This is a genomic window from Kineococcus aridisoli (genome assembly GCF_050871885.1).
Taxonomy (GTDB): Bacteria; Actinomycetota; Actinomycetes; order Actinomycetales; family Kineococcaceae; genus Kineococcus.
In genome coordinates this window covers 1-56,737 of the sequence record NZ_JBJLSF010000012.1, presented here as the reverse complement: position 1 = coordinate 56,737, position 56,737 = coordinate 1, and the positions used below count along the sequence as shown (strand labels likewise).

Below are 56,737 nucleotides of genomic sequence, written 5' to 3'. Positions count from 1 at the left end.
GCCCCTGCAGCGGTCGCGGCAGGTTCGGGCGGCCCGTCAGGCCCAGGTGCTCGGCCGCGGCCGCCACCACCCGCAGGCTGCCGTGCCGGGCGAACAGCTCCCACAGCGGGAGCAGGTGCTCGGCCGCGGACGGGTCCTCGACCACCCGGCGGGCGGCCTCGGGGAAGAGCCCGCCGACGACGGAGAACCACAAGTCGCACCCCGCCCGCAGCCCGCTCGCTGCGGAGGCGTCACCGCTGACGCCGATGCGCACCCCGGCCGGGACGAGCGCGCGCAGCCGGTCCACCCGCTCGCGCGCCGCGGCCGGGTCGGCGGGCACCGCGGGGATCTTCAGCGCCGCGACACCGGGCAGGTGGGCGATCGCGCCGTGCAGCTCGTCGGTGAAGGTGAACCCCGTCGTGGTGGGGTTGTCGTACACGCACAGCGGCACGGACAGCTCGGCGGTCACGTCCTCGTAGAGGCCGAGCACCTCGTCCTCGGTCAGCCGCTGGTAGGACAGCGGCGGCAGCAGCAGCGCCGCGGCCCCCGCGGCCTGCGCGTCCTCGGCGAGGGCGAGCACCTGCGCCGTGCGCAGCGCACCGATGCCCACGAGCACCGGGACGTCCCCGGCCTCCTCGACCGCCCGCCGGGCCAGCCGGGCGCGCTGGGCGCGGTCGAGGTAGGGGTAGCCGCCCGTGGAGCCCAGCGCCCCGACCGCGTCGACCCGCGCCGCGCGCAGCCGCGCCACGAGAGCGGCGAAGGCGCGCTCGTCGACGCCGTCCTCGTCCATCGGGGTCAGGGGGAAGGCGCACAGTCCGGTGAACACGACCCGTTCCTACCGCACGCCCGTGATCACCCGCGTGGCCGGCGGGCGCCGGTGGCGTGTTCGCTGCGGGGGGAAAAGGCGGGGATGGATCGCTGCGGGCGGCGGGGTGCACCACACTGGGGGCAGAGGAGCGTCGTGCGCCCGTGCGCCCGGCGGTGGTCTCGAGAGACGGAGGACGTTCCATCCGCGCGGTGCGGAGCAGCGAACCCGCGCGGTGACGACATCCGTTGAGTCACTGGTCTCGAGGAGACTGAGATGTTCGAGAGGTTCACCGACCGCGCCCGGCGGGTCGTCGTCCTGGCCCAGGAAGAGGCCCGGATGCTCAACCACAACTACATCGGGACAGAGCACGTCCTGCTCGGCCTGATCCACGAGGGCGAGGGCGTCGCCGCGAAGGCGATGGAGGCGCTGGGCATCTCCCTGGACGCCGTCCGGGGTCAGGTGCAGGAGATCATCGGGCAGGGCCAGCAGGCCCCGTCCGGTCACATCCCCTTCACCCCCCGCGCCAAGAAGGTCCTGGAGCTGTCGCTGCGCGAGGCGCTGCAGCTCGGGCACAACTACATCGGCACCGAGCACATCCTGCTCGGGCTGATCCGCGAGGGCGAGGGCGTCGCCGCCCAGGTGCTGGTCAAGCTGGGCGCCGACCTCGACCGGGTGCGCCAGCAGGTCATCCAGCTGCTCTCCGGCTACCAGGGCAAGGAGCCGGAGGCCGCGGGCAGCGGCCCGCAGGAGGGCACCCCCTCGGGCTCGCTGGTGCTCGACCAGTTCGGGCGCAACCTCACCCAGGCCGCCCGCGAGGGCAAGCTGGACCCGGTGATCGGGCGCGAGCCGCAGATCGAGCGCGTCATGCAGGTGCTCTCGCGGCGCACCAAGAACAACCCGATGCTCATCGGCGAGGCCGGTGTCGGCAAGACGGCCGTGGTGGAGGGCCTCGCGCAGGAGATCGTCAAGGGGAAGGTCCCCGAGACGCTCCGCGACAAGCAGATCTACACGCTGGACCTGGGTGCCCTGGTGGCCGGCTCCCGCTACCGCGGTGACTTCGAGGAGCGCCTCAAGAAGGTGCTCAAGGAGATCCGCACCCGCGGCGACATCATCCTGTTCATCGACGAGATCCACACCCTGGTGGGTGCCGGTGCCGCCGAGGGCGCCATCGACGCCGCCAGCATCCTCAAGCCCATGCTGGCCCGCGGCGAGCTGCAGACCGTGGGTGCGACGACCATGGACGAGTTCAGGAAGTACATCGAGAAGGACCCGGCGCTGGAGCGGCGCTTCCAGCCGATCCAGGTGCCCGAGCCGACGCTGGCGCACGCCATCGAGATCCTCAAGGGGCTGCGCGACCGCTACGAGGCCCACCACCGGGTCTCCATCACCGACGCCGCGCTGGTGGCTGCGGCCACCATGGCCGACCGCTACGTCAACGACCGCTACCTGCCGGACAAGGCGATCGACCTGATCGACGAGGCCGGCGCCCGGTTGCGCATCCGCCGCATGACCGCACCCCCGGACCTGCGCGAGTTCGACGAGCGCATCGCCGGTGTCCGTCGGCAGAAGGAGTCCGCGATCGATGCGCAGGACTTCGAGAAGGCCGCCTCGCTGCGCGACGGCGAGAAGGTGCTGCAGGGTGAGCGCGGTGAGCGCGAGAAGCAGTGGAAGTCCGGGGACATGGACGTCATCGCCGAGGTCGACGAGGAGCTGATCGCGGAGGTCCTGGCCGTCTCCACCGGCATCCCGGTGGTGCGGTTGACCGAGGAGGAGTCCTCGCGGCTGCTGAACATGGAAGCGGAGCTGCACAAGCGCGTCATCGGCCAGAACGATGCGATCAAGGCGCTCTCGCAGGCGATCCGGCGCACCCGGGCGGGTCTGAAGGACCCCAAGCGTCCCGGTGGCTCGTTCATCTTCGCCGGCCCGACGGGTGTGGGGAAGACGGAGCTGGCCAAGGCGCTGGCGGAGTTCCTCTTCGGTGAGGAGGATGCGCTGATCCAGCTGGACATGAGCGAGTTCTCCGAGAAGCACACCGTCTCGCGGTTGTTCGGCTCGCCTCCGGGTTACGTGGGCTACGAGGAGGGTGGTCAGCTGACGGAGAAGGTGCGCCGCAAGCCGTTCTCGGTGGTGCTCTTCGACGAGGTGGAGAAGGCGCACCCGGACATCTTCAACTCGTTGCTGCAGATCCTGGAGGACGGTCGTCTGACCGACTCGCAGGGTCGGATGGTGGACTTCAAGAACACCGTGATCATCATGACGACGAACCTGGGGACGCGGGACATCTCCAGGAGCGTGGGCACCGGGTTCGCCGCGGGGTCGCAGAGCACGCAGACGAACTACGAGCGGATGAAGGCCAAGGTCAACGACGAGCTCAAGCAGCACTTCCGGCCGGAGTTCCTCAACCGCGTCGACGACATCGTCGTCTTCCCGCAGCTGACGCAGGAGGAGATCGTCCAGATCGTCGACCTGTTCCTGGTCCGCCTGGACGCCCGTCTGCACGACCGGGACATGGGCATCGAGCTCACCCCGTCCGCCAAGCGCCTGCTGGCGAGCAAGGGCTACGACCCCACGATGGGGGCGCGGCCGCTGCGCCGCACGATCCAGCGCGAGATCGAGGACGTGCTCTCGGAGAAGATCCTCTTCGGCGAGCTGCGCCCGGGTCAGATCGTCTCGGTGGACACCGCGGGCGAGGGCGTGGAGGAGAGGTTCACCTTCGAGGGGACCTCCAAGGAGGACCTGCCCGTCACGGTGCCGGTGGGGGACGGGCCCGCCGCGCAGTGAGCACCGCGCGCTGAGCACCGCGCACCGACGATCGGACGCCCGGCCGGGACGACCCCGGCCGGGCGTCAGCGCTGGTCCAGGGGGCCGGCTCAGTGGTGGTAGGCGTGGACCACGGCGTGGCCCTTGCCGCGGCCGATCATCCAGCGGTTGACCGGTGTGGTGATCACGAAGGCCAGCGCCAGCGCCCCGGCCAGGGAGGCCCAGAAGACCCAGGAGCCGACGCCGGCGTGCATGGCGCCGGGGATGGCGACCATGGCGGTGTTGTCGATGACCTCCATCACCGCGATGGACAGGGTGTCGGCGGCCAGGGCGACCTTCAGCGCGGTGCGGAAGCCGACACCGGCGCGCAGCACGCCGCGCATCGTCAGCGCGTAGCCGAAGACGAAGGCCAGGGAGATCGACAGCGCCACGGTGCCGGCGGTGTGCCAGCCCAGGCTGGTGCCGATGACCATGCCCAGGACCTCGCCGACGGCGCAGCCGGTCAGGCAGTGCAGGGTGGCCTGCGCGGCCACCGCCCACGACGTCGGGCCGTGGCCGCCGCCGTGGTCGCCGTGGTCGCCGTGGTGCGTGCCGTCGTGGTGGACGTGGGTCGAGGTGCTGTGGTGCTCGGACATGGCTGCCTCCTGCGGGGTCGGGACGACGTCGCCGGCCACCTGGCCGGCGTGGGGCTCAGCCCAGGGCGCTGAGCAGCTGCTCCATCCGGTCGATCTCGGCGTCCTGGCTCGTCACGATCGAGCCGGCCAGCTCCCGGGCCTGGGGGTCGACGCCCTGCTGCTGCTCGGTCTCGGCCATCTGCACCGCGCCGGTGTGGTGCTCGATCATCATCTGCAGGAACAGCCGGTCGAAGTCGGCGCCCGTCGCTCCCTGCAGCCGGGTCGTCTGCTCCTCGCTCGTCGTCCCGGGCATCGAGGAGTGGCCCGTCGAGGAGTGGCCCGTCGAGGAGTGGTCCGTCGAGGAGCCGGCGTCGACCGGCTCGCCCCAGGCGGTCAGCCAGGACGTCATCCGGTCGATCTCGGGCTGCTGGGCCGACGCGATCGTGGCGGCCAGGTCCCTGACCTCCTGGCTGGAGGCCCTGGTGGCGGCCGTCTCGGCCATCTCGATCGCGCCCTGGTGGTGCACGACCATCTGCTGGGCGAACACCACGTCGTGGTCGCCGTGCTCGGCGTCGACGGCGGCGCTGGACGACGAGGACGACGCCGGCGACGAGGACGACGAGGACGACGAGGACGACGAGGACATCGACGAGTGGTCCATCGAGCCGCTGTCCCCGCCGCCGCCGCAGGCGGTCAGGACCAGGAGCAGGGAGAGGGCGGTGGTGGCGCCCAGGGCGCCGGTGCGGGGTGCGGTGCGCACGGGTGGGTCTCCTCGTGGGGTGCGGGTGGCGGGCCGGAGGACGTGCAGCGCGCACGGGCCGAGGGCCACGCGACGACGGGCAGCGCGCGGGACGGGACCGTGGTGGCCCGTGCCTGCCTGCGGGTGTCGCTCACGGCGTCCAAGGTAACCCCCCGGGGGTATATACCGCCAGGGGGTACCTGGTGCGCCCCGGCCCCGGAGGACGACCGGGTGGCGGTCGTGGTCCGCGGACGCGCCGTAGGCTCGCGGTGCACGCGACCTCCTCAGCACCTGCCCGCGGAGCGAGTGGACGGCTCTGGCAGGGACCACCCGGGTCCCGCCCGACCGGGCAGCGGAACGGAACCCCCGTGTCGGCTCCCCCGACCGGTCCCCTGCAGCTGCTGCGCCTGCCCGGCGCGGCCGCCGCCTTCCTCACCGCCACCGCCGGCCGCACCGGCGTCGCCACGACCGGCCTCGGGCTGCTGTGGCTGGTGCACGGCAGCACCGGCTCCTACGGCACGGCCACGAGCGCCACCGCCGCGTTCGCGGTGGCCGAGGCCGTGGTCGCCCCCGCCGTCGCCCGGCTCGTCGACCGCCGCGGGCAGGTGCGGGTGCTGCCGGTGCAGGCCCTCGCGCACGCCGGCGCCGCGACCGCCGTGGTGGTGCTCGCCGCGGCCGGTGCCCCGGCGGCCGCGCTCGCGGCCTGCGCGGCCGCCCTCGGCGGGACCGCCCCGCAGCCCGGCGCCCTGTCGGCCGCGCGGTGGGCGTGGCTGCTGCGCTCGCGCGGGCGGGCGGACGCGCTGCCGGTGGCGTTCTCGCTGGAGTCGACGGCCAACGCCGCCGCCCACCTGGTCGGCCCGGCCCTGGCCGGCGCGCTGGTGGCGCTGGCCGGCCCGGCCGCCGGGACGGTGGCCGCGGCCGTCCTCGTGGCGGGGTCCACGGCCGCCCTGGCGCTGCAGCGCGCCACCGCCCCGCCCCCGCACCCGCCGCACCCGCCGCGCCCGTCGCCGCGCCCGTCACCGCTCCCGGCACCGCGTCCCGGGAGGCGGCGCCGTGCCCGCCCGGGGCGGGTGCTCCTCGCGCTCGCCGGGCTGCACCTGGCGCTCGGGGCGTACTTCGGGGCGCTGCCGGTGGCCGTGGCCGCCGCCGCGGGACCGGGCGCGGCGGGAGCGCTGCTCGCGGTCTCCGGCGGAGCCGGGCTCCTCGGCAGCTGGGCGAGCGGCGCGCTGCCCTCCCGCCGGCCGCCGCAGCACCGGCTGGCGGTGGCGGCCGTGCTGCTCGCCGCGGCGGTGGCGGCGGCGGCGCTGCTGCCGGCGCTGGTGCCGGTGGGCCGGTCCGCCACCTCCGGCGCCGCCCTCGCCCTCGCGGGCCTCGTGACGCCCGTGGTGCTCGTCGCGGCCATCCTGCTCACCGAGGCGGCCGCGCCGGCGCGCTCGCTGACCCGGGTGCTGACGTGGCAGTCCTCGGTGAGCGCCGCGGGGTCGGCGGCGGCCGCCGCGCTCACCGGGCACGCGGTCGACGCCGCCGGTGCGCCGGCGGGCGCGGCGTGCGCGGCGGGAGCGGCCCTGCTCGTCGCGGTGCAGGCGCTGCGCACCCGGGCCGCCCGCGCGTCGTCCGCGGCCTGAGCCGGTCGGGTGGAGCGCGGCCGCGGGGCTGCAGCGGGGCGGGCCGGGTGCCGAGACGTCGTCGTGACCACCGTCCGCGCCGCGCCGTCGCGCAGCGCCCTCGCGACCTGGGCGTTGTGCGCCGCCGCCTGCACCGGCGCCGCCCTCGTGCTGCTCGTCCCGTCCTGGCGGTCGGCGGCGGTCGTGCTGGCCTCGGTGGTCTCGGTCGCCCTCGTCGGCGCCGGCTGCCTGCTGCACCGCCCGCGCGGTGCCGCCTGGCCCCTGGTGGGGCTGATGCTCGCCCTCTGGGGCGTCGCCGGCCTCCACGTGCAGGCGGTGGGCGAGCTGGTCCCGGCGGCCACCGCGGCCGTCTGGGGCGGTCAGGCGGTGGCGGCGGTGCTCGTCGTGGGCGTGGTGCGCGGCCGGGCGGCGGGCGGGCGCCGGGCGCGGGAACCGGGCGGCCGGCTGGACCTCGTCGTCATCGCCACGGTCCTGGCCCTCGTCGGCGCCCAGCTCGTCGCGGTCGCCGCCGCGGACCACGAGGGCGTCGCCGGTGCCGTCGTGGCCAGCGTCGACGTCGTCCTGGTCGGGATGCTCCTGCGCTTCACGGTCGCGGCCCGCGGGCTGTCGGCCAGCTCGTGGCTGCTCCTGGCCGGCGGGCTGCTGACCGTCGTCTACGACCTGACCTCGGCGCTGGACGGGCGCCGGCTGGCGCTGCCCGGGGAACCGGAGCAGGCGCTGGGCGCGCTGTGCGTGCTCGTGCTCGGCGCCGCCGCGCTGCACCCGTCGATGGCGGTGGCGTTCGCGCCGGAGACCTTCGCCCGGCAGCGGCCGCCGTCGGCGGCGCTGCTGGGGCTGCTGCCGCTGGTCGGCGTGCCCGCGGCGCTGTGGTGGGTCGCGCAGCGCAGCAGCGTGCCGGGCCTGCCGGGCTGGACGGTCCCGGTGGCCGGTGCCGTCATCGCCGGGCTGTGCCTCGTACGGGCCGCGGCGGCGCTGCGCTCCAGCGAGCACCTCGCCGAGCACGACCCGCTCACCGACCTGGCCAACCGCCGCGGGCTGGTGCGCGCCTACGCCGACCCCGCGCCCGCGGGCGGCCGCAGCCTGCTGCTCGTCGACGTCGACGAGTTCAAGCAGGTCAACGACACCCACGGCCACGACGTCGGCGACGCCCTGCTGCTGGCGCTGCGCGACCGGCTGCTGGCGGCCACCGGGCCGGCCGGGGTGGTCGCGCGCCTGGGCGGCGACGAGTTCGTCGTGCTCACCGGCACCGCGGGCGCCGGTGCCGTCGCCCGCCGGGTGCTGGACGCGTTCGGCGCCCCCGTCGTCGTCGACGGCCTCGTCCTGCGGGTCGGGGCGAGCGTGGGCGTCGCCGACGCCGGCCCGGGCACCCCGCTGGCGGAACTGCTCACCCACGCCGACGTCGCGATGTACGCGGCCAAGGGGGCCGGGGGGCAGCGGGTCGCCGTCTTCCACCCCGACATGCGCGCGCAGGTGGCCCACCGCTACTCCCTCAGCAGCGACATCCGGCGGCTGCTGGGCGGGCGGGCGCCCGAGGTGGGGCACCTGGAGGTGCACTTCCAGCCGCTCGTCGACCTGCGCACCGAGGAGGTCGTGGGCGCCGAGGCGCTGGTGCGCTGGCGCCACCCCGAGCACGGGCTGCTGCTGCCCGGCGCCTTCCTGGAGCTGGTGAACAGCAACGACCTCGACGACCAGCTGGACCTCAGCGTGCTGGAGGACGTCCTGGAGCAGCTGGCCCGCTGGCGGGCGGCGGGCCACCGCTCCCTGCCCGTCAGCGTGAACCTCACCCGCGCCAGCCTGGACGACCCCGACCTGGCCGAGCGGGTGCTGGGCGCGCTCGCGCGCACGGGGGTCCCCGCCTCCCAGCTGCACGTGGAGATCACCGAGCACGAGCCGCTGCCGGAGGACAGCCCCGCCGCCCGCTCGCTGGAGGTGCTGAGCACCGCGGGGGTCGACGTCCTGCTCGACGACTACGGCACGGGGTACACCTCGCTCGACCACCTGCAGCGCTTCCCCGTGGACGTGCTCAAGCTCGACCGCTCCGTCGTCTCGGCGGTCACCCGGGCCAGCACGCCGCTCGTGGCGGGGGTGCAGGCGATGGCGGCCGCCCTGGACCTGCAGGTGCTCGCCGAGGGGGTGGAGACCCCCGAGCAGCGCGAGCACCTGCTCGCCCTCGGCGTGCGCCTCGGCCAGGGGTACCTGTTCTCCCGGCCGCTGCCGGCGGCCGAGTACGCCGACCGCTTCCTCGGCCCGGCCGCGGTCCCGCCGCCGGTGCCCGCCCGCGGCCTGCCGGTGGCGGGTGCGGGCGGGCGGTGAGCGCGCGGGAGCCGCCGGAGGGGCCGGCTGCTCGACCCCTCCGGCGGCTCCCGCGGTGCGCCCGGCCCGGTTACTGGACGGCGGCCGTGGCCGCGTCGACCGTGGACTGCCGGACGGAGGACTCCCCGCCGAACACCCAGCCGGTGCCGGAGGTCGTGTAGTCCGCCCTGTGCGCCGACAGGTAGGTCGCGGTGCCGGCGCCCAGGCCGCCGTCGAAACCGGTGAACACCAGCGGCACGCCGCCGGCACCGGCGACGGGGGCCGCGGACAGCGCGTCGGCGGCCGTGGCGTCGGTGCCGCCGACGAGCGCGATGCTCTGGGAGTCGAAGGAGTCGTGGGCGATCGCGTCGTCGGCGATCTTCGCCGCGGTCTCCTGGCGGTCCGCGCCGCTGATGCGCTCGCGGCCGCCGAGCGCGGCGTAGGTGCTGTCCGAGACCGCCCCGGGACCACCGAGGACGACGCGGTTGGTGGTGCCCAGGTCCTGCAGCGCCTCCGCGGTGGCGGCGGGGACGCCGCCGGCCTCGGTGAGCAGGATCGGGTAGTTGCGCGCCCACGCCACCGGCCCGGCCGCGAGCGCGTCGGCCGTCGAGGTGCCGCTGGCGATGAACACCTGCTCGGGGGCGCCCTGGTCGTCGGCGGTGGCTACGGCCGCCGCGGTGGCGTAGCGGTCGGCGCCGGCGAGGCGGGTGACCTCCACGCCGTCGGCCTCCCAGGCGTCCTGCTGCGCCTGCGGCACCCGGTCGGTGCCGCCGACGATCCACACGTGCTCGACGCCGAGGCGCTCGAGCTCGGCGGCGGTGGCGGCCGGCACGCCGGGGACGTCGGTGTAGAGGATCGGCGCGCTGCGCAGGCCGGCGAGGTAGGAGGCGGTGAGCCCGTCGACCGTGGCGTAGCCGTTGACGACGACGGCGTCGGTGGTGGTGCCGTCGGTGGGGTTCAGCAGCTTCGAGGCGGCGACGGCGGTGGCGAACCGGTCCGCGCCGGAGATGCGGTCGTCGAAGGCGAAACCGGCTGCGGCCTGGGCGGGGGCGGCGGCGACGGCCGCGGTCCCGAGGCCGACGAGGACGGCCACGGCCGCGCTGGTGACGTTCTTGTGCACGGTGTTCTCCTGGTCTGGTGGTCGGCTCGTGCGGGTCAGCTCGTGGCGATCTCGCCGTTGAGGCCGGCGGGGTAGAACCCGCCCTTGCCGACACCCGCACCCGGGGTCAGGTACACGATGTTCAGCACCTCCTGCGGGGTGCGGCTGAAGGCGATCGCGTCCGCGTCGGCGGCGACGAGGTTCGCCCGCCCGCCCTCGCCCACGGTGATGCCCTGGTCCTTGTCCGCGCCGCCGCCGTCGAGGGCGTCACGGGCGTCGGAGATGAGGTTCGTGGGGGCGGCGAGGCCGTTCTGGTACAGCAGGGTGCGCACGATGCCCGAGTGGTAGGCCTCGACGGCGAGGATGCCGGCGGCGGCCTCGAGGTAGGCGGGGGTGGAGATGAGCGGCGCCGCGCCCTTGTAGGCGGTCACCCCGACGTCCTCGAAGAGGAACGCGCCGAGCAGGAAGAACTCCTCGGAGGAGAACGGGTCGAAGCTCTGGCCCTGCTCGATGACGCCCGCGGCGACGGCGGCCGCGGTGAAGGAGCTCTGCAGGTCGATGGCCGGGCGGGAGACGGCGCTGTTCCCCAGCGCCTTGCGCAGGAACTTCACGTGGGCGATCTCGTCGCCGGCGATCTCCTCGGCGTAGTAGCGCATCGCCTTGCTCTTGAACGGCACGCGGTGCCCGCCGGTGACGCCGCCCATCGTGCCGGTGCCGGTGGCCATGGAGTCGGCGAGGCCGTGGCCGAAGGCGGCGTAGCAGTAGAACTCCGCCTCCAGGTACTCCAGGTTGAGCGCGAAGTTCAGGACGCTGCCCTCGCTGGGGGCGGCGGCCGCCGCGGCCTGCGCGGAGGAGGCGGTGGTGCCGACGAGGCCGGCGCCGACGGCACCGGCCGACAGCAGGCCCATGCCGCGCAGGAAGTTCCTGCGGTCGGCCGGCGTCTCGGAACTGCGGTTGACCATGTCGATGACGAGCGACTTCTTGAACATCGGCGTCTCCAGTGTCGTCGTGACGGTGTCGTCGTGACGGTGTCGTCGTGCTCGGACACGGGAGGTTCGGAGCCGCCGGGCGGGCGGATTGGAGGATCCTCAGGCGGGTCCCAGCGCGGTCGGCGCACCCGCGCCCGGCTGCAGCAGCGGCGCCAGGCGGTCCCAGCGCGAGATCTCGCAGCCGTCGGTGCGCACGAAGGTCGCGGAGACCTCCCGGCCGGCCCAGCGGCCGGTCACCGTCGCCCGCTGCGGCCCGCCGTAGACCTGCGTGCAGGCCGTGCCGCGCGGCACGGGGGCGAAGGGGTCGTCGAGGGCGCTCAGCGCGGCGCACGCGGCCGCGGCGTCGGGGTGGTCCCCGCCCGCGGTGCCGTCGGCGGAGCAGGTCAGCGTCCACGTCGTGCTCGTGCCCGCGCCGTCGTCGAGGACGACGGTCAGCTCGCCGTCGGCGGCCGCGGGGGCCTGCCCGGGAGCGGGTGCGCCGCTGGTGCTGCCGCTGCTGCTGGTGCCGGCGGTGGGGTCCTGGCTGGGCACGACGGGTCCTCCTGCCTGCTGCTGGCCGCACCCGGCGAGCAGCGCCGCCGCGAGCGCGGCCGCCGCCAGCGGCAGCGCCCCGCGGCGGTGCCGCCTCGCCGTGCACGTCCCCGGATCGGTCACCCGGGTACGACGCGGTGCCCGCGCGGGCGGTTCCGGTGCGGCAGGATGGACGGCCGAACCGCTGGAGGAACCGTGTCCACCCCTGCCCCCGAGCACCCCGACGCCGTCCTCGCCGCCGAGCAGCACCACCTCGACCTCGCCCGCGCGGAACTGGCCCGGATGCGCGAGCACACCCTGTCCCTGGTCGCCGACGGCGGCGACGCGATCGCCGGCGAGGCGCTGGCGCTGGCGCTGCACCGGCGGGCCCTCAGCCTCGTCGACGACCCGGCGACCGCGCTGTTCTTCGGCCGCACCGACCACGACTCCGGGGAGCGGCTGCACATCGGCCGCCGCCACGTCACCGACGCCGCCGGCGACCCGCTCGTCGTCGACTGGCGCGCGGACGTCTCCCGCGGCTTCTACCGCGCCACCCGCGACGAGCGGGCGGGGGTGCGGCTGCGGCGCCGCTTCGGGGTGGAGGAGGGGCGGCTGACCGCCTTCGAGGACGAGCACCTCGCCGGTCCCGGCGAGGGCGGCGACGGGGGCGGCGGGGGTGGCGACGGCGGGGAGCACCGCAGCGCGATCCTGGCGCGCGAGATCGAGCGCCCGCGCTCGGGGCCGATGCGCGACATCGTGGCCACGATCCAGCCCGAGCAGGACGCGCTCGTGCGCGCCGACGCCTCGACGACCGTCTGCGTGCAGGGGGCGCCGGGCACCGGCAAGACGGCCGTCGGCCTGCACCGCGCCGCGTGGCTGCTGTACGCCCACCGCGAGCGCCTGCTGCGCCAGGGCGTGCTGGTGCTGGGCCCCAACCGCGCGTTCCTGCAGCACGTCTCGGCGGTGCTGCCCGCGCTGGGGGAGGTGCAGGTCGAGCAGCTCACCGTCTCCGAGCTGGTCACCGCGGCGGCCGCGGGGCGCGAGGAGGTGCGCGTGCGCGCCGAGGAGGACGCCGACGTCGCGACCCTCAAGGGCGATGCGCGGATGGCCGAGGTCGTGCGCCGCGCGGTGTGGTCGGCCGTGGCCGACCCCGCCGAGGTCCTGGAGGGCGGGGCGGTCGTCGTGACCCGCGGCTCGCGCCGCTGGCGGGTGCCCGCGCACGCGGTGCGCGACCTGCTGGACGAGCTGGCCACCCGCGGCGTGCGCTACGAGGCGGCCCGCGCGCTGCTGCCGCAGCGGCTGGCGCACGCGGTGCTGCAGCTGCTGGAGGCGGCCGGGGACTCCCCGGACGACCTCGTGCAGGACGCCGTCGCGCGCAGCGCGGAGGTCAGGCGCGCGGTCAGGGCGCTCGTGCCGGCGCAGGACCCCGCGAAGGTGCTGTTCCGGCTGCTGTCGGACGAGGGGTTCCTGCGCGCCGCCTCCGAGGGCGTCCTCGACGACGCCGAGCGGCGGCTGCTGCTGTGGGCGCGGCCGCCGCGCAGCGCCGGTGCGGCGCGCTGGAGCGCGGCCGACGCGGTCCTGCTCGACGAGGTCGCCGACCAGCTGGCGCGCACCCCCTCGCGCGCGCACGTCGTCCTCGACGAGGCGCAGGACCTGTCCGCGATGCAGCTGCGCGCCGTCGGGCGGCGCTGCACCACGGGCGCGGCCACCGTCCTCGGCGACATCGCGCAGGGCACCACGCCGTGGTCGGCGCGCAGCTGGGAGGACGTGCTGGGCCACCTCGGCAAGCCCGAGGGGCACCTGGAGGTGCTCGACCGCGGCTTCCGCGTGCCCTCGGCCGTCATCGACTACGCCGCGCGGCTGCTGCCGCGCATCGCCCCGGACCTGTCGGTGCCGCGCTCGGTGCGCGACGACCCCGGGCGCCTGGACGTCCTGCCCGTGGCCGACCCCGTCGCCGCGGCCGCCGCGAGCACCCGCGAGCTGCTCGCCGAGGCCGGCTCCGTGGGCGTCGTCGTCGCGGCGGGCTCGGTGGCGGCCGCGGCCCGGGCGCTGACCGCGGCCGGGGTGGCCTTCTCCCGCCTCGACGAGGTGGAGCCGGGGGAGCTGCCGCAGCGGGTGTCGCTGGTGCCCGCCGCCCTGGTGAAGGGCCTGGAGTTCGACCGGGTGGTCGTCGTCGAGCCGGCCGACGTGGTCGAGGCCGAACCGGACGAGCGCACCGGCCTGCGCCGGCTGTACGTGTGCCTGACCCGCGCGGTGAGCACGATGGTGGTCCTGCACTCCCGGCCGCTGCCGGCGGCGCTGGGGTGAGCCGGGTCGGCCGGGGCGGGCCGGGGGCGGGCTCTCGTAAGCTCGCCGCATGAGCGAGCTCCCCACCCGCGACGTCGACGGCGTCCCCACGATCTCCGTCACCGACCTGCCCGCCGACCTCGCCCTCGTGGACGTGCGCGAGGACGACGAGTGGCGGGCCGGGCACGCCGAGGGGGCGCTGCACGTCCCGATGGGCCAGGTGCCGCAGCGCCTGGGCGAGCTGCCCGAGGGCCCCTTCGCCGTCGTCTGCCGCTCCGGGGGCCGCTCCCAGCGCACCGCGCAGTGGCTGCAGCACAACGGCTACGAGGTCGTGAACGTCGAGGGGGGCATGGGCGCGTGGGCGGACGCCGGCAAGCCGCTGGTCTCCGAGTCCGGCCAGGAGCCGTTCGTCCGCTGACGCCCTCCGCCCGCCGGCGCGCTCAGGACACCTTCGCCGCGCGCTGCGGGCGGCCCCGGAGGTAGCCCTCGACGCCGATCATCGGCGGGCGCTCGTCCACCTCCAGCAGGTGGGTCACGGGCGCGTAGTGGCCGTAGCCGTCGCGGGCGAACTGGGTGATGCTCGGCGGGTCGGGCACCTCGGCGCCGGCGCGCCGGTGCACGACGTGGCTGACCTGGGCGGCCATCCGGCCCAGCGCGGCGGTGTCCTGGTGGCCGTGCTGGCGCCGGCCGAGGTCGACCTGGGCGATGGCCGGCAGCCCGCGCAGGCGCAGGGTGTCGATGAGCACGGCGATCTCGACGCCGTAGCCGCCGCAGAAGGGGATCGCCTCCAGCAGCCGGCGGCGCCCGGCGTACTCGCCGCCCAGCGGCTGCACGACGCCGACCAGCTCGGGGAAGAAGGCGCTGAGCAGCGGGCGGGCGACGAGCTCGGTGACCCGCCCGCCCGAGGTGCTGCCGGCGCCCGCCAGGGGGCGGTCGTAGCAGCCCTTGACGAGCTCGACGCCGGGGTCGGTGAGCAGCGGCCCGAGCAGGCCGGTGACCAGCTGCGGCTGCGGGTCGACGAGGTCGGCGTCGACGAAGACGACGACGTCGCCGGTGGTGACGGCCAGCGACTTCCACAGCACCTCGCCCTTGCCGGGTCGCGAGCCGGTCCCCGGCAGCACCTCGTCGCGGTGGTGGACGACGGCGCCGGCCGCCGCGGCGACCTCGGCGGTGGCGTCGGTGGACCCGGAGTCCATGACGACGACCTCGTCGACGAGCCCGGTGGCCTCGGCGAGGCGGCGGACCATGCCGACGACGCGGCCGACGGTGGCCTCCTCGTCGAGGGCGGGCAGCACGACGCTGACCCGGGTGCCGGCCTTGTGGGCGCGCAGGCGGTCGATGGGCCAGTCGCGCGCGCGGGTCGTGGACCGCTCGAACCAGGTCTGCACGGGCAGCTTCACGAGAACCTCCGGTCGACGCGGTCGGCCCACCGTGGCACGTCGCCGGCGGCCGCGGCACCGCCCGCCGAGGAAGTTCACGCGGCTGTCACAGGGGCGCGCCGGGCGGTCCGGTCACGTTTCGATCTCGTTGCCGGGAGGTGTCCGGGGCCTCTCACCCGGACGGCGGCGGCGCTGCGCGGGCGAGGTTTGACCCTCCCGGCGCTCGGGTACCCCGGACCCGACGGTGAGGACTGCAGAGAGGGATCGGATGCCCACGGGAGTACGGCCCGTGCCGGCGACGCACTGGGCGAGCTTCGCCCACGACGCGGCGTCCGTCCCCAAGGCCCGGCACGTCGTGCGCACGGTGCTCGACGGCGCGGGGCTGGACGAGATGGCACTGGCGGAGATCGAGATCGTCGTCTCGGAGATCGTCGGCAACGCGGTGCGCCACGCGCGACCGCTGGCCGACGGCGGCATCCACGTGCAGTGCGAGGTCACCGTCGAGGTCGTCCCCGGCGCGGGCGCCGCGCCCGGGGCCGCTCCGCACGTGGAGGTCGCGGTCACCGACGGCGGCGCCCCCGGGCGGGTGCTGGCCCCGCGCGCGCCGGACGGCTGCGCCACCGGCGGCCGGGGGCTGTTCATCGTGGACGGCCTGGCCGACGAGTGGGGGGTCGTGGACAACGTCGACGACCTCAGCCGCACGGTCTGGGCCTCCTTCGGGGGGCCGACGCGCCACCACCCGCACTGAGCGGGCGCTGAGGGCGCGCTGGGTGCCGTTCGCCCAGACGTGTCACTGCCAGTCACCTCCCATCCACTCACCGCGATAGCGTGGTGCGGTGGAACCCGACGTGCGCGCCGTTCCCCTGGAGCACCTCCAGCGCACCGCCGAGGACCTCGCCGCCGCCCTGGACGTGCGCACGGCCGTCACGGCCGTCCTGCGCACCGGTCGCGACGTGCTGCGCACCCACACCTGCGGCGTCTCCCTGCTCGACGAGAGCGGCGACGTGCTCGTCCCGCAGGCCCCGCACCTGCCCGGCGAGGACGGCCTCAGCGGCCTCGGGGTCGGCCTGCCCGTCCCGCTGGTCAGCTCCACCCCCAGCGCGCTCGCGGCCCGCACCCGCCGGCCCGTGCTGCTGGGCTCGCGCGCCGAGCTCGCCGCCCGCTTCGACGGGGGCCTCAACGACACCGTCCTCGCCCTCGGCGAGCACTCCTGGGCCATGTACCCGCTGGTCGCGCGCGGCCGCCTCGTCGGCGTGCTGCGCTTCGGCTTCCTGCGCGAGGGCTCCCTGGACGCCGACCAGCAGGTCTTCGCCGCCACCCTGGCCGGGCAGTGCGCGCTGGCCGTCGAGCGCGCCCGGCTGCTGGAGACCGCCCGCCGCTCCGAGCTGCGCTACCGCACGCTGGCCGAGGCCGGCTCCCTGGACGTCTTCACCGCCCGCCCCGGGTTCGGCATGACGTGCGACCTGCCCGGCTGGCGCACCCTCACCCAGCGCGCCGGGGACGTGCGCGGCACCGGCTGGCAGCGCGACGTCCACCCCGACGACCTGCCCCAGGTGCAGTCGGCGTTCGCCCTGGCCGTCGCCGCCCGCGCCCCCGGCCGCTTCCGCTTCCGGCTGCGCACCCCCTCGGGCTGGCGCACCCTCACCGCCGTCGCCGTGCCGGTCCTGGCCGACCCCACCGACCCCGGCGGCGAGGTGCTGGAGTGGGTCGGCTCCCTCGACGACGTCACCGACCGCGTGCTCGCCGCCCGGCGCACCCGCGCGCTGCAGCAGCTGACCTCCGCGCTGGCCACCGCGACGACCCCCGAGCAGGCCCTGGACGCGGTGCTGCGCGCCTGCCTCGACGGGCCCGGGGCGGTGCGCGGCACCCTGGTGGTCGGCGACCACCGGGGCCCGGACGCGCCCGTGGTGCTGCACCGGATGCTCGCCGACGGCACCCGCCAGACGGTGCCGGCGCCCGGGGTCACGCTCGCCGACGCCGCGCAGCTGGCCGGGCGGAGCGGCGCCTTCCCCGCCGGCGCCGCCGGCGTGGCCGCCCTGCCCGCGAACGTGCGCCCCTTCTTCGAGGCGGCGCTGGCCGCCGGCGAGCAGGCCTGGGCGGTGCTGCCGCTGGTCTCGCAGCTGCGGCAGCCCGGCGCGCTCGTGCTCGGCTTCGTCGACGCGCCGGGGGAGGGCGCCGCCGAGCGCGAGTTCCTGCTCACCTTCGCCCGCCAGGTCGCCGGCACCCTGGAGCGCCTGCGGCTGGTGGAGGCGCAGCGCGACACCGCGCGCGTGCTGCAGGAGGCGCTGCAACCCGGCCCGCTGCCCCCGGTCCCGTGGCTGCGGGCCCACCGCATCGCCACCACCAGCTCCGGGGTGGAGGTCGGCGGCGACTGGGCCGAGCTGATCCCGCTGGCCGACGGCCGCGTCGCGGTCGTGCTGGGCGACGTCATGGGCCGCGGGGCGCGCGCGGCGACCGTCATGGGCGAGGTCCGCACCCAGGTGCGCACCCTGGCCGTCCTCGACCCGCACCCCGCGGCCGTGCTGCGCGGGCTCGACGCCTGCGCGCGCGCCGGCGCCGGCGAGGACCTCGTGACGATCTTCTACGGCGTGCTCGGCGCCGACGGCCACCTGCTGGCCGCCAGCGCCGGGCACCTGCCGCCGCTGACCTGCGACGGCGGCCCGCGCTACCTCGACGTGCCGCCGGGGGTGCCCGTCGGCGTCGGCGGGGACGGGCGCGAGGAGGTCCTCGACGTGCGGCTGGCCCCCGGCAGCGGGCTGGTCGTCTTCTCCGACGGCCTGGTGGAGACGCGCAGCCGCTCGCTCACCGAGGGGCTGGACGCCGTGCTGGCGCACTTCCGCGACGTGGCCCGCGAGGAGCCCGCCGAGGTCGCCGAGGCGCTCGTGCACCGGATGGCCGACACCGGCGCGGAGGCCGACGACGACGTCACGGTGCTGGCCGTGCGGCTGCGCTAGCGTCGCCGCGTGCCACCCCTGCGCCCCTCCCCGACCGTCGCGGCAGTGATCCCGGCCAAGGACGAGGAGGAGCGCATCGCGGCCACCGTGGCCGCCGTCCGCTCCCTGGAGGTCGTCGACCTCGTCGTGGTCGTCGACGACGGCTCGCGCGACGGCACCGCCCGGGCTGCCCGCGCCGCGGGCGCCGTCGTCGTGGCGCACCCGCGCAACCGCGGCAAGGCCGCCGCGCTGCAGACGGGGGCCCGCGCCGTCGCCGCCGCCGAGGCCCGCTCCCCGCGCCCGGGCCTGCGCCCCCGCCCGCTGCTGCTCGTCGACGCCGACCTCGGCGCCACCGCCGTGGAGACCGCCCCGCTGACCGCGCCGGTGCTGGCCGGCGAGGCGGACATGACGATCGCCGTGCTGCCGCCCCAGTCCAGCCCCGGCGGCGGGCGCGGGCTCGTGGTGGGCCTGGCCCGCCGCGGCACGCTGGCCGCGGCCGGCTGGTCCCCGCAGCAGCCGCTGTCGGGGATGCGCTGCCTGACCCGCGCGGCCTTCGAGGCGGCGCTGCCGCTGGCCCCGGGCTGGGGCGTCGAGACGGCCCTGACCATCGACCTGCTGCGCGCCGGCTTCCGGGTGCGCGAGGTGCCGTGCGCGCTGCAGCACCGGGTGACCGGCACCGACTGGCGGGCGCAGCTGCACCGCGCCGCGCAGTACCGCGACGTCGCGCGCGCCCTCGGCCGGCGCCGGCTGGGCGACGCCCTGCGCCGCGTCAGCGGTGCCTGAGCGCACCTCCGCGCCCGCCCGCCCCGCGGCGCCGCCCGCCGCGGCGCTGGCGACGGCGGCGGCCGTGCTCTGCCTGGGCTGCTGGGCCGCGGTCGCCCTCGCCGGGCCGTCGGCGGCGGTCCCCGCGCTGGGGCCCGGGCGCCTGCCGCTGGACCTCGGCCGCTCGCCGTCCTCGGAGCTGGTCACGGCGCTGTCGGGGCTGTCGGTGCTCGCCGGCGGCACGGCGCTGCTGGCCGCCGTGCACGCGGTCGGGCGGGGCTGGCAGCCGCGCCGCTTCCTGCTCGTGGGCCTCGCCGGGGCGCTGCTGACGGTGCTGCTGCCGCCGGTCGGCTCCGCCGACCACCTCAGCTACGCCGCCTACGGGCGCATCGCCGCCCTGGGCGGCGACCCGTACGCGCAGCCGCCGGACACCTTCGCCGGCGGCGAGGACCCGGTCGCCTCGGCCGTGCGCGACCCGTGGCGCTCGACGACGTCGGTGTACGGGCCCGTCGCGGCGCTGCTGCAGGCGCTGGCCTCCCTGGCCGGCGGGGACTCCGTGCGCGCGACGGTGTGGTGCTGGCAGCTGCTGCTGCTGGCGGCCTGGGCGGCGGCCGGGCTGGGGGTGCGCGCGGCGGTGCGCGAGCCCGCCCGCCGGGCGCGGGCGCAGGTGCTGTGGAGCGCCAACCCGCTGCTGCTGACGGTCGGCCTGGGCGGGGCGCACGCCGACGTCCTCGCGGGGGCGGCCGCCGTCGGGGTGCTGCTGCTGGGGCGCCGGCACCCGCTGGCGGCGGGGGTGGCGCTGGCCGTGGCCGTGGGCACGAAGCTGCCCTACGGGGCGGTCGGCGCGGGGCTGCTGGTGGCGGCGCTGACGACGGGGGAGCTGCGCCGCGGCTGGGTGCTGCGCGGGCTCGGCGGGCTGCTGCTCGTGCTGGTGCCCGCGCACGCGTGGGCGGGGGTGCACGTCTACGACCAGACCCGCACGGCCAGCCGCTACGTGTCGCTGGCGACGGTGTGGCGGCCGCTGGTGGACGCGGGCCTGCCCCGCGGCTGGCTGCTGCCGGGGATGCTCCTGGTCATGGCGGCGGTCGTGCTGCTGTGGTGGCCGGCGCTGGTGCGCGGCGACTTCGGCGACCGCGCCGCGGGGTTCACCGCGGCGCTGGCGGCGGGCTACCTGCTGGGGGCCGCCTACGAGCTGCCCTGGTACGACGCGCTGCTGTGGGGGCCGCTGGGGCTGGCGCTGGCGGTGCCGGTGCTGGACCGGCTGCTGGCGCTGCGCCTGGCGCTGCTGGCGCTGGCGTACGTGCCGGGGCTGGTGGACGGCATGTCGGCGCCGGTGGAGGCGCTGACGCTGGGCTACCGGCGCGAGGTGGGCCCGTGGATCGCCTGGGCGGCGCTGCTGGCGGTCCTCGTCGCGGGATCGCTCTCTCGGTGGCGGCATCGGCCGACCGGGTGGTGAGATGGTGCCGAGTTCAAGGATGTTGAATCGCTGTACGAATGCGTATCGTGACGCAGAGTGCGCTGACTGCGATCCAACCAGAGGCCGCCGCGGCGCCACGGAGGAGCTTGCACATGGAGGACCGCAGCGTGGCCGTCGTCGACGGCCAGCGCGTCGTGGAGGACGCCGAGGGCAACCGGTTCGTCCTCGTCCCCGAGCAGCGCTACCGCGCGCTGCAGGAGGCCGAGCGCGCCACCCGCCCCGACCGCCGCACCGTCGTGCTGACCGCCCGGGAGCGCGAGGTCCTGCAGCTGGTCGCCGACGGCTGCCCCGGCTCGGTGGTCGCCGAGCGCTTCGGGCTCGCCGCCAACACCGTCGCCCAGCACCTGGCCGCCGTGCGGCGCAAGTACGGCGTCCGCTCCTCCGCCGCGGCCGCGGTCCTGGCGCGCGAGGACGGGCTCATCTCCTGACCCCCCGCACCCGCTGACCCGCCGACCCTCCGGACCCGCTGGCCCGCGGTCCGGCGGTCCGGCGGGAGCGCCTAGGGGCTGGGCATCGCGAAGCCGACGACCTGCTCGGTGCCGCCGTCCTCGCCGGTCAGCGCGTGGGCCACCGTGGACAGCCAGTGCACCCCGCCGTCGTCGTGCACGACGCGGAAGCGCTGGTCCAGCGAGGCCTGCTTGTGCAGCGAGGCCAGCGTCGCGGCCTGCACCCCGGCCCGGTCCGCCGGGTGCACCCGCTCCAGCACCTGCACCCACGTCAGCCGGTGCTGGCGCGCCGGCAGCCCCAGCAGCCCGCTGGTGCGCTCGTCGAGGTCGACGACCGGCGGGTGCGCGCGCAGGGCGAAGGCCCCCGAGGGCGTCTGCGGCACCCCGCGGTCGGCCGGGGGCACGGCCACCGCGGCACCGCCCAGCGTGGTCACCGCCAGGTCGACCCGCGCGCGCAGCGGCGCCGGCAGCTGCGCGAGCACCTGCCGGCCGGCGGGGCTGGAGACCAGCAGCCGCACCACCACGTGGAAGGGGACGGCGTCGCCCTGCACGACCAGCCCGTGGCGGCGGCCGTGCTCGTCGTCGAGGGCCAGGCTGTCGACGAGGGCGGTGATCTGCGGGTCCGGTCCCGGCGGCATGTCGTCGCCCCACAGGGCGGCCAGGTCGGCGCGCACCTGCTCGGCGCGCCGGCGCACGTGGTGCTCGCGGCTCAACGGGTCCTCGCTCACGCGCGGTCACCCCCCTGCTCGAGACGCCACCCGTGCGCACATGGTGCTCCACCCGGGCCCGGACCACCAGGCCCGGAGCGCCGGGCCCGCGGCGGTGGCGCCGGCCCGCGCCCGGGCCCGGGCGGTGCGACGATGGGCACGCCATGACGATCGCCACCGCGCCCCCGCTGCCCGAGCTGCTGCCCGCCGCGGGCACCCCCGCCGCCGCCGACCCCGACGCCGTCTTCGAGGCGTTCTCCTCCTGGGTCTCCGCCGGCGGCATCGAGCTGTACCCGGCCCAGCAGGAGGCGCTCATCGAGGTCGTCTCCGGCTCCAACGTCGTGCTGGCGACCCCCACCGGCTCCGGCAAGTCCCTCGTCGCCGCCGGTGCGCACGCCGCGGCGCTGGCCGCGGGGATCCGCTCCTTCTACACCGCGCCGCTGAAGGCCCTGGTCAGCGAGAAGTTCTTCGCCCTGGTGGAGACCTTCGGCGCCGAGCGCGTCGGCATGATGACCGGCGACGCGTCGGTGAACCCGGGCGCGCCGATCGTCTGCTGCACGGCCGAGGTGCTGGCCAACGTCGCGCTGCGCTCCGGCGCGTTCGCCGACGTCGGCCAGGTCGTCATGGACGAGTTCCACTTCTACGCCGACCCCGACCGCGGCTGGGCGTGGCAGGTGCCGATCGTCGAGCTGCCGCAGGCGCAGTTCCTGCTCATGTCGGCCACCCTCGGCGACGTCACCTGGCTGCGCGAGGACCTCAGCCGCCGCACCGGCCGGGCCACCGCCGTCGTCACCTCCGTCGAGCGGCCGGTGCCGCTGCACTACTCCTACGCGACGACGCCACTGCAGGAGACCGTCGAGGAGCTGCTCCAGACCGACCGCGCGCCCGTCTACGTGGTGCACGCCACCCAGGCCGCGGCCGTCGAGCAGGCCCAGGCGCTGACCAGCGCCAAGGTCGCCACCCGCGAGCAGCGCGACGCCATCGCCGAGGCCATCGGCTCCTTCCGCTTCGCGGCCGGCTTCGGCAAGGTCCTCTCCCGCCTGCTGCGGATGGGCGTCGGCGTCCACCACGCCGGGATGCTGCCCAAGTACCGCCGCCTCGTCGAGACGCTCGCCCAGGCGGGGCTGCTGAAGGTCATCTGCGGCACCGACACGCTCGGCGTCGGCATCAACGTGCCGATCCGCACGGTGCTCTTCGCAGGGCTCACCAAGTTCGACGGCCGCCGCACCCGCCACTACCGCGCCCGGGAGTTCCACCAGATCGCCGGCCGCGCCGGCCGCGCCGGCTTCGACACCGCGGGGACGGTCGTCGTGCAGGCGCCCGAGCACGAGGTCGAGAACGCCCGCCGCGTCGCGCGGGCCGGCGACGACCCGAAGAAGCTCAAGCGCGTGCAGCGCGTCAAGGCGCCCGAGGGGTTCGTCTCCTGGTCGCAGGCGACGATGGACAAGCTCGTCGTCGCCGAGCCCGAGCAGCTCACCAGCCACTTCCGGGTGACGACCTCGATGCTGCTGAACCTGCTGCAGCGCCCCGGCAACCCCGTCGAGGCCGCCCGGCACCTGCTGCTGGACAACCACGAACCGCGCAAGAACCAGCTCAAGCACGTGCGCCGCGCGGTGGAGCTGTTCCGGGCGCTGCTGGACGCCGGCGTCGTGGAGAAGCTGCCCGCGCCCCTGCCCGACGGCCGCCAGGTGCGCCTCGTGGCCGACCTGCAGCTGGACTTCGCCCTCAACCAGCCCCTGTCGCCGTTCGCGCTGGCCGTCATCGACGACCTGCTCGACCCGGCCTCGCCGACCTACGCCCTCGACGTCGTCTCCGTCATCGAGTCCACGCTCGACGAGCCGATGAAGGTGCTGCTCGCGCAGCGCTCCAAGGCCAAGGGCGAGGCCGTCGCGCGCATGAAGGCCGACGGTGTCGAGTACGAGGAGCGGATGGCGCAGCTGGAGGACGTCGAGTGGCCGCAGCCGCTCGCCGAGGAGCTGCGCGCCGCCTACGAGACCTACCGCTCGGGCAACCCCTGGGTCGCCGACCACGAGGTGAAGCCGAAGTCCGTCGTGCGCGACATGTACGAGCGGGCCATGACGTTCGGCGACTACGTCGGCTTCTACCAGCTCGCCCGCTCCGAGGGCCTCGTCCTGCGCTACCTCTCCGACGCCTACAAGGCTCTGCGGCAGACCGTGCCCGACGACGCCCGCACCGAGGAGCTCACCGACCTCGTGGAGTGGCTCGGCGAGGTCGTGCGCCAGACCGACTCCTCGCTGCTGGCCGAGTGGGAGGCGCTGCGCGACGGCGTCGACGTCGAGGACGTCGAGGACGTGCTCGCACCGCAGGAGGAGCAGGCCCCGCCGGTCACCGCGAACGCCCGCGCGTTCCGGGTCCTGGTGCGCAACGCGGTGTTCCGCTTCGTGGAGCTGTGCGCGCTGGACCGCCCCGAGCAGCTGGCCGCGCTCGACGGCTCGCCCGACGAGGACACCTGGGCCGACCAGCTGGACGCCTACTACGACGAGCACGAGAGCATCGGCACCGGCCCGGACGCGCGCGGCCCGCACCTGCTGCAGGTCGACGACGGCTCGGGCCCGGAGCCGAAGGGCTCCCCGCGCACCTGGTACGTGCGCCAGGTCGTCGTGGACCCGGCGGGGGACCGCGACTGGGCGGTCGTCGCCGAGGTCGACCTCGACGCCTCCGACGAGGCCGGCGCGGCGGTGCTGCGGGTCGCCGGGCTGCTGAGGATGTGACGTGGACGCGGGTGCGGACGAGGGCCTCGACGCGGCCGTCGACCACGCGGCCGTCTTCGCGGCGCTGCCGACGCCGCTGCTCCTCCTCGACGCGCGGCTGCGGATCGTGGCCGTCAACGACGCCTACGCCCGCGCCACCGGCCGCCCGCGCGGGCAGCTGCTCGGCCGGCACGTGCTGGAGGCGTTCCCGGACAACCCCGAGACCCCCGAGGCCCGCGCCACGGCGAACCTCGGGGACTCGCTGCGGCGGGTCCTGCGCACGGGCGAGGCGGACACCATGCCGCTGCAGCGCTACGACGTCCCCGACGGCCGCGGCGGGTTCACCGAGCACTGGTGGAGCCCGTTCAACGCGCCCGTGCTCGACGGCGACGGGCGCGTGCGCCTGGTCGTGCACCGCGTCGAGGACGTCACCCCCTTCGTGCACGCCCGCGGCGGGGACGCCGCGCTGGACGCCGCGCTGGGCGTCGGGGAGCTGAGCCGGGAGCTGCGCGCCGAGGCCGACCTGCACGTGCGCGGTCACGAGCTGCGGGGCGCGCTCACGGCGCAGGCCGAGACCGCCGCCCGCCTCGCCGGTCTGGTCGCCGTCTCGGTGCAGCTGGCGGCCGCGCGCACCACCGCCGAGCTGGCCGACACCGTCGTCCACCGCGGCCTCGCCGTCCTGGGCGCCGACGGCGGCGCGGTCGCCGTGCGCAGCGGCGAGGAGCTGCGGCTCTCCCTCACCGAGAGCCTGGGCCCGCAGGCGGCCGCGGCCTGGAGCCGGGTCCCGGTGGACCACGCGATGCCCGTCGCCCTGGCCGCCGCCACCGGCCGCCGCATCGTGCTGCCCGACCTCGAGGCTGTGCTGGCCGCCGCCCCCGGCATGGACGAGGTGGTCGCGGCCACCGGGATGCAGGCGTGGATCTGCCTGCCGCTGCGGGCGGGGGGCGCGACGCTGGGCTCGCTGGCGGTGGGCTGGCGCGAGCCGCAGCGCTTCGCCGAGCGCGACCTGGAGCTCGTCGACGCCTTCGCCGCCCAGTGCGCGCAGACGCTCGCCGGGCTGCAGGCCGCCGAGGCCGAGCGCGGCATGTCGGAGGCGCTGCAGCGCAGCCTGCTCACCGCCCCGGTGCAGCCGGAGGGGATGCGCGTCGCCGTGCGCTACCTGCCGGCCGGCCAGGGGGCCCGGGTGGGCGGCGACTGGTACGACGGGTTCTCCTCCCCGGACGGCGCGACGGTCCTCGCGATCGGCGACGTCGCCGGGCACGACCGCGAGGCCGCGGCCCAGATGGGGCAGCTGCGCAACCTGCTGCGCGGGGTGTGCGCGGCCCTGGGCGCCACCCCCGCGCAGGTGCTCGCCGGCCTGGACCGCGCGATGCACCAGCTGCACGTCCCCTCGGTGGCCACGGCCGTGCTCGCGCACGTGGAACCGCCCGAGGGGGAGGGCGAGGAGGGGGGCGTGCGCAGGCTGCGCTGGTCCAACGCCGGCCACCTGCCGCCCGTGCTCGTGGCCCCCGGCGCCGACGCCCGCCTGCTGGACACCCCGCCGGACCTGCTGCTGGGCCTGCAGCCGGAGGCTCCCCGCCACGACCACACCGCGTCGCTGCCGCCCGGCTCGACGCTGGTGTTCTTCACCGACGGCCTGGTGGAGCGCCGCGGGGAGGACCTGCACGTGGGGCTGGAGCGGCTGCGCCGGCGCGTCGCCGACCTGCGCGACCGCTCCGCCGAGGAGGTCTGCGACGCCCTCGTCGCCGACCTCGGCGACACCCGCGAGGACGACGTGGCGATCCTCGTGCTGCACGTGGCGGGGCCCGCCGGCCGCTGACTCCCGCCGCGGGCCTCGCTGGCGCCGCGGGGCGCGGCCGGGCAGGGTGGCGGCGTGGACGGGCGGGGTGGCGGCGTGGACGGGTCGAGGGGACGACGGGCGGTGCTGGCGCGTGCCGCCGCCCGCGGTGCCGCCGGGGGACTGGTGGGTGCGGCGGCGATGGCGCTGGGCCAGCGCGCGGAACGCGCCCTGACCGGGCGGCCCGCCTCCTACGTGCAGGGCCGGACCCTGCTCATCCTGCTGGGCCGCTCCCCGGGCGACGACGAGCGCCCGGTCGCGGCGACCGCCGCGATGAACGTGGCGACCGGCGTCGCCCTCGGTGCGCTGCGCGGGGTGTGGCGGGCCAGCGGGCTGGTCGCGGTGCGCGCGGACGTGGTGCAGACGCTGACCCGCGTCATCGTCGACCAGACCCTGGAGAACGCCACCGGCGCCGGTGCGCCGCCGCGCACCTGGGAGCGCGGGGAGGGTGTCGTCGAGGTGCTGCACGCGGCCGTCGCCGCCCTCGCCACCGGCGCCGTCGTCGAGCGGCTCGTCGACCCGGTGCTGCAGTCGCGCCGGGGCACCGGCAGCCACTGAGGTGCGGCGGTGAGGCTGCTGTTCGAGGTGCACCCGGTGACGAACCTGCGGCAGGCCCTGGCGGGGTTCGAGCGCTCCGGCTTCGCGCTGCTGCACCGGCCCGACCGCGACAGCGCGCTGCTGGCGGCGCCGGGTTCGGCGGTGGCGGCCGTGCTGCTGCACGAGCACGACGTCGAGCTGGAGCTGGGGGCCGGGGGCGCCTACCTCGTCGAGGACGTCGACGCGTTCGCCCGCGCCCAGGCCGACCGCGACTGGCTCGTGGAACCCTGCGACGCACCGCTGGGCCGCTACGCGGCGCTGCGCACCCGGGCCGGTCTGCCGCAGCGGTTCCTGGACCCCACCGGCTGCCCGCCGCGGGTGCGCTCGCTGCTGGGCTGAACCGGCCGGGTGCACGCACGACGCCCTCCCCCGCGGGTGCGGGGGAGGGCGCCCTGGTGCTCGTGCGGGTGGTGCTCGTGCGGGTCGTGCCGGGTCAGCCGACCAGTTCGGTCTGCTGGGCCGCGACCTCGGCCTCGGCGACCTTGCCCCGGGTGCTCAGCAGGTCGTAGGTCGGGATCTGCAGGCCGAGGGCCGCGCAGACCGCGTGGAACACCTCGGTGTTGTCCAGCAGCTTCGCGAAGCCCTCCGAGCCGGGGCCGGAGGCACCGATGAAGACGTCCTCGACGGTGTGCACGCAGTTCGTCTCGTCCAGCGGCAGGTTGCCGATCTGGACGACGGCGCCCGGGTCGCGCTCGGGGTTGGGGAACGCCTGCTCGGTGGCGGGGTCCTCCAGGGCCGGCTGCTGCAGCACGGGGTTGTGCGCGAAGTCGTCCGGGTGGTCCGGGTGGTTGGACCAGCCGAAGAACAGCTGCACGTCCGGGTTCGGGTCGTCGGGGAACCCGTCGCCGTCCGCGTCCACGTAGGTCGGGAAACCGGCGTCGGCGTACACGCCGTTCTGCTGGCGGGCGGGCGAGCCCTCCTTGGACAGCGTGTGGGTGCCGGCGATGCTCATGGCGTGGTTGTGGTCGGCGGTGACGACGATGAGGGTGTCGTCGCGGCCGGCCGCCCACTCCTTGGCGACGCCGACGGCCTGGTCCAGCTCGATGGTGTCGTAGACGGCGCGCGGCCCGTCCAGCGGGTGCTCCGACTTGTCGATCGAAGCGCCCTCGACCATGAGGAAGAAGCCTTTGTCGTTCTTCTCCAGGACCTCCAGCGCGGCCTTCGTCATCTCCACCAGGCCCGGCTGGTCGGTGAAGTCGCCGAGCACCTCCGGGTTCGGGGTGATCTCGCGGTCGATGTAGACGTTGAGGTTGCCCAGGGTGAAGGTGCCGAGCAGCTTGTCGGGGGTCCCGGCGGCCATGACCGCCGCGAGCTCGGTGCGCGAACCCGCGTAGGCGAAGCCCTTGTCCTTGAACTCCTCGATGAGGTTGCGGTCGTCCTCGCGGCGCGAGCCCTCCTCGGACTGCGGGAGCAGCGAGGCGCGGCCGCCGCCCATGAACACGTCGGGCATCTGACCGGGCTGCAGGGCCTGGTCCATGATGTCGACGTACTCGGAGCGGCGGCGGGTGTGCGCGAACACCGCGGCCGGGGTGGCGTCCTGGATCTCGGCGGTGGTGACGATGCCGATGGACATCTCCCGCGAGCGCTTGAGGATCTCGGCCATGGTCTCCACGCGCGGGCTGGCGGTGGGGTCCTCGGAGTTGCCGGGGTAGACGCCCATGGCGTTGACGGCCGACTTGTGGCCGGTCATGTACGCCGACATCGAGTTCGCCGAGTCGGTGGCGATGGAGTCGACCCCGGAGGTGGTGACGTTGCCGCGGTGGTCGAGGGTGTCCATCTCCAGCAGGCCGTCGTACTTGCCCTCGGTGATGCCCTTGGACAGGATGCGCGCGCCGGTGATGGCGGCCTGGCCCATGCCGTCGCCGAGGAAGAAGATGACGTTCTTGGCCTTCTTCCCCTTCGCGTCGCTGAGCACGACCTCGTGCTTGACCTCCTGGGAGGCCTCGCCGGCCGAGGAGCTGACGGCGGCGGCGATCGTGTACGAGCCGGCCGCGGGGTAGATCAGGCCGGGGTAGGTGACCTCGACCGAGTCGGGCGCGGAACTGGTGCGCACCGGCGCCGGGCTCAGCAGCGGGGCGGGGCCGTTGCCGTCGTTGACCTTGATGACGATCCTGGTGGTCTCGGGGTCCACGCCGGTGGCCTCGATGCGCAGGTCGAACGTGGCGCCGACCTGGAACTTCGCGCGGTTCACCGGCAGGATGCGCACGGCGCTGCCCGTGGCCGTCGCGGCGTTCAGCACGCGGCGCACGGTGGTGGAGTAGTGCGCGTCCTTGACGTTCAGCTGCGCCGGGACGTACGCGGGGGCGGCGGCCGCGGCGGACGAGGCGTCGCGCAGCCCCTGGCCGAGGACGATGGCGGTGGCGAGGCCGCCCGTGCCGAGGAGGCCTCGGCGGGTGAAGAAACCGCGACGAGCGGGCATCGACTCGTCGTTCGTGGTGGACTGGTCGTCAGACACCGGGTACCTCTCAGTTCGATGCTCAGGGCAGGCACAACCTGGCACTGCCCGGCGAACCGGGCTCGAACCCGGGGCCAACACCGCGTGCACGCCAGCCCACCCGCCGGGTCAGCCGACGGCCTCCGGCACGGCCGCCCCCCGGTGCCCGCCGCGCCGCCCGCTGCCGCGCCGCTCGACGAGGCGGGTGGTCAGCGCGAGCACCGCGGTGACGGCCGCGACGGCGCCGGCGGCGGCGAGCGCGCCCAGCGGTTCGGTCACGACGAACACCGGGATGTCGCGGCCGGGCACCGCGACGGCGCCGAGGAAGGCCCCGGCGAGGCCGAACCAGCTGTTGCGCATGTTGCTGCGGTGCCCCCGCAGGTCGTGGCGCCGCGCCGCGCGGATCCCCAGCACCAGGCTGACGAGGGTGATCGCGGACAGGACGTGCAGCAGGCTCAGCCGGCCGTCGCGGATGTCGCGGATGGCGAACGAGCTCGTCGCGACGAACGTCATCCCGGCGACCCAGCACCAGCCCGCGCGGCGGTGCGCGGCGTCGCCCTTGCGCTTGCGCAGCAGGACCAGGGCGCCCAGGCCCAGGCACACCAGCGCGCTGCCCGCGTGGGCGATGAGCAGGACCGTCGATCCGTTCACGTGGGTGCTCCCGTCTCGTCGTCGTCCAGCACCTCGATGAGGCGCCGGGTCTGCTGCGCGTACTCCGCGTAGGGGAAGTCGCTCGCCGCGACGAGCGCGGCGAAGCGCTCCTCGAGCAGGGCCCGCCCGGTGGCGACCAGGTGCGCTCCGGCGGCGGTCAGGCGCAGCCCGCGCCGGTTCCCGCCGCCCGCGGGAGCCGACACGTCGAGCAGTCCGGCCTCGGCGAGGACGGCGACCATCCGGCTCGTCGAGGGTTCGGTGACACCCAGGCCCTCGGCGAGCACGCGCTGGGTGGGGACGCCCTCGCCCACGAGCAGCAGGGCGAGGAACCGGCGGTACGGCAGGTCGAGCTCCGCGCGCAGCAGGCGGTCCGCGGCGCGGTCGAGCCGGGCGGTCAGCAGGTGCAGGTCGAAGGTCAGCTCACCGCTCACACCCGACTGTGGCACGAGCACCTTAGAACCGCAAGGTACTCGACCCGCCGGTCTCCCCGTCCTCCTCGCGGGTCCGCGGACCGGGGCCGCTCAGGCGGCGAGGTCGCCGGCGAGGGAGGACTCCACCTGCTCGCGCAGGTGCTGGGACACCGCGGGGACGCCGACGCCGGCCAGGGCCGCCGTGCGGGTGACCAGCGCCAGCGCGACGTCGGTGAAGACGACCATGGCGTCCTCGGCGCGCGGGCCCCGCCCGAGCAGCCGGGCGGCCTCGCAGGCGGCGGCGAGGTCGTCGCCGGCGCGGGCCAGCACGGCCAGGACGTCGGCGGCGACGTCGCGGGCGGCGGGCACGTCGTTGACGACCACCCGGGCCAGGACCTGGGCGCCGGTGCTGCCGGAGGTGGCGCACACCAGCCGCAGCGCGGCGTGGGCGACCGCGAAGGTGCCCACCGCGCACAGGTCGCCGAAGTCCTCGCGCAGCTCGCGCAGGACCGCGGCGAAGAGGGCGTGCTCCCCGCAGGCGCGGGCGGCGACCAGGTCGAAGGCGGCGCGGTAGAGCGGGGCCTGGCGGGTGCTCGGCACGGGGACCTCCGGGGTGCGCGGGTGCGCCGGCGCCGGTGCGCGGCGTGCCTGCTGCATCGGCAGGCGGACCGCCCGGGTTGAACGGCGCACCCGGACGGCGCACGGGGCGGTTCGGGTGATCCGCAGGTGGGTAGGAGGCAGCGGTGAACACCACACTCGACACGACCCCCGCCGGACCGGGACTGCGGCGGGCCGTCACCGGCAAGCTCCTCTTCCTCTTCATCCTCGGCGACGTGCTGGGCGCGGGCATCTACGCGCTCGTGGGCCAGCTGGCCGGCGAGGTGGGCGGGGCGATCTGGGTCCCCCTGCTCGTCGCGCTCCTGCTGGCGCTGCTCACGGCGGCCTCCTACGCCGAGCTCGTCACGAAGTACCCCAAGGCCGGCGGGACGGCCGTCTTCGCCCAGCGCGCGTTCGGCAAGCCCCTGGTCTCCTTCCTCGTGGGCTTCTCCATGCTCGCGGCCGGGGTGACCAGCGTCGCCGGCCTCTCGCTCGCGTTCTCCGGCGACTACCTCGGCGCGCTGGTCGACCTGCCCGCGCTGCCGACGGCGCTGGTGTTCCTCACCCTCGTCGCGCTGCTCAACGCGCGCGGCATCAAGGACTCCCTGCGCGCCAACGTCGTCATGACCGTCATCGAGGTCAGCGGCCTCGTGCTCATCGTCGTGCTGGCCGCCGTCGTCCTCGGCCGCGGCGAGGGCGACCCGGGCCGGGTCCTGGAGTTCTCCTCCACCCAGTCGCCGGCCGCGGGCGTCCTGGCCGCCGCCGTGCTCGCCTTCTACTCCTTCGTGGGCTTCGAGACCTCCGCCAACCTCGCCGAGGAGGCCGTCGACCCCAGCCGCACCTACCCGCGGGCCCTCTTCGGCGGTCTCGCCGTCGCCGGCGTCGTCTACGTCCTCGTCGGCCTGGCGGTCTCCACGGCCGTCGCGCCCGCGCAGATCGCCGACTCCGACGGGCCCCTGCTGGAGGTCGTGCGCGTCGCCGACGTCGGGCTGCCGGGCTGGCTGTACTCCCTCGTCGCGCTCATCGCGGTCGCCAACGGCGCCCTGCTGACGGCCATCATGTGCAGCCGCCTGACCTACGGCATGGCCACCGAGGGCCTGCTGCCGCCCGTGCTGGGGCGGGTGCTGCCCGGCCGGCGCACCCCGTGGGTGGCCATCGTCGTCACCACGATCGTGTCGATGGCGCTCGTGCTCAGCGGTGACCTCGCGACCCTCGCCGCGACCGTCGTGCTACTGCTGCTGCTCGTCTTCATCGCCACCAACGCCGCCGTCCTGGTGCTGCGCCGCGACCGCGTCGAGCACCGGCACTTCCGCACGCCGGCCGTCCTGCCGGTGCTGGGGATCGTCTCCTGCGTGGGGCTGCTCACCCAGCAGGAGGCCGGGGTGTGGCTGCGCGCCGGGATCCTGCTGCTCGTCGGGGTGGTGCTCCACCTGATCACCCGGCGCTCCTCGCGCCGCACCGCCGACCTGCGCGACGAGCCGGTCACGCGTACTGCGGACCCCCGCTGACGCCGAAGAACGCCTCCAGCGTCGTCACACCCCGCTCGGCCATCTGCTGCACGAGGTCCACGCCGACCCAGCGGTAGTGCCAGGACTCCGCCGCGTAGCCGGTGACGGCGGTGTCCTCGGGGCGGTAGCGCAGCAGGAAGCCGTAGGCGCCGGCGCGGGCGGCCAGCCACTGCGCCTCGGGGGTGTCGGCGAAGCAGTCGCGCAGCGTGCAGCCGGCGTCGGTCGTGCTGCCGAAGTCGACGGCCAGCCCGGTCTGGTGCTCGCTGTGGCCGGGGCGCGCCGAGTACCGCTCGGCCTCGGCCGCCCCCTCCCGCGCCACCGCCCGCGCGTGCACGCCCCGCTGGTAGTCCAGCGAGCGGTAGCCGCTGGTGAGGGCCAGCCGCACGCCCTCCGCCCGGGCCGCCGCCAGCAGCGCGGTCAGCTCGGGGGCGATGAGGCTGGAGACCTGCTTGCCGGCCACCGTCGTCAGCGCGGGCGGCACGTACTCCACCGGGTCGATGGCGTGCTGCTTGTTCACCACCACCCAGGGGCTGGCCGCGTCCGTGGTGGAGAACGCCGGTGGTGCGGGAGGCGCGGCCGGAGGGGCGGTGGTGGCCGCGGGCTGCGCCTGCGGCTGGGTGGCGGGGTCGGCGGCGACGGCGCGGCCGGCGCCGCCGTCCTCGCCGTCGTCCCCGCCCAGCGCGACCCCCGCGGTCGTCGCGGCGCCCACGCCCACGACCCCCAGCAGCAGCGCGCGGCGGGCCACGACCGCGCGGTGGCCGTAGCGGCGGCTCCCGTCGGGCAGGCGCTCGGCGGCGAACGGCGACGGCACGCACCCACCTCCTCGCACCCCGGTCTCACACCTCGTCGCGGACACCCGTGATCCTGCCGAGCCGGCGTCCGCCACCGCGACCCGCCGCGCCGGTGCGGCACAGTCCCACGACCACGAGGCCCAGCACCAGCGCCAGGACGTGCAGACCGCCGTCCACGGCCCAGTCCAGCAGCCCCGGACCCCGCGGCGTCCCCGGCGGCTGCCGGTGCAGCTGCAGCGCCGTCGGCGGCTGCAGCAGCACCAGCAGCGACAGCGCCCCGCTCGCCGCGGCCGCGGCGGCGCTCGCGGCCGCGAGCGCGGCGGCCGCCACCCGGCCACCGCGCGGCGGCACCAGCCAGCCGGGCCGGCCCGCCACCACCACCGCGGCCAGCAGGAGCGCCCCGAGCGCGGTGGACGTCGTGCTCCAGCCGGTCTGCGCCACCGCGACCACCTCCGACCAGCGGTCGGCGAACACCTGCGCCGGTTCCCCGGGCTGCGGTCCGGACCACTCCCGCGCCCCGCGGGTGAGGGCGCGCCGGACCACCTCCGCGCTCACCAGCAGCGGGGCGGCGGCCGCCGCGGCCGCGAGCCAGAACACCCACGACCAGCCCTCGCCGGTGCCGTCCTCCTCCACCTCCTCCCCGGGCGGGCCGGGCGGTGCCGCGCGCCCGGCCGTCACGGGCGCGGGCGGCGGTAGAGGGCGTACTCCTCGGCCGTGGGCCGGGGCAGCTCCGCGGCCGCCCCCTCCTCCGGTGCCCCCTCCTCCGGTGCCCCCTCCTCCGGTGCCTCGGCCTCCGGTGCCTCGGCGTCCGGTGCCTCGGCGTCCGGTGCCTCGGCCTCCGGTGCCTCCGGGGCCGGCGGGTCCACCGGGGTCGCCGGCCCGGGGCCCGAGGCCTGCTCCGGCGCCTGCGCGGGTGCGCCCGGCCGCACCAGCGCGGCACCCGCGACCGCCGCCACCGCCAGGACGGCCAGCAGCTGGGCGCCCTGCGGTCCCGCGTCGACGAGCAGGGAGCCGCTGCTGCTGAAGTAGCTCTCGCCCTCCGGCCGGCCGGCCGCCGTGAGCACCACCGCGAGCGCGGTCGCGCTCGCCGCCGCGGTCGCCCAGGCGACGCCCGCGGCGGCCCAGCGCGCCACGGGCCCCGGCACCACCCAGGCCGGCCGGCCCACCAGGCGCAGCACGGCCAGCGCGGTGCAGGCGGCCGCGGAGGCCAGCAGCGCCTCGGTGAGCGGGACGGTGAGCGCCAGCACCGACCACCGCTGCCAGAACGTCACACCCGGGTCCACGGTCATCGTCGTCTCCCCGTCGCCGTCGGTGGAGTACGAGGCGAACCAGCGCTCGTCGAGGGCGCCGCCGAGCACCTGCGCGGTGGCGAGCACGGCGAGCGCCACCGGCAGCAGCGCGGCGGCGGTCAGCGCCCAGGCCGCCCACCCGGCGGGGGGCTGCCCGGCGGGGGGCTGCCCGGCGGGGGGCTGCCCGGCGGGGGGCTGCCCGGCGGGGGGCTGCGGGGCCGGTGCTCCGGGTGCGTGCGGTGCCGTCGGTGCCACCGACCGACCCTAGCGACGAGCGCGCCCGGCGGTCAGCGCAGCAGGTGGTCCATCCGGTAGCTCAGCAGCTCGCGCAGCACGATCGACGTCGAGGTCCGGCGGATGCCGCGGCAGCGCATGATCCGCTGGGTGATGTCGTAGACGTGGTCGGCGTCGCGCGCGGCGATCTGGATCATCAGGTCGGAGTCGCCGGAGATGCCCACGCACTCGACGACCTCGGGGATGCGCGAGACGTCCTCCACGAGCCCGGGGAACTCGCTCTGCTCGACACCCGCTGTGACCAGCGCCCGCATCGGCAGCCCCACCCGCGCGGGGTCCAGCCGGGTGGAGTTCGCCCGCAGGACGCCCTCGGCGCCCAGGCGCTCCAGGCGGCTGTGCACGGTGCCCCGGGCCAGGCCGAGGTCGAGGGCCAGCTGCGCGACGGTGGCCCGCGGATCGCGGTCCAGCGCGAGCAGGAGGCGCCGGTCGGTCTCGTCCAGGCTGGTCACGTCGACCACTCTATGCGCATCGACGTGGCCGGAACTGGTCGATCCGACCAACGGCGAGCGCCGCTGTTGCACGTTCCGACCGCGAGGAGGTGTCCTCGGGGGGTGAGAGCGGACACGGGGACGGATCCCGGCACGGTCAGCGTCGGCGCCTACCTCGCCCGGCGGCTGGAGCAGCTCGGGCTGCGGCACCTCTTCGGCCTGCCCGGCGACTTCAACCTCGCCCTGCTCGACGAGGTGCTCGACGCGGGCGGGCTGCGGTGGATCGGCTCGTCCAACGAGCTGAACGCCGGCTACTGCGCCGACGGTCACGCTCGGTTGCGACGCGGGCCCGCGGCCTTCGTCACCACCTTCGGCGTGGGGGAGCTGTCCGCCGTCAACGCCCTCGCCGGCAGCCGCGCCGAGGACGTGCCCGTCGTCCACGTCGTCGGGCTGCCGCCGACGCGGGCGATGGCCGACGGCGCGCTGCTGCACCACTCCCTGGCCGACGGCGACTTCGGGCACTTCGTGCGCGTGGCCGCCGAGGTCACGGCGTGCGCGGTGGTGGTCCGCGCCCAGGGGGCGGGCACGAGCATCGACCAGGCGCTCATGACCGCCGTCGGCTCCTCGCAGCCGGTCTACCTGGGCATCCCCTCCGACGTCGCGCTCGCCCGGGTCTCCGCCGCGCCGCTGTCGCGGCTGCTGCCGGTGCTGCGCAGCGACGCCGGCGCCGCCGAGGAGTTCCGCCGCGCGCTGGCGGACTTCCTCGGCGCCAGCCCCGAGGTCACGGTCCTGGCGGGGCCCCGGCTGCACCGCCGCCGGCTGGAGCACCTCGTGCGGGCGCTGGCCGCGCAGAACGGCGTGCGGGTGGCGACCCAGTCGGCCTCCAAGGCGATGCTCGACGAGTCGCACCCGGCGACCCTCGGCGTCTACGCGGGCCGCTTCACCCGGGACCCGGCCACCCGCCGCCGCGTCGACGAGGCCTCGCCGCTGGTGCTGGCCGGCGTCGTGCTCACCGACTTCCTCACCGGTTCCTTCACCCACGCCTTCGACCCCGAGCAGGCCGTGGACCTGCAGCTGGACCACGCCCGCATCGCCGGGCAGCCGTTCTACGGCCTGTACCTGGAGGAGTCGCTGCGCATCCTCGAGGAGGTCCTGGAGGCGCGCTCCCCGCGCCCGGCCCCGCTGCCGCGCCAGGACGTCGCGCCACCCGCCCGGCACGTGCCGGCCCACCCCGACGGACCGCTCACCCACGCCGACCTGTGGCCGCTGCTGCAGCAGTGGCTGCTGCCCGGCACGCTGCTCGTCGCCGAGGCCGGCACGTCGTTCTACGGCGCGCTGGAGCTCGTGCTGCCCGACGGCTGCGACCTGCTGGGCCAGCCGGTGTGGTCCTCGATCGGCTACACGCTGCCCGCCACGCTGGGGGCGATGCTCGCCGAGCCCGGCCGCGAGACGGTGCTCGTCATCGGCGACGGCTCCGCCCAGCTGACGGTGCAGGAGCTGGGGCGGCTGCTCTCGCTCGGCCTCACCCCGACCGTCCTGCTCGTCAACAACTCCGGCTACACCGTCGAGCGCGCCATCCGCAGCCCCGAGGCGCCCTACCAGGACGTCGTGGAGTGGGACTGGACGAAGCTGCCCGCGGCGCTGGGCGCCCCGCACGTGCCCGTGCACCGCGCGAGCACGCCCGCCGACCTGGTGGAGGTGCTGGCGAAGGTGCGCGCCGACCCCGGCCACGCCGCGTTCGTGGAGCTGGTCCTGCCCCGCGACGACGCCCCGGAGCCGCTGCTGCAGCTGGCCCGCAGCATCCGCTGACCCCGGCCGCTCAGAGGACGGTCTGCGGGACCACGTCCTGCTCGCTGCCGCGGCGCCACTCCACCAGCAGCGCCGTCGCGTCGTCGCGCAGGACCCCCTGCTGGCGGTCCAGCACCGCGCGGCGCAGCCGGCGCAGGGTCTCCGGCGCGGACTGCCCCGCGGCGGCCTCCTGCGTCAGGAAGGCGGCGAGCCCCTCGATGCCGAGCATGTCCTCGTGCGGGCGGCGGGCCTCGGTGAGCCCGTCGGTGTAGAGCAGCACCGCGTCGCCGGGCTGCAGCACCTCCTCGGCGACCACCAGGTCGGCGTCGGGGTCCACCGGGAACGGCCAGCCGAGCGGGAAGGCCGGCTTGGCCCGCAGCGCCTTGACCACCTGGGAGCCGCGCAGCAGCAGCGGCGGCGGGTGCCCGGCGCTGATCCAGGTCAGGCGCCCGCTGTCGGGCTCGAAGCGGGCCAGCACGGCGGTGACGTGGCGGTCCCCGCCGAACTGCTGCAGCACCGCCTCGTTGACGTCGGCGTAGGTCCGGCGCAGGTCCGCGCCGGAGCGGCGGGCGGCGCGGTAGGTGCCCAGCGCGAACGTGGTCAGCCCGGCGGCGGCGAGGCCGTGGCCCATCCCGTCGAAGATGGCCAGGTGCACCGCGTCGGCGTTGACGGCGTAGTCGTAGGCGTCGCCGCCGTGGTCGTAGGCCGGTTCCAGCACCCCGCTGAGGACCAGGCCCTCGGTGGCGCAGGTGCTGGGGGGCAGCACGGCGTGGATCAGCTCGCTGCCCACGGTCATGGCCCTGGAGCGCCGCACCTGCTCCACGACGTCGCCGTAGGCGCTCTTGGAGATGGTGACCATGGCCACCAGGTGCGCGTAGCGCTCCCAGACGGCGACCTCGTCCGCGGGGACGTCCGTCCCCCCGGCGCCGACGGGGACCGTCAGCTCCAGCACGCCCAGGCGCTCGGTCCCGTCCAGCAGCGGCACCCACAGCCGCCGCCGCGGCCGCCCGTGCCGGTCGGGGCCGGCGTCGGCGCTCAGCACGCGCGTGCCGGCGAAGGACCGCCCGGCCATGGAGCCGTCCACGGGCTGCTCCTCGCGCGCCGGGGCGTCGCGGCGGGGCACCGGGACCAGGGCGGTGTGCTCGTGGTTGACCAGCGACAGGACCACGTCCTCGGCGTCCAGGGCGGCGCCGGCCTCCTCGGCCACGACGTCGGCCAGCTGGTCGGGCCGGGACAGGTGGGTGCGGCGCAGCAGGCCGGTGAAGAGGTCGGCCGAGGCGACGGCGAGGTCTCGGCGGTGCGGCACCCGCCCATCATCGGGGACCGGAGTGCCTCGCGGGGCCACGCGGGCGATCCGATCGGGTGGCGCTGCGCCTGCGTTCGGGGGACGGCCCGTCAAGCGCCCGGCGCGTCGTGCCGCATGCACCAGGGTGAGCCGATCCGTCCCCCTCGAGCAGTGGTGGTCCTCCCTCGACGAGCAGGGGCGGGCGGAGGCGCTGGAGCTGCACCCCCACGACTTCGTGCCCGAGGGGCTGGCGATGGAGCTGATCATGTTCGGGGTGCGGGTGGAGGACGTCGCGGTGGCCCACCACAGCGGCCGCGCGCGCACGGTGACCTTCGCCCAGCCCGCCGAGCTGACCCGCTTCCTGGCGGGGGTGCGCGCCGCGGCCGGCGGCAGCTGACCCGTTCACCGGGCCGGGGCGCCCACCGGGCCGTCCAGCTCCTCGCCGGGGTCGAAGATCGCCTCGATGGGCTGCTGCAGCAGGCGGGCGATGCGGAAGGCGAGCGGCAGGCTGGGGTCGTAGCGGCCCGTCTCCAGGGCGTTGACGGTCTGCCGCGAGACCTGCAGCAGGTCGGCCAGCGCGGCCTGGGTCCAGCCGCGCTCCACCCGCAGCTGCCGGATGCGGTTGTCCACGGCGGTGCCGCCGTCAGCCGCGGCCGGACAGGGCGGCGCTCACGATCCAGGTGAGCATGCCCGCGCCGAAGACGAGCCAGGGCAGCAGCTCCGCCGACAGCGGCACACCGGCGATCGCCAGCATCCCCAGCGCGACGCTGGCGAGCATCGCGGCGGCGAAGGAGACCGCCAGGGCCCTCAGCTGCAGCAGCCGGGCGTACTCGTCCGAGCGGCGCAGCCCGCGCGCCACGGCGCGCACCACCAGTCCGACGGGCAGGACGGGCAGCAGGGCCCAGGCGTAGCGCCAGGGGCTGTCGCCGCCGAGACCGCCCCAGGTCCCCACGGCCACGACGACGACGGTGTAGGCCGCCATGGCGGGCGCGAAGTCGCGCAGGTAGGCGCGCGAGCGGGCGCGGTCGCCGTCGCTGGGTCCGCGCGTGTCAAGGTCGCTTGTCATGGCACGACGATCGCGCGTCCCGCCCGCCGTGTCAAGCTTCCTTGTCACGGGAGCGGGGGTCGCGCTCCGCCGGCAGCTCAGTCGACGCCGGGCAGGGCCGCGGCGTAGGCGTCCCGCAGCGCGCGCAGGCGCCGGTCCGCGCTCGTGCCCCAGGTGGTCCACTCGGTGCCGCCGCCCTCCAGCGCCACCTGCAGCTGCTCCAGGTGCAGGTGCCAGGCCGCCAGCGACATCGGCACCCAGGCGTCCTCGCCCTCCAGCTCGTTCGTCAGCGTCAGCCGGGTCCGCGCCCGCAGGGCGCCGGCGTACAGCGGCTGCAGCTCCCAGCGCAGCAGGCCGTGCTCGGAGCTGGTGTGCTCCAGCAGCCGGGGCGGGTCGAGCGCGGTGACCTCGCCGGGCCACCACTCCAGGCCGTCGGCGGGCCCGGACAGCCACATGAGGGAGAACTCCCCGCCCACCCGCAGGTCGGCGCGCAGGTCGGCCCACCAGCGGCGGGTCAGCTCCGGCAGGGTCAGCGCCGTCCACAGCGCCGCCACGGGGTGGGGGTAGTCGCGGGACAGGTGCAGGGTGGCGCGCTCGCCGCCGTGCAGGACGGCGCCGCCGAGCAGGTCAGGGGTGCTCACGCGCAGCATCCTGCACCCGCGTCGAGGCGGGGACGCGGTCGCGGGCGTAGGTGATCGTGGAGTAGCCGTGGGGGGCGGGCCGGCCGTCGGGGCCGAGGTTGACGAAGACGATCTCCTCGATGGTGAGGATGCTGCTGCGGGTGATCATGTTGCGGACCTCGGCCCGCATCGTCAGCGAGGTCCGGCCGAAGCGCGTGGCCCGCAGCCCCATCTCGATCAGGTCGCCCTGCCGGGCCGAGGAGACGAAGTTGATCTCGGAGATGTACTTGGTGACGACCGCGCCGTTGCCCAGCTGCAGGATCGCGTAGATCGCCGCCTCCTCGTCGATCCAGCGCAGCAGGCTGCCGCCGAACAGCGTCCCGTTGGCGTTGAGGTCCTCCGGGCGGACCCACTTGCGGGTGCGGAAGTTGACCTCGTGGTGGCTGGCCGGGTCGGTGGGGTCGCCCGCGCCGAGGCGGCCGTCGTCCAGCGAACCCTGGGCACCATGTCCTGACATGCCCCCAGCGTAGGGCGGGGCGCGGGGTGCACGGCTAGCGTGCGCCCGTGAAGCCGTTCCTGCTGCTGGCCACCCGGGCCGACGACGCCGTCGCGGACGCCGAGCACGCCGCCGTCCTGCGCTACGGGGGCCTGCGCCCGCACGAGCTGGTGCGGGTGCGCCTGGAGCGCGACCCGATGCCCGAGGTGGACCTCGACGAGCTGTCGGGCGTGGTCGTCGGCGGCAGCCCGTACTGCACCAGCGACCCGGAGGAGACCAAGACCGCGGCCCAGCGCCGGGTGGAGCGCGAGCTGGGCGCGCTGCTGGACCGGGTGGTCGCCGCGGACTTCCCCTTCCTCGGCGCCTGCTACGGCGTCGGCACGCTGGGCGTCCACCAGGGCGGTCTCGTCGACACCACCTACGGCGAGCCCATCGGCACGGTGCCCGTCGGCCTCACCGACGCCGGCCGCGACGACCCGGTCCTCGGCGGCCTGCCCGCCGTCTTCGACGCCTTCGTCGGGCACAAGGAGGCGCTGCGCGTGCCGCCGCCGTCCGCGGTGGTGCTGGCCTCCTCGCCCACCTGCCCGGTCCAGGCGTTCCGCGTGGGCCGCAACCTGTACGCCACCCAGTTCCACCCGGAGCTGGACGTGGACGGGATCGTCCAGCGGGTGCTGGCCTACCGGGACGAGGGGTACTTCCCCCCGGGGCAGCTGGAGGACGTCGTCGCGCGCCTGCGCCGCTCCCGCGCCGAGCACGCCCCGCTGGTCCTGCGCCGCTTCGTGGAGCGCTACCGGCGCTGAGCGGTGCCCGACCGGCGCCGAGCGCGCCGTTCAGCGGGAGTTCACCCCGGCGTCCCCCCGATCGGGCGCAGCCGGCCTGCGGGAGCGCGGTGCCTGACGTACCGTGCCAGCCGCCGGTGGCCGCCGGCCCGGCGCGACCGCCGGGGAACCCTGCTGGAGGAGAACGCGTGGACCTGCTCGCCGACGCCGGGATGACCGTCCTCGACGACGAGGACGAACCCGTCCTGCTGCGCGCCGACGGCAGCCCGGTCGACACCTGGCGCGAGGACTACCCCTACCCCGAGCGCCTGTCCCGGCAGGAGTACGACGCCCAGAAGCGGCTGCTGCAGATCGAGCTGCTGAAGCTGCAGCGGTGGCTGAAGTCCAGCGGGGAGCGGATCGTCGTGCTCTGCGAGGGCCGCGACGCCGCCGGCAAGGGCGGCACCATCAAGCGCTTCATGGAGCACCTGAACCCGCGCGGCGCCCGGGTCGTCGCGCTGGAGAAGCCCTCCGAGCGCGAGTCGACGCAGTGGTACTTCCAGCGCTACGTGCAGCACCTGCCCGCGGCCGGGGAGTTCGTGCTCTTCGACCGCTCCTGGTACAACCGCGCCGGCGTCGAGCGCGTCATGGGCTTCGCCACCCCCCGCGAGTACGAGCGGTTCATGAACCAGGTCCCGCTCTTCGAGCAGATGCTCGTCGACGACGGGATCCACCTCGTGAAGTTCTGGTTCTCGGTGACCCGCGCCGAGCAGCGGACGCGGTTCGCGATCCGCCAGATCGACCCGGTCCGCCAGTGGAAGCTGTCGCCGATGGACCTGGAGAGCCTGGACCGCTGGGACGACTACACCGCCGCCAAGGAGGCGATGTTCGCCCGCACCGACACCGCCTTCGCCCCCTGGACGGTCGTGAAGACGAACGACAAGAAGCGCGCCCGGCTGGCCGCCATGCGCCACGTCCTGTCCCGCTTCGCCTACGACGACAAGGACCACGAGCTCGTGGGGATGCCGGACCCGCTGCTGGTCGTCAGCGCCCGCACGATCCTGGAGGCGGACCGCCGGCCGGCGAGCTGACCCCGGGCCGCAGGCGGCGGGCGGCCAGGCCCGCGCTGACCACCCCGAGCAGGGCGAGGTCGACGAGCAGGCCCGCGGTGGCCGCGAACTGCGAGGCGGCGAACAGGAACACCTGGGTGAGCAGCAGGCTCGTCAGCACCCAGTGCTGGAACCACTCCAGCACCTGCGTGCGGCGCCCCGCGCGCCGGCGGCCTGCAGCAGCAGTCCGCCGATGACGGCCGCGACCCAGCGGGAGGACGCCAGCCGCGCGAAGCCCTCGGCGACGCGCTGCCACAGCTGCTCCAGCAGTTGCGGGGCGGCGGGGGTGCGCGGCTGCACCTGTTCCAGCAGCTGCCCCCTGCGCCGGCGGGACGCGGGGGAGGGGGGGCCGTCGCGGACACCGTGGGAGCCTGACCACCAACGCCGGCGACGGCCGGTCGCCGCCCTGGCGCTGGAGTTCCGGCCCGTCGGTGAACAGCCGGTGAAATGTCCACGGGCGGCCCGGATCCGGCTGTCCCGATCACCGGACCGGGTGCAGCGTTCTCGTACGTGGAGACCGCAACCGTCATCCTCGTGCTGGTCGTGGTGGTCGCTCTCTCGTTCGACTTCACCAACGGCTTCCACGACACCGCGAACGCGATGGCCACGTCCATCGCCACCGGCGCACTGCGGCCGAAGACCGCCGTCGCCCTCTCCGGCGTCCTGAACCTCGTCGGCGCGTTCCTGTCGGTCGAGGTGGCCCTCACCGTCACCAACGCGGTCGTGAAGATCCAGGACGCCGACGGGTCGCCGAGACCGGAACTGCTCTCCGGCGGCGGTTCCGCGCTGCTGCTCATCGTGCTCGCCGGTCTGGTCGGCGCGATCGTCTGGAACCTGCTCACCTGGCTGCTCGGCCTGCCCTCCAGCTCCTCGCACGCGCTGTTCGGCGGCCTCATCGGCTCGACCGTGGCGGGCCTGGGCTGGGCCGGGGTGAACTGGAGCGGCGACGGCAGCGAGATCGACGGCGTCGTGGGCAAGGTCATCGTCCCCGCGATCGCCTCGCCCGTCGTCGCCGCGGTCGTCGCCACCGTGGCCACCTGGCTCGTCTACAAGGTGGTCTCCGGTGTCGCCACCCGCTTCACCGACCAGGGCTTCCGCTGGGGCCAGATCGGCTCCGCGTCGCTGGTCTCCCTCGCGCACGGCACCAACGACGCGCAGAAGACGATGGGTGTCATCACCCTGGGCCTCATCGCCTCCGGGCACTGGAGCAGCACCACCGAGATCCCGTTCTGGGTGAAGGCCTCCTGCGCGCTGGCCATCGCCTCCGGCACCTACCTGGGCGGCTGGCGCATCATCCGCACCCTCGGCAAGGGGCTGGTGGAGATCGCCCCGCCGCAGGGGATGTCCGCCGAGACCTCGTCGGCCGCGGTCATCCTCGTCTCCAGCCACCTGGGCTTCGCGCTGTCGACGACCCACGTGACGACGGGTTCGGTGCTCGGCTCCGGGCTGGGCAAGCCCGGTGCGACCGTGCGCTGGCGGGTCGCGGCCCGGATGGTCGTCGCCTGGCTCACCACGATCCCCGCCGCGGGCCTGGTGGGGGCGCTCATGTGGTGGATCGGCGACGTGCTCGGCGGCGGGCTGCTCGGCGCCGCGGTGGTCGTGGCGGTCCTGCTGGCCTTCACCGCCGCCGTCCTGGTCCACTCCCGCAAGAACCCCGTGCACGCCGGCAACGTCAACGACGAGTGGGACGCGACCGAGGGTGCCGACCGCACCCCGGCCGCGGTCTGAGAGGAGCGGTCCGTGGCGGACGTCATCGACCTGGCCCTGCGGGCGGTCGGGCAGATCCTGCTCGTCGGGCTCGTGCTCGGCGCGGGCATCCCCGTGCTGTTCTCCGCCGGCATCCGCGCGATGGCCTACGGCGCCGGCGGGGACGCGGAGACCAGCCACGCCCCCGGGCACCCGGTCGGCAAGGTGCTGGCCGTGGTCTGCTTCGCCGTCGTCGTGCTCGTCGTGGCGACGGGCATCACCTTCATCGTGGCCAGCGGCTTCGGCAAGACGCTGAGCTTCGAGCACGTCGTCCCGACGATCGCCGACGAGTGAGGGGAGCGACCACCGTGGCCACGAGCTCGACGAGCATCGCCGGACGGGTCGTCGACTGGCTGCGCGCCGGCTACCCCGCCGGCGTGCCGCGCCAGGACTACGTCGCCCTCCTGGGCATCCTGCGCCGCAAGTGCACCGACCTGGAGGTCCGCCAGATCTCCGCCGACCTGGCCGACCTGGCCCAGCAGGGCGAGGTCATCACCACCGCCGACGTCGAGCGGCTCATCAACGAGGCGACCCTCGACGAGGCCTCGCCGGCCGACGTCACCCGGGTCTCCTCCCACCTGGCCGCCGGCGGCTGGCCGCTGGCCGACGCCCCCCGGGACTGAGGCCCCGCGCGCCGCGCGCGCTCCCCGGGGCATCATCGCCGGGTGAGACCCGCCCACCGCGACCCCCGGCTGCTGGCCCTGGTCGCCGCCGGCGGCGCGGCGGGGACGCTGGCCCGGTGGGCGGTCGGCGTCGCGGTCCCCGCCGTCGCCGGCTGGCCGCTGGCGACCCTGGCGGTCAACCTGACCGGCGCGTTCGCGCTCGGCGCGCTGCTGGAGGCGCTGCTGCGGCGGGGACCGGAGACGGCGGCGCTGCGGCGCCGGCGCCTGCTGCTGGGCACCGGGTTCTGCGGCGGGTTCACCACGTGGTCCGCCTTCGCCGTCGAGCTGGACCTCCTGCTCGGCGCCGGGCGCGGTCACCTCGCGCTGGGCTACGCCGCCGCGAGCCTGGCCGGCGGGCTGCTCGCCGCCACCGCGGGCACCGCGCTGGCCGCCGCGGTCGGCCGCCGGCGGGCCGCGTGATCGTCCTGCTGGTGCTCGCGGGCGGTCTGGGCGCCGCCGCCCGCTTCGCCGTGGACGGCGCCGTGCGCGCCCGCCGGGCCGGCGACCTCCCGTGGGGGACCCTCGTCGTCAACGTCACCGGCTCGTTCCTGCTCGGCCTGCTCACCGGCCTGGTGCTCGCCGGTGCCGGCGACGCGTGGCGGCTCGTGCTGGGCACCGGCTTCTGCGGCGGGTTCACCACGTTCAGCACGGCGGCCGTCGACACCGTGCACCTGGCGCGGCGCGGGGCGCTGCGGGCGGCGGCGGCGAACCTGGGCGGCAACCTCGTGCTGACCCTGCTCGCCGCCGCGCTCGGCCTGCGGCTGGCCGCCCTGCTCTAGCGCGGGGCGCGTCAGTGCCCGGCGCCGGCCTGCGCGGAGCGGCCCGCGCGCAGGCGGTGCAGCAGGCTCACGAGGACCACGACGAGCGCGCCGACGACGAGGCCGACGACCGCGCTGGCGAGGGTGTTGACGAGCCAGCCCACGAGGCCGCCGACGGCGCCGGCCGCCTCGTGGGCGGCCTCCTCGAGGTGGTGCACGGCGCCGTAGAGGGCGTGCAGGCCCAGCTCGTCGCTGCCCACGAGCAGGATGTGACCGCCGACCCACAGCATCGCCGCGGTCCCGACGACGGTGAGGAAGGTGAGGAGCTTGGGCATCCCCACCACCAGGCCGCGGCCGAAGCGGGCCACGCCCGGGCTCGGCCGGGCGGCCAGCCGCAGGCCGATGTCGTCCATCTTCACGATGAGGCCGACGACGCCGTAGACGAGGACGGTGATGAGGATCCCGACGACCGCGAGGATCACCGCCCGGGACAGGAACGGCTCGTCGGTGACCTCGTTGAGCGCGATGACCATGATCTCCGCGGACAGGATGAAGTCGGTGCGCACGGCCCCGGAGACGACCGTCTTCTCGTCCGGCAGCGCGGTGCCGTCGGTGCCGTGGCCGTGGTGGTGGCCGCTGAGCTTGGCCCACACCTTCTCCGCGCCCTCGAAGCACAGGTAGGCGCCGCCGAGCATGAGCAGCGGGGTGAGCAGGAACGGCAGGAACTGGCTGAGCAGCAGCACCGCGGGCAGGATGAGCAGCAGCTTGTTGCGCAGCGAGCCCAGCGCGATGCGCCGCACGATCGGCAGCTCGCGGTCGGCGGTCAGGCCGCGCACGTACTGCGGGGTGACGGCGGTGTCGTCGACGACGACGCCGGCGGCCTTGACGCTCGCGCGCGCCGCGGCGGCGCCGACGTCGTCGACGGAGGCGGCGGCCGCTCGCGCGAGCACCGCCACGTCGTCCAGCAGGGCTACGAGTCCACCGCTCACGGCAGGGTCCTTCCGGTCGTTCGGCACGGGCACTGCCGTCGATGGTGCCCGAGTCCGGCCCGCCCGGCGCTGCGGTGGCCCGGGGCACCCGTCGCGCCCGTCGCACCCGTCGCGCCCGTCGTCGGCGGGCACCCGCGGTGCCCGCCGATCGCGTATGGTCGGCGCGGGGTGTGCCGGGAAGTCTGGTCGGCGATGCCTTCGTCGACCCCGGAAGCGAGTGCTCCCGCATGCCCGCCACCTCCCCGCGCCGCCTGTTCTCCCGCGGCTCCTACGCCGAAGCCCGCCGCATCGCCGACGTCCTGCGCCAGGAGACGACCGGCGGGCTGCTGCTGCTCGTCTTCACCGTCCTCGCCCTCGTGTGGGCGAACCTGCCCGGCGGCACCTACGAGCAGGTGCGCCAGCTCCACTTCGGCCCGGCCTCGCTGCACCTGGACCTGTCGATCGAGCACTGGGCCGCCGACGGGCTGCTGGCGATCTTCTTCTTCGTCACCGGCCTGGAGCTGAAGAAGGAGTTCGTCGCCGGCGACCTGCGCGACCCGCGCGCGGCGGCGCTGCCCATCGCCGCGGCCGTCGGCGGGATGGCCGTGCCCGCGCTGCTCTTCGTGCTGGTCGCGGTGCTGCACCCGGACTCCCCGCAGGGGGCGCTCGCCGGGTGGGCCACGCCCACGGCGACCGACATCGCCTTCGCGCTGGGGGTGCTCGCCGTCGTCGGCTCGCACCTGCCGAGCGCGCTGCGCACCTTCCTGCTGACCCTGGCCGTCGTCGACGACCTGCTGGCCATCACCGTCATCGCCGTCTTCTACACCGACCAGCTGCAGTGGACGCCGCTGCTGCTGGCCCTGGTGCCGCTGGCGCTGTTCACCGTCCTGGTCCAGCGGCGGGTGCGCGCCTGGTGGCTGCTGGTCCCGCTGGCGCTGCTGACGTGGGGCCTCGTGCACGCCTCCGGCGTCCACGCCACGGTCGCCGGCGTGCTGCTCGGGCTGGCCGTGCCGGTGCTGCGCAGCCAGGCCGCCGGCGGCCCGGAGGCCGGCCCCGGCCTGTCGGAGGTCTTCGAGCACCGCTGGCGCCCGCTGTCGACGGGGTTCGCGGTGCCCGTCTTCGCGCTGTTCTCCGCGGGCGTGGCCGTCGGCGGCGCCTCGGGCCTGGCGGAGGCGCTGCGCGACCCGGTGGCCCTGGGCGTCATCGCCGGTCTGGTCCTCGGCAAGCCGATCGGCATCGTCGGCACCACCTGGCTGCTGTCGAAGCTCACGCGCGCCGAGCTCGACGAGCACCTCAGCTGGGTCGACGTCATCGGCATGGCGATGCTCGCCGGCATGGGCTTCACGGTCTCGCTGCTCATCGGCTCGCTGGCCTTCGGCGAGGGCAGCGCGGCCGGTGAGCACGTCACGCTCGGCGTCCTCGTCGGCTCCGCCGTCGCCGCCGTGCTGGCCGCCGTCGTGCTCTCCACCCGCAACCGCGCCTACCGGCGCATCGAGGAGGAGGAGGGCGTCGACGCGGACGGCAACGGCGTCCCGGACGTCTACGAGCGCTGACCCGCGGCGCCCGCGCTCCCGGCGGACCGCGCCGCCCGCCTGCTTGCACCCGCCGGGCGGCGGGCGGAATGCTGGCGGCGTGCCTGCCGGGTCCGCGTGCCGCTGCGGCCCGCCGTGCTGACCAGCGCGGTGCTGGACACCGCGGACCTGCAGGACCAGGCGTGCGCGCTGTACCGGCAGGTCCTCGGCCACGGCGAGCCGGGCATGGAGCTCAACCCCCGCCTGCTGTCGGCCCTGGTGCGCAACGGCGGCTCGGCGGTCGGCCTGCTCGAGGCGGGCCGGCTCGTGGCGTTCGCCTACGGCGTCCACGCCCGCGACGAGCACGGCGAGTACCACTACTCCCAGAGCGCCGCCGTCGCCCCCGGCCACCAGGGCCGCGGGCTCGGCCGGCAGCTGAAGCAGGCGCAGGCCGAGGCGGTGCGCGCGCACGGGGTCCGCACGATGCGCTGGGCCTACGACCCCGTCCTGGGCCGCAACGCCCACTTCAACCTCGACGTCCTCGGCGCCCGCGCCCGCTGGTACGTCGACGACTTCTACTTCCGCCCCGGCACCGACCGCGTCGTCGTCGAGTGGGACCTCGAGGCGAACCCGCCGCCCGCGCAGGTGGCCGAGCGGCTCGTCGTGCCCGCCGGGGAGGTGGACGCCGCCGCGCGGGCGCGGGTGCGCGCGCGCTTCCACGAGCTGCTGGCCGCCGGGCTGGTCGCGGTGACGTGCGGGCGCGGCGAGGGCGGCGGCTCCGTCTACGGGTTCGCCGCGCCCGCGCGCCGCGCCGGCGGGAGCGACCGGCAGGCCCCACCCCGACCCCAGGAGCAGCCGTGAAGATCGTCCGCGCCGACCTGCACCAGGTGCGCCTGCCCCTGGTGCACGAGTTCCAGACGAGCTCGCACCGCAAGGGCTTCCTCGAGCACCTGCTCGTCGAGCTCACCGACGCCGAGGGCCGCACCGGCTGGGGGGAGGTCGCCTGCCCCAGCGACCCGTTCTACGCCCCCGACACCGTCGCCACGAGCTGGCACGTCGCCACGACGTACCTGCTGCCGGCCGTCGTCGGCGTCGACGTCGAGCGGCCGGAGCAGGTCGCCGGCGCCTACCGCAGGGTCCGCGGTCACCGCTTCGCCGCGGCGGGGGTCGACGCGGCCGCGTGGGCGCTGTGGACGCAGGGCGCGCAGGTGCCGCTCGCCCGCGCCCTCGGCGGCACCCGCGCGGAGGTCGTCGCCGGGGTCTCGCTGGGCATCGAGGCGACGATCGACGACCTGCTCGAGCAGGTGCGCCACCACCACCTCGAGGCCGGGTACCCGCGGGTGAAGCTGAAGGTGCAGCCCGGCTGGGACGTGGAACCGGTGCGCGCGGTGCGCGAGGCGTTCGGCGACGGGCTGCTGCTGCACGTCGACGCCAACGGCGCCTACACCGACGACCCCGGGCACCTGGCCGCGCTGCGCGCGCTGGACGCGTTCGGCCTGACGATGGTCGAGCAGCCCTTCGCCCCGCGCGCGTTCACGACCTCGGCGGCCTTCCAGCGCAGCGTGTCGACACCCGTCTGCCTCGACGAGTCCATCGACACCCTCGACGACCTGCGCACCGCGCACGCCCTGGGCGCCGGCCGCGTCCTCAACGTCAAGGTGTCGCGGATGGGGGGCCTGAGCGCCGCCGTCGCCGCCCACGACCTCGCGCGGGAGCTCGGCTGGCCCGCGTGGGTCGGCGGCATGCACGAGTTCGGCGTGGGCCGCGCCGCGAACGTCGCCCTGTCCAGCCTGCCGGGCTTCACCCTGCCCTCGGACGTGTCGGCGTCGGAGAAGTACTACGCCCGCGACGTGACCACCCCGGTGGTCGCGCACGCCGGGGTGGTGACCGTGGCGACGGCACCCGGTCTGGGCGTCGAGGTCGACCGGGAGTTCCTGGTGCGGAACCGGGTGCGCACGGCCGGCTTCCCCGCGGCCTGACCCGCCGCGGAACTGCAGCGTTCCCGTCCGCCCGCGCGACCGGCGCCGCTAGCATGTCGCGCGACGAGGAGGTGGCCCATGCCTGCACCCGTTGCCGTCCGGGCGGCCGCGACGCGGTTGGACTGGGTGGACGTCGCCAAGGGCCTGGCCATCCTCGGCGTGGTCGCTTACCACGCGGGGCTCTTCCTCACACCGCTCGGCCTCGTGGACGGCTGGCAGGCGGACGCCACCCGCGTCGTGGCCCTGTCCGCGTCCCTGCCGCTGTTCTTCTTCGCCTCGGGCCTGTTCGCGCAGCGGCTGCTGACGGACTCGTTCGGGGAGCTGTTCCGCCGTCGCCTGTGGCCGCTGCTCCACCTGTACGTCCTCTGGTCCACCGTCCGCTTCGCGGTCTTCCAGTTCGTCCCGTGGGTCCTGCCGACGAGCGACCCCTCCGACTGGCGCGAACCCGCGCTCATGCTCGTCCTGCCCAACGGAGGGCTCTGGTTCCTCTACGCCCTCGTCCTGTACTCGATCGCCGCGTGGGCCAGCAGGAGGTCGTCGCCGGCGGTCCTCCTCACCGTGGCCGCCGTCGTGTCGGTGCTCTTCACCAGCGGCGTCCTGTCCACCGGGAACACCGGGTGGGACAAGACGGGAGCCAACGTCTTCTGGTTCTTCGCCGCCCTGCACCTGCGCGAGCGGGTTCTGGAGCGCGTGGCGCGGTTGGACGCCCGCGCGGCCTTCGTCTCCACGGCCGCCTTCGTCGTGGTGGCCGGAGCCCTCGTGGCGGACCTGCTGCCCCTCGGTCGGCTGGTGGCCGTGGGTCTGGCCCCGCTCGCGGTCGTGGCCGGCGTCAGCCTCTCGACGACCCTCGCCGGGACCCGCACCGGCCGCCCGCTCCGCCACCTCGGCGAGCGGACCCTCGCGGTCTACCTCGTGCACTACCTGCCCATCGCGGTCGCGTGCGGCGTCCTGTCCACTTCCGCGTCCCTGGTGGCGGCGGTCTCCCCGGCGACCCCCGCGCTGCCCCTCGTGCTGACGGTCGCGGCGACCGCCCTCTCGCTGCTGGCCTGGCGGCTGCTGGGCGGTGTGCCCGGGGTGTTCTCGGTGCCGGGTGGACGGCCCCGGCGCGAGCGGGTGGAGCAGGCCGTGCGGGCGCCGGCCGCCTGACGGACCGGGCCGCCCGCGAGCGGGGCCCCGCGGGCACGGTCAGCCCTCCAGCACCGCCCACCCGCGCGCGGCCAGCCGGACGTGCCCGCCGTCGAGCTCCGCCGCCCCGCACACCAGCGCGCGGGCGTCGGCCGCGGGCAGCGCGGCCGGGGCGTCGTCGAGGTTGAGCGCCACGAGGACGGCGCCGGCGCCGGTGGCGGTGCGCAGCAGCACCTGGCGGTTGGTCAGGTGCACGACGTCGGTGTGCGCGCGGTGCAGCCAGGGGCGGCGCCGGCGCAGCGCGATGAGGTCGCGGTGGGCGCGCAGCACCGCGCGCGCGTCCGGTCCCAGCGAGTCCTCGGCCGGCGGCCGCTCGCCGAACTCCGGCCGCACGGCGTCGTCCCCGCCCAGGCGCTGCTCCTTGACCCCGGTGAGCGCGAACTCGTCGCCGGCGTAGACGCTCGGCACGCCCGCGACGGTGAACAGCACGGCGAGGGCGTGCGGGACGAGGTCGGCGCCGACGGCCGAGGCGATGCGCGTCACGTCGTGGTTGCCCACGAACGTCGACGGCACGAACACGGGCAGCAGGGCGTCGTGGCGCTGGAGGGCGTGGGCGAGCTCGAAGAGGTTGCGCTCGGCGATGGAGTGCCAGACCCCCTGCCACAGCTCGTACTGCGTGAGGGAGTCCACGGTGGACTCCCTCACGATCGCAGCCGCGTCGCCGTGGATGACCTCGCCGGTGAACCAGGCGTCCGGGTGGGTGGCCCGCACCTGCGCCAGCACCTGCGCCCAGAACCCCGGCGGGACCGCGTAGGCGGCGTCCAGCCGCCAGCCGTCCGCGCCGCGGTCCAGCCAGTGCCGCAGCACCCGCACCACCAGGTCCACCACGGCGGGGGAGGAGTGGTCCAGCGCGACGAGCTGCTCGTGCCCCTCGAACACCTCCGCCCGCACCGGCTCGCCCGGCCGCCAGCCGGTCCAGTCGACGCGGAACAGCTGCGCGGCCTGCGCGGCGGGCCCCTCGGCCAGCACCTGCGCGAAGGCCGGGTGCGCGCGCCCGACGTGGTTGAAGACGCCGTCCAGCAGGACGCGGACCCCGCGCTCGCGGCAGGCGGCGACCAGGTGGTCGAAGTCGGCCTCGTCGCCCAGGCGCGGGTCGATGCGGAAGTGGTCGACGGTGTCGTAGCCGTGGGTGGAGGAGGCGAAGACGGGGCCCAGCGCGAGGCCGTTGAGGCCCAGCCCCACCAGGTGGTCCAGCCACGCCTCCAGCCGGCCCAGGCGGTGGCGGACCAGGCGCGCGCCGGTGCCCCCGTCGTGCTCCTCGCCCGGGCGCACCGGCGCCCCGGTGAAGCCCAGGGGGTAGACGTGCCACCACATGACGTGCTCGGTCCAGGAAGGCATGCACCCGATCGTGGCAGGGACCCGGTGCCGGGCGCGCCGGTGGCTAGGGTGGCGGCAGGTGCAGCGGGACGCCTGGTCGACGACGCCGTCGTCGCAGCCGGGGCGGGCGCCCGGTGCCGGACCAGGAGGAGAGCCAGGTGGACACCATCGTCCTGGCCGCCGTGGCCGTGGGAGCGCTCGTCGTCCTGCTGCTCGTGGCGGTCGTCGCCGTCAAGGCGCGCTACAAGATCGCCAGCCCGTCCGAGGCGCTCATCATCGTGGGCAAGAAGGGCAGGCCGGTCACCAACCCGCAGACGGGGGAGGTGACCACCGACCTGTCCGGCCAGAAGGTCGTCATGGGCGCCGGCGTGTTCGTCAAGCCGCTCGTGCAGCAGGCCCACCGGCTGTCCCTGTCCTCGGTGCGCATCCCCATCTCGATCCGCGGCGCGGTCTCGCGCCAGGGCATCCGGCTGAACGTCGACGGCGTCGCCATCGTCAAGGTCGGCGGCACCGAGGACTTCGTGCGCGCCGCCTCGCAGCGCTTCCTGCAGCAGCAGAAGGAGATCGAGCCGTTCACCCAGGAGGTCCTCGCGGGCAGCCTGCGCGGGGTCATCGGCACGCTGACCGTCGAGGAGATCATCCGCGACCGGGTCGCGTTCGCCCGCCAGGTCGAGGAGGAGGCCGTCACCAGCCTCAACAACCAGGGGCTGGTCCTGGACACCCTGCAGATCCAGGACGTCAGCGACGACGGGAACTACCTCAAGGACCTCGGCCGGCCCGAGGCGGCCAACGCCCGCCGCGCCGCCGAGATCGCCGAGGCGAACAACGCCCAGGAGGCGCAGCAGGCCAAGGCGCTCTCCGACGCCAAGATCGCCCAGGCGCAGCGCGACCTGGCGCTGCAGCAGGCGCAGTTCCGCGCCGACCAGGACAAGGCGGCCGCCGAGGCCGACGCCGCCGGCCGGCTGGCCGAGGCCGCCGCCCAGCAGCAGGTCCTGCAGGAGCAGGAGCGGGTCGCCCAGCGCCAGGCCGAGCTCACCGAGCGCACGCTGGACACCGAGGTGCGCAAGCCCGCCGACGCCCGCCGCTACGAGGCCGAGCAGCAGGCGATGGCGCTGAAGACCGCGCGGGTGCTGTCCGCCGAGGCCGAGCAGCAGGCCGCCGTCGCCGCCGCCCAGGCCGACGCGCAGCGCGTGCGCCTGTCCGCCGAGGCGGAGGCGGCGCGCGTGCGGCTGGCCGCGGAGGCCGAGCTGCAGCGGCGCACCGCGGACGCGAACGCGGTGCGCCTGGAGGGGCAGGCGCAGGCCGAGGCCCTGTCCGCGACCGGTGCCGCCAAGGCCGAGGCGCTCACCAAGGAGGCGCAGGCGCTGAAGGAGTTCGGCGAGGCCGCGCTCACCCAGCGCGCCCTGGAGGTGCTGCCCGAGGTCGCGCAGGCGCTGGCCAGCCCGATCGCCGGCATCAAGGACCTGACCGTCATCTCCAACGACGGCGCGGGCGCCCTGAGCCGCTCCGTGGGCAGCAACCTGCAGGAGACCCTCGAGGTGCTCAAGCGCACCACCGGCGTCGACGTCGGCCGGATGCTGCACTCCCTCGGCGGCGCGGCTCCCGCACCGGCCGGCGCGCGGCCGGCGGGCGGGCTCGACGGGACCGGCGGGCCGGAGGGGACGACGGCGCGCGCGGACGGCTGAGCCTCGTGCCCCCGGGGCGCAGAGCACGTCGACGGTGACCGGGCCGGTGCCGTGACGCACTGCGTCGGCGACCGCCTCGGAGGTCAGCAGCTCGACGAGGTCCTCGTCGACGGGTCCGGTGCACGTCACGGTGCGACGGGCGACCTCGTCGACGACCCGGCGACGGGCGGTGGAGACGGCCGAGAGACGGGCGGTGGAGACGGCCGGGAGCCGAGCTTCCAGGACGAGCTGGGCCATCGGTCCTCTCCTCGCGCCTGCACTCGAGGTGGGCGCCTCCCCGCAGTCCTCGTGCGGAGCCGCTGACGCGGTGCTCCCGATGTGCTGCCGGGGCGGGGGAGCGGCAAGCCGAGCACCCACCGGCACGCCCGTAGTGTTGACGGCAGCGGTGGGACCCCGAGGGGCCGCTGCAGCCCTCAACCAGACGGGCGCGACGGGTGAGGCGGAAGTCGAGGTCGGGCAGTGGATGCAGCACCAGGGCCTGCGGACCGCAGCGTTCGGCCCGGCGGTGGAGCCGCTCCCGGTGGGCGGCCCACGGGGTCCGCGGCGCAGGTGCAGGCCGCCCAGCGGCTGGTGCGCGCTCCGGCGGACCCGGCGCTGCAGCGCCTGGCGGGCCTGGCGGCGCGGCTGCTGGCGGCCCCCGCCTCGCAGGTCTCGCTGCTGACCGACGTGCAGACCATCGGCGCGGTCGCAGGCCAGGACCCCGCCCTGGTGGGGTTCACCGGCCCGCTGGCGGACTCGCTGTGCACCGTGACGGCCACCGGTGGGGCGCCGCTCGTGGTCGAGGACGCCGCCGCGGACGCGCGGGTGGCCTCCCTGCCGCCGGTGACCGGTGGTGCGGTGGGCGCCTACCTGGGCGTCCCCCTGACAGGAGCGGACGGGCACGTCGTCGGTGCGCTGTGCGTCTTCGACCCCGCCCCGCGCACCTGGCGCAGCACGGACGTGGAGGTGCTGAGCGAGCTGGCCGTCGCGGCCGCTGCGGAGCTGGAGCTGTCGGCGCTGTCGCTGGAGTACGAGTCCGACCGGCTGCGCTGGCAGCTGGCCATCGCCGCCGGCGGGGTGGGCAGCTTCGACTGGGACCTGCGCACCGGCGTCCTGGCCTGGGACGAACGGGTGCTGGAGCTGTTCGGCTACACCGCCGCGGACTTCGACGGCACCATGGCCGCCTTCGAGGACCGCGTCCACCTCGACGACCTGCCCCGGGTGCGCCGGCTGCTCACCGGGGCCGTGAGCACCGGCGGCACCTTCGAGGCGGAGTACCGCCTGGTGCTGCCCGGTGGGGGCACCCGCTGGGTCAAGGCCCGCGGGGAGGTGCTCGACGGCGCCGACGGGCGCCCGGCGCACCTGCTGGGAGCGGTCTACGACACCACCGCCGAGCGGCACGAGGACGCCCGCGTCTCGCGGGTGCTGGAGTCGATGTCGTCGGCGTTCTTCTCCCTGGACCGCTCCTGGCGCTTCAGCTACGTCAACGCCGAGGGCGAGAAGCTGCTGCAGCGCACCCGCGAGGAACTGCTGGGCCAGGACGTGTGGGAGCTGTTCCCCGACGCCGTGGGGACGGAGTTCGAGGTGCAGTACCGCCGGGCGGTGGACACCGGCGAGCAGGTCAACTTCGAGGCGTACTACCCCGCCCCGCTGGACCGCTGGTACGAGGTGCGGGCCTGGCGCGACCCCGACGGGTTGTCGGTGTACTTCCTGGACGTCACCGCCCGCCGCGCCGCGCAGCAGCAGGCCGAGGCCGAGCGGGCGGCGGCGCAGGAGGCGCTGCGCACCGCCGAGGCCGCCGTGCGTGCTGCGGAGGTCTCCCAGCGCGCCGCCGAAGCCGCCCAGCGCGAAGCCCGGCGAGCGCAGCGGGCCGCCGAGCGCACCGCCGAGCGGCTGGCCCTGCTGGCCAGGGTCAGCGCCGACCTCGCCTCCACCCTGGACCCCGAGGAGTCCGTGGCCCGCCTGGCCCAGCACCTGGTGCCCGCGCTGGGGGACTGGTGCATCGTCACGCTCGTCGACGACCAGGGGACCATGCGCGACATCAGCTCCTGGCACGCGCAGGAGGCGCTGCGCCCGCTGCTGGAGCGCTACCGCGAGGTCCGCCTGAGCTCGATCAGCCCCTCCTCCTTCCTGCACCGGGCGCTGCGCACCAGCCGGGCGGTCCTGGTGCCCGCCGGTGCCACCGAGGCGATCACCGCCCTGCTGAGCGGGGAGGCGCGCGAGCTGCTGCGGCAGCTGGCCCCGCACTGCGCGCAGGTGCTGCCGCTGCGCGCGCGCGGGCGCACCGTGGGGCTGGTCACCCTCTTCCGCGGCCAGAGCTCCGGTGACTTCAGCGAGGAGGCTCTGCTGACCGCGAGCGAGGTCGCCGACCGCGCCGGGCTGGCCCTGGACAACGCCCGCCTGTACGCCCAGCAGCAGCACGTGGCCGAAGGCCTGCAACGCGCCCTGCTCACCGACCCGGTGCAGCCGGACCACCTGCAGATCGCGGTGCGCTACCGCCCCGCCGCCACCGCCGCCCAGGTGGGCGGGGACTGGTACGACGCCTTCCTGCAACCCGACGGCGCCACCGTGCTGGTCATCGGCGACGTCATGGGCCACGACATCGAAGCGGCCGCGGCGATGAGCCAGGTGCGCTCGCTGCTGCGCGGCATCGCCTACTCCAGCGGGCAGGCCCCGGCGGCGGTGCTGACCGGGCTGGATGCGGCGATGGAGGGCCTGGCGGTGGGCACCACCGCCACCGCGGTCGTGGCGCGCCTGGAGCAGAGCACCGACGAGCGCGCCCGCGACATCACCCGGCTGCGCTGGTCCAACGCCGGGCACCCACCGCCGATGCTGCTCACCCCCGACGGCACCGTGAGCACCTTGAGCGGGTTGGGCCACGACCTGCTGCTGGG

The 56,737-nt window shown here is 75.9% G+C and carries 55 protein-coding genes (1 of these 55 cut by a window edge); 30 read left to right on the top strand and 25 right to left on the bottom strand.

Annotated elements, in window-relative coordinates:
- On the bottom strand, window positions 1–805 hold the 5' portion of the coding sequence (locus ACRYM2_RS05590; protein WP_432520529.1) for a dihydrodipicolinate synthase family protein. Its footprint begins 62 nt before the window's first position; only the first 805 of its 867 coding nucleotides appear in the window; it begins with the start codon at window positions 803–805; its stop codon lies beyond the left edge, outside the window.
- 255 nt (window positions 806–1,060) lie between these two features.
- Between ACRYM2_RS05590 and ACRYM2_RS05585 the strand changes: the two genes are divergently transcribed.
- Entirely contained in the window at window positions 1,061–3,568 is a 2,508-nt protein-coding gene (locus tag ACRYM2_RS05585; protein WP_432520527.1) for an ATP-dependent Clp protease ATP-binding subunit, read from the top strand.
- An 89-nt stretch (window positions 3,569–3,657) separates the two neighbouring features.
- On the opposite strand, the gene ACRYM2_RS05580 is transcribed toward ACRYM2_RS05585, so the two are convergent.
- Together ACRYM2_RS05580 and ACRYM2_RS05575 are read right to left on the bottom strand one after the other, a co-directional pair.
- Window positions 3,658–4,182 (bottom strand): DUF4396 domain-containing protein, encoded by a 525-nt coding sequence (locus ACRYM2_RS05580; protein ID WP_432520525.1) that lies wholly within the window; start codon window positions 4,180–4,182, stop codon window positions 3,658–3,660.
- 55 nt (window positions 4,183–4,237) lie between these two features.
- Window positions 4,238–4,921 carry a DUF305 domain-containing protein gene (locus tag ACRYM2_RS05575; RefSeq protein ID WP_432520523.1) on the bottom strand — a complete coding sequence of 228 codons (684 nt, stop codon included), beginning with the start codon at window positions 4,919–4,921 and terminating at the stop codon, window positions 4,238–4,240.
- A gap of 347 nt (window positions 4,922–5,268) precedes the next feature.
- Here ACRYM2_RS05575 and ACRYM2_RS05570 point away from each other — a divergent pair, with 347 nt between their 5' ends.
- Both ACRYM2_RS05570 and ACRYM2_RS05565 read left to right on the top strand, forming a co-directional pair.
- Window positions 5,269–6,525: an MFS transporter gene (locus ACRYM2_RS05570; RefSeq protein WP_432520521.1), complete on the top strand. Its 1,257-nt coding sequence runs from the start codon at window positions 5,269–5,271 to the stop codon at window positions 6,523–6,525.
- Window positions 6,526–6,588: 63 nt separating this feature from the next.
- The gene (locus ACRYM2_RS05565) at window positions 6,589–8,838 is read left to right on the top strand and encodes a putative bifunctional diguanylate cyclase/phosphodiesterase (protein WP_432520519.1); all 2,250 of its coding nucleotides are present in this window, start codon (window positions 6,589–6,591) and stop codon (window positions 8,836–8,838) included.
- 70 nt (window positions 8,839–8,908) lie between these two features.
- On the opposite strand, the gene ACRYM2_RS05560 is transcribed toward ACRYM2_RS05565, so the two are convergent.
- The 3 genes from ACRYM2_RS05560 to ACRYM2_RS05550 form a co-directional block, all read right to left on the bottom strand.
- A complete protein-coding gene (locus tag ACRYM2_RS05560) occupies window positions 8,909–9,937 on the bottom strand; it encodes a cell wall-binding repeat-containing protein (protein WP_432520517.1) in 1,029 nt (342 codons plus the stop codon).
- A 35-nt stretch (window positions 9,938–9,972) separates the two neighbouring features.
- Window positions 9,973–10,905 (bottom strand): ferritin-like domain-containing protein, encoded by a 933-nt coding sequence (locus tag ACRYM2_RS05555; RefSeq protein WP_432520515.1) that lies wholly within the window; start codon window positions 10,903–10,905, stop codon window positions 9,973–9,975.
- A gap of 99 nt (window positions 10,906–11,004) precedes the next feature.
- The gene (locus ACRYM2_RS05550; protein ID WP_432520513.1) at window positions 11,005–11,559 is read right to left on the bottom strand and encodes an SSI family serine proteinase inhibitor; all 555 of its coding nucleotides are present in this window, start codon (window positions 11,557–11,559) and stop codon (window positions 11,005–11,007) included.
- Between the two features lie 45 nt (window positions 11,560–11,604).
- Here ACRYM2_RS05550 and ACRYM2_RS05545 point away from each other — a divergent pair, with 45 nt between their 5' ends.
- Together ACRYM2_RS05545 and ACRYM2_RS05540 are read left to right on the top strand one after the other, a co-directional pair.
- A complete protein-coding gene (locus ACRYM2_RS05545; protein ID WP_432520511.1) occupies window positions 11,605–13,722 on the top strand; it encodes a HelD family protein in 2,118 nt (705 codons plus the stop codon).
- A 49-nt stretch (window positions 13,723–13,771) separates the two neighbouring features.
- Window positions 13,772–14,119, top strand: a complete 348-nt coding sequence (locus ACRYM2_RS05540; RefSeq protein WP_432520509.1) for a rhodanese-like domain-containing protein — start codon at window positions 13,772–13,774, stop codon at window positions 14,117–14,119.
- 22 nt (window positions 14,120–14,141) lie between these two features.
- Here the strand turns inward: ACRYM2_RS05540 and ACRYM2_RS05535 are convergent, their stop codons facing one another.
- Window positions 14,142–15,101, bottom strand: coding sequence for a glucosyl-3-phosphoglycerate synthase (locus ACRYM2_RS05535; RefSeq protein ID WP_432520508.1), 960 nt, complete (start codon window positions 15,099–15,101; stop codon window positions 14,142–14,144).
- A gap of 268 nt (window positions 15,102–15,369) precedes the next feature.
- Here ACRYM2_RS05535 and ACRYM2_RS05530 point away from each other — a divergent pair, with 268 nt between their 5' ends.
- The 5 genes from ACRYM2_RS05530 (at window position 15,370) to ACRYM2_RS05510 (ending at window position 20,680) form a co-directional block, all read left to right on the top strand.
- Window positions 15,370–15,828 carry an ATP-binding protein gene (locus ACRYM2_RS05530; protein ID WP_432520507.1) on the top strand — a complete coding sequence of 153 codons (459 nt, stop codon included), beginning with the start codon at window positions 15,370–15,372 and terminating at the stop codon, window positions 15,826–15,828.
- A gap of 88 nt (window positions 15,829–15,916) precedes the next feature.
- Entirely contained in the window at window positions 15,917–18,034 is a 2,118-nt protein-coding gene (locus tag ACRYM2_RS05525) for a SpoIIE family protein phosphatase (RefSeq protein ID WP_432520506.1), read from the top strand.
- 9 nt (window positions 18,035–18,043) lie between these two features.
- Window positions 18,044–18,796, top strand: coding sequence for a glycosyltransferase (locus ACRYM2_RS05520; protein WP_432520504.1), 753 nt, complete (start codon window positions 18,044–18,046; stop codon window positions 18,794–18,796).
- Window positions 18,789–20,231 (top strand): polyprenol phosphomannose-dependent alpha 1,6 mannosyltransferase MptB, encoded by a 1,443-nt coding sequence (gene mptB, locus ACRYM2_RS05515; RefSeq protein ID WP_432520503.1) that lies wholly within the window; start codon window positions 18,789–18,791, stop codon window positions 20,229–20,231. The genes ACRYM2_RS05520 and mptB overlap by 8 nt, the downstream gene beginning before the upstream one ends.
- Before the next feature lie 113 nt (window positions 20,232–20,344).
- Window positions 20,345–20,680, top strand: a complete 336-nt coding sequence (locus ACRYM2_RS05510; RefSeq protein ID WP_432520501.1) for a response regulator transcription factor — start codon at window positions 20,345–20,347, stop codon at window positions 20,678–20,680.
- A gap of 71 nt (window positions 20,681–20,751) precedes the next feature.
- On the opposite strand, the gene ACRYM2_RS05505 is transcribed toward ACRYM2_RS05510, so the two are convergent.
- Window positions 20,752–21,426 (bottom strand): PAS domain-containing protein, encoded by a 675-nt coding sequence (locus tag ACRYM2_RS05505; RefSeq protein ID WP_432520500.1) that lies wholly within the window; start codon window positions 21,424–21,426, stop codon window positions 20,752–20,754.
- Window positions 21,427–21,602: 176 nt separating this feature from the next.
- On the opposite strand from ACRYM2_RS05505, the gene ACRYM2_RS05500 reads away from it, so the two are divergent.
- The 4 genes from ACRYM2_RS05500 to ACRYM2_RS05485 all read left to right on the top strand — a co-directional run bounded on the left by ACRYM2_RS05500 (window position 21,603) and on the right by ACRYM2_RS05485 (window position 26,889).
- Entirely contained in the window at window positions 21,603–24,137 is a 2,535-nt protein-coding gene (locus ACRYM2_RS05500; RefSeq protein WP_432520563.1) for a DEAD/DEAH box helicase, read from the top strand.
- Between the two features lies 1 nt (window position 24,138).
- Entirely contained in the window at window positions 24,139–25,935 is a 1,797-nt protein-coding gene (locus ACRYM2_RS05495; RefSeq protein ID WP_432520498.1) for a SpoIIE family protein phosphatase, read from the top strand.
- A gap of 75 nt (window positions 25,936–26,010) precedes the next feature.
- A complete protein-coding gene (locus ACRYM2_RS05490) occupies window positions 26,011–26,511 on the top strand; it encodes a hypothetical protein (RefSeq protein ID WP_432520496.1) in 501 nt (166 codons plus the stop codon).
- A 9-nt stretch (window positions 26,512–26,520) separates the two neighbouring features.
- On the top strand, window positions 26,521–26,889 hold the full coding sequence (locus tag ACRYM2_RS05485; protein ID WP_432520494.1) for a hypothetical protein: 369 nt from the start codon (window positions 26,521–26,523) through the stop codon (window positions 26,887–26,889).
- Between the two features lie 94 nt (window positions 26,890–26,983).
- Here ACRYM2_RS05485 and ACRYM2_RS05480 read toward each other — a convergent pair whose 3' ends face one another.
- The 4 genes from ACRYM2_RS05480 to ACRYM2_RS05465 form a co-directional block, all read right to left on the bottom strand.
- A complete protein-coding gene (locus ACRYM2_RS05480; protein WP_432520492.1) occupies window positions 26,984–29,005 on the bottom strand; it encodes an alkaline phosphatase in 2,022 nt (673 codons plus the stop codon).
- A gap of 108 nt (window positions 29,006–29,113) precedes the next feature.
- The gene (locus tag ACRYM2_RS05475) at window positions 29,114–29,635 is read right to left on the bottom strand and encodes a DUF2306 domain-containing protein (RefSeq protein WP_432520490.1); all 522 of its coding nucleotides are present in this window, start codon (window positions 29,633–29,635) and stop codon (window positions 29,114–29,116) included.
- Entirely contained in the window at window positions 29,632–30,066 is a 435-nt protein-coding gene (locus tag ACRYM2_RS05470; protein ID WP_432520488.1) for a MarR family winged helix-turn-helix transcriptional regulator, read from the bottom strand. The genes ACRYM2_RS05475 and ACRYM2_RS05470 overlap by 4 nt, the downstream gene beginning before the upstream one ends.
- Before the next feature lie 90 nt (window positions 30,067–30,156).
- The gene (locus ACRYM2_RS05465) at window positions 30,157–30,645 is read right to left on the bottom strand and encodes a hypothetical protein (RefSeq protein ID WP_432520486.1); all 489 of its coding nucleotides are present in this window, start codon (window positions 30,643–30,645) and stop codon (window positions 30,157–30,159) included.
- A 143-nt stretch (window positions 30,646–30,788) separates the two neighbouring features.
- Here ACRYM2_RS05465 and ACRYM2_RS05460 point away from each other — a divergent pair, with 143 nt between their 5' ends.
- Complete coding sequence (locus ACRYM2_RS05460; RefSeq protein WP_432520484.1) at window positions 30,789–32,150, top strand: APC family permease; 1,362 nt, start codon at window positions 30,789–30,791, stop codon at window positions 32,148–32,150.
- Here the strand turns inward: ACRYM2_RS05460 and ACRYM2_RS05455 are convergent.
- From ACRYM2_RS05455 to ACRYM2_RS05440, 4 genes are read right to left on the bottom strand one after another with little or no spacing between them, the layout of a single operon-like run.
- The gene (locus ACRYM2_RS05455; RefSeq protein WP_432520482.1) at window positions 32,125–32,961 is read right to left on the bottom strand and encodes a M15 family metallopeptidase; all 837 of its coding nucleotides are present in this window, start codon (window positions 32,959–32,961) and stop codon (window positions 32,125–32,127) included. The two genes, ACRYM2_RS05460 and ACRYM2_RS05455, sit on opposite strands and share 26 nt — an antisense overlap.
- 25 nt (window positions 32,962–32,986) lie before the next feature.
- On the bottom strand, window positions 32,987–33,574 hold the full coding sequence (locus tag ACRYM2_RS05450) for a hypothetical protein (RefSeq protein WP_432520480.1): 588 nt from the start codon (window positions 33,572–33,574) through the stop codon (window positions 32,987–32,989).
- Window positions 33,575–33,615: 41 nt separating this feature from the next.
- Window positions 33,616–34,485 (bottom strand): hypothetical protein, encoded by an 870-nt coding sequence (locus tag ACRYM2_RS05445; protein ID WP_432520479.1) that lies wholly within the window; start codon window positions 34,483–34,485, stop codon window positions 33,616–33,618.
- 32 nt (window positions 34,486–34,517) lie between these two features.
- A complete protein-coding gene (locus ACRYM2_RS05440; protein ID WP_432520477.1) occupies window positions 34,518–34,973 on the bottom strand; it encodes an Lrp/AsnC family transcriptional regulator in 456 nt (151 codons plus the stop codon).
- A gap of 102 nt (window positions 34,974–35,075) precedes the next feature.
- Between ACRYM2_RS05440 and ACRYM2_RS05435 the strand changes: the two genes are divergently transcribed.
- Window positions 35,076–36,761 (top strand): alpha-keto acid decarboxylase family protein, encoded by a 1,686-nt coding sequence (locus ACRYM2_RS05435; protein ID WP_432520476.1) that lies wholly within the window; start codon window positions 35,076–35,078, stop codon window positions 36,759–36,761.
- 10 nt (window positions 36,762–36,771) lie between these two features.
- Here ACRYM2_RS05435 and ACRYM2_RS05430 read toward each other — a convergent pair whose 3' ends face one another.
- A complete protein-coding gene (locus ACRYM2_RS05430; protein ID WP_432520474.1) occupies window positions 36,772–38,046 on the bottom strand; it encodes a PP2C family protein-serine/threonine phosphatase in 1,275 nt (424 codons plus the stop codon).
- Between the two features lie 124 nt (window positions 38,047–38,170).
- Here ACRYM2_RS05430 and ACRYM2_RS05425 point away from each other — a divergent pair, with 124 nt between their 5' ends.
- The gene (locus ACRYM2_RS05425; RefSeq protein ID WP_432520473.1) at window positions 38,171–38,422 is read left to right on the top strand and encodes a hypothetical protein; all 252 of its coding nucleotides are present in this window, start codon (window positions 38,171–38,173) and stop codon (window positions 38,420–38,422) included.
- Between the two features lie 5 nt (window positions 38,423–38,427).
- On the opposite strand, the gene ACRYM2_RS05420 is transcribed toward ACRYM2_RS05425, so the two are convergent.
- From ACRYM2_RS05420 to ACRYM2_RS05405, 4 genes are all read right to left on the bottom strand, one after another.
- A complete protein-coding gene (locus ACRYM2_RS05420; RefSeq protein ID WP_432520472.1) occupies window positions 38,428–38,655 on the bottom strand; it encodes a helix-turn-helix transcriptional regulator in 228 nt (75 codons plus the stop codon).
- 13 nt (window positions 38,656–38,668) lie between these two features.
- The gene (locus ACRYM2_RS05415) at window positions 38,669–39,091 is read right to left on the bottom strand and encodes a hypothetical protein (RefSeq protein ID WP_432520470.1); all 423 of its coding nucleotides are present in this window, start codon (window positions 39,089–39,091) and stop codon (window positions 38,669–38,671) included.
- Window positions 39,092–39,168: 77 nt separating this feature from the next.
- Window positions 39,169–39,711: an SRPBCC domain-containing protein gene (locus ACRYM2_RS05410; RefSeq protein ID WP_432520468.1), complete on the bottom strand. Its 543-nt coding sequence runs from the start codon at window positions 39,709–39,711 to the stop codon at window positions 39,169–39,171.
- On the bottom strand, window positions 39,698–40,207 hold the full coding sequence (locus tag ACRYM2_RS05405) for an acyl-CoA thioesterase (protein WP_432520466.1): 510 nt from the start codon (window positions 40,205–40,207) through the stop codon (window positions 39,698–39,700). Before ACRYM2_RS05405 ends, ACRYM2_RS05410 begins: the two co-directional genes overlap by 14 nt.
- A 47-nt stretch (window positions 40,208–40,254) precedes the next feature.
- On the opposite strand from ACRYM2_RS05405, the gene ACRYM2_RS05400 reads away from it, so the two are divergent.
- Entirely contained in the window at window positions 40,255–40,986 is a 732-nt protein-coding gene (locus tag ACRYM2_RS05400; protein WP_432520465.1) for a glutamine amidotransferase, read from the top strand.
- A gap of 191 nt (window positions 40,987–41,177) precedes the next feature.
- The gene (gene ppk2 / locus ACRYM2_RS05395) at window positions 41,178–42,035 is read left to right on the top strand and encodes a polyphosphate kinase 2 (RefSeq protein ID WP_432520562.1); all 858 of its coding nucleotides are present in this window, start codon (window positions 41,178–41,180) and stop codon (window positions 42,033–42,035) included.
- Here ppk2 and ACRYM2_RS05390 read toward each other — a convergent pair.
- Both ACRYM2_RS05390 and ACRYM2_RS05385 read right to left on the bottom strand, forming a co-directional pair.
- The gene (locus ACRYM2_RS05390; protein WP_432520464.1) at window positions 41,989–42,198 is read right to left on the bottom strand and encodes a hypothetical protein; all 210 of its coding nucleotides are present in this window, start codon (window positions 42,196–42,198) and stop codon (window positions 41,989–41,991) included. The two genes, ppk2 and ACRYM2_RS05390, sit on opposite strands and share 47 nt — an antisense overlap.
- Window positions 42,168–42,353 (bottom strand): hypothetical protein, encoded by a 186-nt coding sequence (locus tag ACRYM2_RS05385; RefSeq protein WP_432520462.1) that lies wholly within the window; start codon window positions 42,351–42,353, stop codon window positions 42,168–42,170. Before ACRYM2_RS05385 ends, ACRYM2_RS05390 begins: the two co-directional genes overlap by 31 nt.
- Window positions 42,354–42,563: 210 nt before the next feature.
- Between ACRYM2_RS05385 and ACRYM2_RS05380 the strand changes: the two genes are divergently transcribed.
- The 5 genes from ACRYM2_RS05380 to crcB are packed head-to-tail and all read left to right on the top strand — an operon-like array spanning window position 42,564 to window position 45,240.
- Complete coding sequence (locus ACRYM2_RS05380; protein WP_432520460.1) at window positions 42,564–43,781, top strand: inorganic phosphate transporter; 1,218 nt, start codon at window positions 42,564–42,566, stop codon at window positions 43,779–43,781.
- 12 nt (window positions 43,782–43,793) lie between these two features.
- Window positions 43,794–44,093 (top strand): hypothetical protein, encoded by a 300-nt coding sequence (locus tag ACRYM2_RS05375; protein ID WP_432520459.1) that lies wholly within the window; start codon window positions 43,794–43,796, stop codon window positions 44,091–44,093.
- A 14-nt stretch (window positions 44,094–44,107) separates the two neighbouring features.
- The gene (locus ACRYM2_RS05370) at window positions 44,108–44,422 is read left to right on the top strand and encodes a DUF3349 domain-containing protein (RefSeq protein WP_432520457.1); all 315 of its coding nucleotides are present in this window, start codon (window positions 44,108–44,110) and stop codon (window positions 44,420–44,422) included.
- 42 nt (window positions 44,423–44,464) lie between these two features.
- Window positions 44,465–44,881, top strand: a complete 417-nt coding sequence (locus tag ACRYM2_RS05365; RefSeq protein ID WP_432520455.1) for a FluC/FEX family fluoride channel — start codon at window positions 44,465–44,467, stop codon at window positions 44,879–44,881.
- A complete protein-coding gene (gene crcB / locus ACRYM2_RS05360) occupies window positions 44,878–45,240 on the top strand; it encodes a fluoride efflux transporter CrcB (RefSeq protein ID WP_432520453.1) in 363 nt (120 codons plus the stop codon). Before ACRYM2_RS05365 ends, crcB begins: the two co-directional genes overlap by 4 nt.
- Before the next feature lie 11 nt (window positions 45,241–45,251).
- Here crcB and ACRYM2_RS05355 read toward each other — a convergent pair whose 3' ends face one another.
- A complete protein-coding gene (locus tag ACRYM2_RS05355; RefSeq protein ID WP_432520451.1) occupies window positions 45,252–46,208 on the bottom strand; it encodes a DUF808 domain-containing protein in 957 nt (318 codons plus the stop codon).
- Window positions 46,209–46,435: 227 nt separating this feature from the next.
- Between ACRYM2_RS05355 and nhaA the strand changes: the two genes are divergently transcribed.
- The 4 genes from nhaA (at window position 46,436) to ACRYM2_RS05335 (ending at window position 50,823) form a co-directional block, all read left to right on the top strand.
- Complete coding sequence (gene nhaA / locus ACRYM2_RS05350; RefSeq protein ID WP_432520449.1) at window positions 46,436–47,740, top strand: Na+/H+ antiporter NhaA; 1,305 nt, start codon at window positions 46,436–46,438, stop codon at window positions 47,738–47,740.
- A 96-nt stretch (window positions 47,741–47,836) separates the two neighbouring features.
- Window positions 47,837–48,559, top strand: a complete 723-nt coding sequence (locus ACRYM2_RS05345; RefSeq protein WP_432520447.1) for a GNAT family N-acetyltransferase — start codon at window positions 47,837–47,839, stop codon at window positions 48,557–48,559.
- The gene (menC, locus tag ACRYM2_RS05340) at window positions 48,556–49,677 is read left to right on the top strand and encodes an o-succinylbenzoate synthase (protein WP_432520445.1); all 1,122 of its coding nucleotides are present in this window, start codon (window positions 48,556–48,558) and stop codon (window positions 49,675–49,677) included. The genes ACRYM2_RS05345 and menC overlap by 4 nt, the downstream gene beginning before the upstream one ends.
- 78 nt (window positions 49,678–49,755) lie before the next feature.
- Entirely contained in the window at window positions 49,756–50,823 is a 1,068-nt protein-coding gene (locus ACRYM2_RS05335; RefSeq protein WP_432520443.1) for an acyltransferase family protein, read from the top strand.
- Window positions 50,824–50,862: 39 nt separating this feature from the next.
- On the opposite strand, the gene ACRYM2_RS05330 is transcribed toward ACRYM2_RS05335, so the two are convergent.
- Complete coding sequence (locus ACRYM2_RS05330) at window positions 50,863–52,200, bottom strand: alpha-amylase family glycosyl hydrolase (RefSeq protein ID WP_432520441.1); 1,338 nt, start codon at window positions 52,198–52,200, stop codon at window positions 50,863–50,865.
- Between the two features lie 137 nt (window positions 52,201–52,337).
- Between ACRYM2_RS05330 and ACRYM2_RS05325 the strand changes: the two genes are divergently transcribed.
- Together ACRYM2_RS05325 and ACRYM2_RS05320 are read left to right on the top strand one after the other, a co-directional pair.
- Window positions 52,338–53,864, top strand: a complete 1,527-nt coding sequence (locus ACRYM2_RS05325) for a flotillin family protein (RefSeq protein ID WP_432520439.1) — start codon at window positions 52,338–52,340, stop codon at window positions 53,862–53,864.
- 549 nt (window positions 53,865–54,413) lie between these two features.
- The coding region (locus tag ACRYM2_RS05320; protein WP_432520437.1) for a PAS domain-containing protein at window positions 54,414–56,737 on the top strand (2,324 nt) is incomplete at its 3' end.

Coding starts and splice junctions, on each gene's coding strand:
- ACRYM2_RS05510 (WP_432520501.1), top strand. CDS start 20,345: ATGGAGGACCGCAGCGTGGCCGTCGTCGACGGCCAGCGCGTCGTGGAG.
- nhaA (WP_432520449.1), top strand. CDS start 46,436: ATGCCCGCCACCTCCCCGCGCCGCCTGTTCTCCCGCGGCTCCTACGCC.
- ppk2 (WP_432520562.1), top strand. CDS start 41,178: ATGACCGTCCTCGACGACGAGGACGAACCCGTCCTGCTGCGCGCCGAC.
- ACRYM2_RS05330 (WP_432520441.1), bottom strand. CDS start 52,200: ATGCCTTCCTGGACCGAGCACGTCATGTGGTGGCACGTCTACCCCCTG.
- ACRYM2_RS05545 (WP_432520511.1), top strand. CDS start 11,605: ATGGACGGCCGAACCGCTGGAGGAACCGTGTCCACCCCTGCCCCCGAG.
- ACRYM2_RS05540 (WP_432520509.1), top strand. CDS start 13,772: ATGAGCGAGCTCCCCACCCGCGACGTCGACGGCGTCCCCACGATCTCC.
- ACRYM2_RS05335 (WP_432520443.1), top strand. CDS start 49,756: ATGCCTGCACCCGTTGCCGTCCGGGCGGCCGCGACGCGGTTGGACTGG.
- ACRYM2_RS05585 (WP_432520527.1), top strand. CDS start 1,061: ATGTTCGAGAGGTTCACCGACCGCGCCCGGCGGGTCGTCGTCCTGGCC.
- ACRYM2_RS05580 (WP_432520525.1), bottom strand. CDS start 4,182: ATGTCCGAGCACCACAGCACCTCGACCCACGTCCACCACGACGGCACG.
- ACRYM2_RS05415 (WP_432520470.1), bottom strand. CDS start 39,091: ATGACAAGCGACCTTGACACGCGCGGACCCAGCGACGGCGACCGCGCC.
- ACRYM2_RS05405 (WP_432520466.1), bottom strand. CDS start 40,207: ATGTCAGGACATGGTGCCCAGGGTTCGCTGGACGACGGCCGCCTCGGC.
- ACRYM2_RS05555 (WP_432520515.1), bottom strand. CDS start 10,905: ATGTTCAAGAAGTCGCTCGTCATCGACATGGTCAACCGCAGTTCCGAG.